Annotated in this window: 49 protein-coding genes (1 of these 49 only partly in view); 31 read left to right on the top strand and 18 right to left on the bottom strand. The window is 65.3% G+C overall.

Going from position 1 to position 57,018, the window contains the following annotated elements:
- The 3 genes in view from mshL to AC3WOS_RS19390 are tightly spaced (each overlapping or abutting the next) and all read left to right on the top strand, a layout consistent with a single transcriptional unit that may run on beyond the window.
- Positions 1-1,126: the 3' portion of a pilus (MSHA type) biogenesis protein MshL gene (gene mshL / locus AC3WOS_RS19400; protein ID WP_492717693.1), read on the top strand. The gene continues 656 nt to the left of window position 1, outside the view; the window shows 1,126 of its 1,782 coding nt (coding positions 657-1,782); its start codon lies beyond the left edge, outside the window; it ends in the stop codon at positions 1,124-1,126.
- Positions 1,126-2,019: an ExeA family protein gene (locus tag AC3WOS_RS19395; protein ID WP_492717726.1), complete on the top strand. Its 894-nt coding sequence runs from the start codon at positions 1,126-1,128 to the stop codon at positions 2,017-2,019. The genes mshL and AC3WOS_RS19395 overlap by 1 nt, the downstream gene beginning before the upstream one ends.
- The gene (locus AC3WOS_RS19390; RefSeq protein ID WP_492717691.1) at positions 2,016-3,404 is read left to right on the top strand and encodes a tetratricopeptide repeat protein; all 1,389 of its coding nucleotides are present in this window, start codon (positions 2,016-2,018) and stop codon (positions 3,402-3,404) included. The genes AC3WOS_RS19395 and AC3WOS_RS19390 overlap by 4 nt, the downstream gene beginning before the upstream one ends.
- A 16-nt stretch (positions 3,405-3,420) precedes the next feature.
- Here AC3WOS_RS19390 and AC3WOS_RS19385 read toward each other — a convergent pair whose 3' ends face one another.
- The 3 genes from AC3WOS_RS19385 to AC3WOS_RS19375 form a co-directional block, all read right to left on the bottom strand.
- Entirely contained in the window at positions 3,421-4,521 is a 1,101-nt protein-coding gene (locus AC3WOS_RS19385; protein ID WP_492717690.1) for an HD-GYP domain-containing protein, read from the bottom strand.
- Between the two features lie 58 nt (positions 4,522-4,579).
- Positions 4,580-5,758, bottom strand: a complete 1,179-nt coding sequence (locus AC3WOS_RS19380) for a pyridoxal phosphate-dependent aminotransferase (RefSeq protein WP_492717688.1) — start codon at positions 5,756-5,758, stop codon at positions 4,580-4,582.
- A 101-nt stretch (positions 5,759-5,859) separates the two neighbouring features.
- Entirely contained in the window at positions 5,860-6,297 is a 438-nt protein-coding gene (locus AC3WOS_RS19375) for a putative toxin-antitoxin system toxin component, PIN family (protein WP_492717687.1), read from the bottom strand.
- A gap of 36 nt (positions 6,298-6,333) precedes the next feature.
- Between AC3WOS_RS19375 and yaaA the strand changes: the two genes are divergently transcribed.
- Entirely contained in the window at positions 6,334-7,104 is a 771-nt protein-coding gene (gene yaaA, locus AC3WOS_RS19370; RefSeq protein ID WP_492717685.1) for a peroxide stress protein YaaA, read from the top strand.
- 194 nt (positions 7,105-7,298) lie between these two features.
- Here yaaA and AC3WOS_RS19365 read toward each other — a convergent pair whose 3' ends face one another.
- On the bottom strand, positions 7,299-8,096 hold the full coding sequence (locus AC3WOS_RS19365; RefSeq protein WP_492717684.1) for an outer membrane protein assembly factor BamD: 798 nt from the start codon (positions 8,094-8,096) through the stop codon (positions 7,299-7,301).
- Between the two features lie 66 nt (positions 8,097-8,162).
- Here AC3WOS_RS19365 and AC3WOS_RS19360 point away from each other — a divergent pair, with 66 nt between their 5' ends.
- Both AC3WOS_RS19360 and pgeF read left to right on the top strand, forming a co-directional pair.
- Entirely contained in the window at positions 8,163-9,203 is a 1,041-nt protein-coding gene (locus AC3WOS_RS19360; protein ID WP_492717682.1) for an RluA family pseudouridine synthase, read from the top strand.
- Positions 9,203-10,030: a peptidoglycan editing factor PgeF gene (gene pgeF / locus AC3WOS_RS19355; RefSeq protein WP_492717681.1), complete on the top strand. Its 828-nt coding sequence runs from the start codon at positions 9,203-9,205 to the stop codon at positions 10,028-10,030. Before AC3WOS_RS19360 ends, pgeF begins: the two co-directional genes overlap by 1 nt.
- Positions 10,031-10,047: 17 nt before the next feature.
- Here the strand turns inward: pgeF and AC3WOS_RS19350 are convergent, their stop codons facing one another.
- A complete protein-coding gene (locus AC3WOS_RS19350) occupies positions 10,048-10,449 on the bottom strand; it encodes a hypothetical protein (RefSeq protein WP_492717679.1) in 402 nt (133 codons plus the stop codon).
- 45 nt (positions 10,450-10,494) lie between these two features.
- Here AC3WOS_RS19350 and phaC point away from each other — a divergent pair, with 45 nt between their 5' ends.
- The 3 genes from phaC to AC3WOS_RS19335 all read left to right on the top strand — a co-directional run bounded on the left by phaC (position 10,495) and on the right by AC3WOS_RS19335 (position 13,490).
- Positions 10,495-12,237: a class I poly(R)-hydroxyalkanoic acid synthase gene (gene phaC / locus AC3WOS_RS19345; protein ID WP_492717677.1), complete on the top strand. Its 1,743-nt coding sequence runs from the start codon at positions 10,495-10,497 to the stop codon at positions 12,235-12,237.
- A gap of 229 nt (positions 12,238-12,466) precedes the next feature.
- Positions 12,467-13,018, top strand: coding sequence for a polyhydroxyalkanoate synthesis repressor PhaR (gene phaR, locus AC3WOS_RS19340; RefSeq protein WP_492717675.1), 552 nt, complete (start codon positions 12,467-12,469; stop codon positions 13,016-13,018).
- A 124-nt stretch (positions 13,019-13,142) separates the two neighbouring features.
- A complete protein-coding gene (locus AC3WOS_RS19335; RefSeq protein ID WP_492717674.1) occupies positions 13,143-13,490 on the top strand; it encodes a PilZ domain-containing protein in 348 nt (115 codons plus the stop codon).
- A gap of 6 nt (positions 13,491-13,496) precedes the next feature.
- On the opposite strand, the gene AC3WOS_RS19330 is transcribed toward AC3WOS_RS19335, so the two are convergent.
- Positions 13,497-14,693 carry a cyanophycinase gene (locus tag AC3WOS_RS19330; RefSeq protein ID WP_492717671.1) on the bottom strand — a complete coding sequence of 399 codons (1,197 nt, stop codon included), beginning with the start codon at positions 14,691-14,693 and terminating at the stop codon, positions 13,497-13,499.
- 211 nt (positions 14,694-14,904) lie between these two features.
- Here AC3WOS_RS19330 and rimO point away from each other — a divergent pair, with 211 nt between their 5' ends.
- Together rimO and AC3WOS_RS19320 are read left to right on the top strand one after the other, a co-directional pair.
- Positions 14,905-16,305, top strand: a complete 1,401-nt coding sequence (rimO, locus tag AC3WOS_RS19325) for a 30S ribosomal protein S12 methylthiotransferase RimO (protein WP_492717670.1) — start codon at positions 14,905-14,907, stop codon at positions 16,303-16,305.
- Positions 16,306-16,690: 385 nt separating this feature from the next.
- Positions 16,691-19,333, top strand: coding sequence for a diguanylate cyclase (locus AC3WOS_RS19320; protein ID WP_492717669.1), 2,643 nt, complete (start codon positions 16,691-16,693; stop codon positions 19,331-19,333).
- 122 nt (positions 19,334-19,455) lie between these two features.
- Here AC3WOS_RS19320 and AC3WOS_RS19315 read toward each other — a convergent pair whose 3' ends face one another.
- Complete coding sequence (locus tag AC3WOS_RS19315) at positions 19,456-20,748, bottom strand: hypothetical protein (RefSeq protein WP_492717667.1); 1,293 nt, start codon at positions 20,746-20,748, stop codon at positions 19,456-19,458.
- A gap of 239 nt (positions 20,749-20,987) precedes the next feature.
- Here AC3WOS_RS19315 and AC3WOS_RS19310 point away from each other — a divergent pair, with 239 nt between their 5' ends.
- A complete protein-coding gene (locus AC3WOS_RS19310) occupies positions 20,988-21,431 on the top strand; it encodes a cupin domain-containing protein (RefSeq protein ID WP_492717665.1) in 444 nt (147 codons plus the stop codon).
- A gap of 128 nt (positions 21,432-21,559) precedes the next feature.
- On the opposite strand, the gene AC3WOS_RS19305 is transcribed toward AC3WOS_RS19310, so the two are convergent.
- Positions 21,560-23,830, bottom strand: coding sequence for a heparinase II/III domain-containing protein (locus AC3WOS_RS19305; protein ID WP_492717663.1), 2,271 nt, complete (start codon positions 23,828-23,830; stop codon positions 21,560-21,562).
- A 694-nt stretch (positions 23,831-24,524) separates the two neighbouring features.
- On the opposite strand from AC3WOS_RS19305, the gene AC3WOS_RS19300 reads away from it, so the two are divergent.
- The 4 genes from AC3WOS_RS19300 (at position 24,525) to AC3WOS_RS19285 (ending at position 27,308) form a co-directional block, all read left to right on the top strand.
- Positions 24,525-24,893, top strand: coding sequence for a DUF6463 family protein (locus tag AC3WOS_RS19300; protein WP_492717662.1), 369 nt, complete (start codon positions 24,525-24,527; stop codon positions 24,891-24,893).
- 62 nt (positions 24,894-24,955) lie between these two features.
- Positions 24,956-25,243, top strand: a complete 288-nt coding sequence (locus AC3WOS_RS19295; protein WP_492717660.1) for a hypothetical protein — start codon at positions 24,956-24,958, stop codon at positions 25,241-25,243.
- A 197-nt stretch (positions 25,244-25,440) separates the two neighbouring features.
- Entirely contained in the window at positions 25,441-25,758 is a 318-nt protein-coding gene (locus AC3WOS_RS19290) for an EthD family reductase (protein WP_492717658.1), read from the top strand.
- 383 nt (positions 25,759-26,141) lie between these two features.
- Positions 26,142-27,308, top strand: a complete 1,167-nt coding sequence (locus AC3WOS_RS19285; protein WP_492717656.1) for a cystathionine beta-lyase — start codon at positions 26,142-26,144, stop codon at positions 27,306-27,308.
- Positions 27,309-27,338: 30 nt separating this feature from the next.
- On the opposite strand, the gene AC3WOS_RS19280 is transcribed toward AC3WOS_RS19285, so the two are convergent.
- The 7 genes from AC3WOS_RS19280 to AC3WOS_RS19250 all read right to left on the bottom strand — a co-directional run bounded on the left by AC3WOS_RS19280 (position 27,339) and on the right by AC3WOS_RS19250 (position 35,529).
- Positions 27,339-28,322: an AraC family transcriptional regulator gene (locus AC3WOS_RS19280; RefSeq protein WP_492717654.1), complete on the bottom strand. Its 984-nt coding sequence runs from the start codon at positions 28,320-28,322 to the stop codon at positions 27,339-27,341.
- The gene (locus AC3WOS_RS19275) at positions 28,306-29,100 is read right to left on the bottom strand and encodes a hypothetical protein (RefSeq protein WP_492717652.1); all 795 of its coding nucleotides are present in this window, start codon (positions 29,098-29,100) and stop codon (positions 28,306-28,308) included. The genes AC3WOS_RS19280 and AC3WOS_RS19275 overlap by 17 nt, the downstream gene beginning before the upstream one ends.
- 85 nt (positions 29,101-29,185) lie before the next feature.
- Entirely contained in the window at positions 29,186-29,548 is a 363-nt protein-coding gene (locus AC3WOS_RS19270; RefSeq protein ID WP_492717650.1) for a DUF4870 family protein, read from the bottom strand.
- Between the two features lie 29 nt (positions 29,549-29,577).
- Complete coding sequence (locus AC3WOS_RS19265) at positions 29,578-29,940, bottom strand: hypothetical protein (protein WP_492717648.1); 363 nt, start codon at positions 29,938-29,940, stop codon at positions 29,578-29,580.
- A gap of 138 nt (positions 29,941-30,078) precedes the next feature.
- Positions 30,079-30,921: a phosphoserine phosphatase SerB gene (serB, locus tag AC3WOS_RS19260; RefSeq protein ID WP_492717724.1), complete on the bottom strand. Its 843-nt coding sequence runs from the start codon at positions 30,919-30,921 to the stop codon at positions 30,079-30,081.
- A gap of 39 nt (positions 30,922-30,960) precedes the next feature.
- Positions 30,961-34,404, bottom strand: coding sequence for a transcription-repair coupling factor (gene mfd, locus AC3WOS_RS19255; protein ID WP_492717646.1), 3,444 nt, complete (start codon positions 34,402-34,404; stop codon positions 30,961-30,963).
- 186 nt (positions 34,405-34,590) lie between these two features.
- Entirely contained in the window at positions 34,591-35,529 is a 939-nt protein-coding gene (locus AC3WOS_RS19250) for a 5'-nucleotidase (protein ID WP_492717644.1), read from the bottom strand.
- 136 nt (positions 35,530-35,665) lie between these two features.
- Between AC3WOS_RS19250 and AC3WOS_RS19245 the strand changes: the two genes are divergently transcribed.
- The 12 genes from AC3WOS_RS19245 (at position 35,666) to AC3WOS_RS19190 (ending at position 50,086) form a co-directional block, all read left to right on the top strand.
- Positions 35,666-36,439 carry a serine/threonine-protein kinase gene (locus AC3WOS_RS19245; protein ID WP_492717642.1) on the top strand — a complete coding sequence of 258 codons (774 nt, stop codon included), beginning with the start codon at positions 35,666-35,668 and terminating at the stop codon, positions 36,437-36,439.
- A 390-nt stretch (positions 36,440-36,829) separates the two neighbouring features.
- A complete protein-coding gene (gene tssA / locus AC3WOS_RS19240; RefSeq protein ID WP_492717640.1) occupies positions 36,830-37,876 on the top strand; it encodes a type VI secretion system protein TssA in 1,047 nt (348 codons plus the stop codon).
- Between the two features lie 86 nt (positions 37,877-37,962).
- Positions 37,963-38,463, top strand: a complete 501-nt coding sequence (gene tssB, locus AC3WOS_RS19235) for a type VI secretion system contractile sheath small subunit (protein ID WP_492717638.1) — start codon at positions 37,963-37,965, stop codon at positions 38,461-38,463.
- Positions 38,464-38,483: 20 nt separating this feature from the next.
- Positions 38,484-39,977, top strand: a complete 1,494-nt coding sequence (gene tssC / locus AC3WOS_RS19230; protein WP_492717636.1) for a type VI secretion system contractile sheath large subunit — start codon at positions 38,484-38,486, stop codon at positions 39,975-39,977.
- Positions 39,978-40,085: 108 nt separating this feature from the next.
- Complete coding sequence (locus tag AC3WOS_RS19225; protein WP_492717634.1) at positions 40,086-40,577, top strand: Hcp family type VI secretion system effector; 492 nt, start codon at positions 40,086-40,088, stop codon at positions 40,575-40,577.
- Between the two features lie 82 nt (positions 40,578-40,659).
- Positions 40,660-41,475, top strand: coding sequence for a type VI secretion system accessory protein TagJ (locus tag AC3WOS_RS19220; RefSeq protein ID WP_492717632.1), 816 nt, complete (start codon positions 40,660-40,662; stop codon positions 41,473-41,475).
- A complete protein-coding gene (tssE, locus tag AC3WOS_RS19215) occupies positions 41,468-41,971 on the top strand; it encodes a type VI secretion system baseplate subunit TssE (RefSeq protein WP_492717630.1) in 504 nt (167 codons plus the stop codon). Before AC3WOS_RS19220 ends, tssE begins: the two co-directional genes overlap by 8 nt.
- A complete protein-coding gene (gene tssF / locus AC3WOS_RS19210; protein ID WP_492717628.1) occupies positions 41,968-43,854 on the top strand; it encodes a type VI secretion system baseplate subunit TssF in 1,887 nt (628 codons plus the stop codon). The genes tssE and tssF overlap by 4 nt, the downstream gene beginning before the upstream one ends.
- On the top strand, positions 43,839-44,855 hold the full coding sequence (tssG, locus tag AC3WOS_RS19205) for a type VI secretion system baseplate subunit TssG (protein WP_492717627.1): 1,017 nt from the start codon (positions 43,839-43,841) through the stop codon (positions 44,853-44,855). Before tssF ends, tssG begins: the two co-directional genes overlap by 16 nt.
- A gap of 9 nt (positions 44,856-44,864) precedes the next feature.
- A complete protein-coding gene (tssH, locus tag AC3WOS_RS19200) occupies positions 44,865-47,588 on the top strand; it encodes a type VI secretion system ATPase TssH (RefSeq protein WP_492717626.1) in 2,724 nt (907 codons plus the stop codon).
- 224 nt (positions 47,589-47,812) lie between these two features.
- A complete protein-coding gene (locus AC3WOS_RS19195) occupies positions 47,813-48,793 on the top strand; it encodes a choice-of-anchor A family protein (protein ID WP_492717625.1) in 981 nt (326 codons plus the stop codon).
- Between the two features lie 147 nt (positions 48,794-48,940).
- Positions 48,941-50,086 carry a GGDEF domain-containing protein gene (locus tag AC3WOS_RS19190; RefSeq protein ID WP_492717624.1) on the top strand — a complete coding sequence of 382 codons (1,146 nt, stop codon included), beginning with the start codon at positions 48,941-48,943 and terminating at the stop codon, positions 50,084-50,086.
- On the opposite strand, the gene AC3WOS_RS19185 is transcribed toward AC3WOS_RS19190, so the two are convergent.
- The 3 genes from AC3WOS_RS19185 to AC3WOS_RS19175 all read right to left on the bottom strand — a co-directional run bounded on the left by AC3WOS_RS19185 (position 50,083) and on the right by AC3WOS_RS19175 (position 53,614).
- Positions 50,083-51,429, bottom strand: coding sequence for a tetratricopeptide repeat protein (locus AC3WOS_RS19185; protein WP_492717623.1), 1,347 nt, complete (start codon positions 51,427-51,429; stop codon positions 50,083-50,085). The two genes, AC3WOS_RS19190 and AC3WOS_RS19185, sit on opposite strands and share 4 nt — an antisense overlap.
- Before the next feature lie 23 nt (positions 51,430-51,452).
- Positions 51,453-52,040: a DUF4337 domain-containing protein gene (locus tag AC3WOS_RS19180; RefSeq protein WP_492717622.1), complete on the bottom strand. Its 588-nt coding sequence runs from the start codon at positions 52,038-52,040 to the stop codon at positions 51,453-51,455.
- 71 nt (positions 52,041-52,111) lie between these two features.
- Positions 52,112-53,614, bottom strand: coding sequence for a type VI secretion system contractile sheath domain-containing protein (locus AC3WOS_RS19175; RefSeq protein WP_492717621.1), 1,503 nt, complete (start codon positions 53,612-53,614; stop codon positions 52,112-52,114).
- A 155-nt stretch (positions 53,615-53,769) separates the two neighbouring features.
- Between AC3WOS_RS19175 and AC3WOS_RS19170 the strand changes: the two genes are divergently transcribed.
- The 3 genes from AC3WOS_RS19170 to AC3WOS_RS19160 all read left to right on the top strand — a co-directional run.
- The gene (locus AC3WOS_RS19170) at positions 53,770-54,159 is read left to right on the top strand and encodes a DUF4280 domain-containing protein (RefSeq protein ID WP_492717620.1); all 390 of its coding nucleotides are present in this window, start codon (positions 53,770-53,772) and stop codon (positions 54,157-54,159) included.
- 26 nt (positions 54,160-54,185) lie between these two features.
- Positions 54,186-56,108 (top strand): type VI secretion system Vgr family protein, encoded by a 1,923-nt coding sequence (locus tag AC3WOS_RS19165; protein WP_492717619.1) that lies wholly within the window; start codon positions 54,186-54,188, stop codon positions 56,106-56,108.
- 8 nt (positions 56,109-56,116) lie between these two features.
- Positions 56,117-57,018: type VI secretion system-associated FHA domain protein (locus AC3WOS_RS19160; RefSeq protein ID WP_492717618.1), on the top strand; the 902-nt coding region annotated here is incomplete at its 3' end.

Here is a 57,018-nt window from a genome sequence, read left to right as displayed (position 1 = left end):
CGTCAGCACCTCGACCGCGAACGATTTCTGGGGCGACCTGAAGGCGGCGCTGGAAGCCATCATCCCTGTGGGCAAGGACGGCCGTAACGTCGTCATCAGTCCGCAATCGGGCGTGCTGGTGATCCGGGCCATGCCGGAAGAGTTGCGCAATGTGGACCTGTACCTGAAGGCCACCCAGCTGTCCGTGGACCGCCAGGTGATCCTGGAAGCGAAGATCCTGGAAGTGGAACTGAACAGCGGCTTCCAGACCGGCATCAACTGGGCCGGCTTCGCCAACTTCCGTGACGGGCATGGCAACAACAAGCTGTCGGGCGGCTTCCTGACGCCGGGCACCTCGCTCAATCCGCTCAATTCGCCGCAGACGGCCATTTCCAGCAACGGCAAGGGCGGCATCACGGCCACCACCGGCGTGTCGCTGGGCAGCGCGGCCGACGCGGCCGGCTCCCTGTTCGGCCTGGCGTTCCAGACCAGTAATTTCGCGGCCCTGATTTCCTTCCTGGAATCGCAAGGGACGGTGCATGTGCTGTCCAGCCCGCGCATCGCCACCCTGAACAACCAGAAGGCCGTGCTGAAGATCGGCACGGATGAATTCTTCGTCACCGGCGTCAGCACCACTACCACCACCAACGGCACGGGCAGTGGCGTGGTGTCGCCCAGCGTGACGCTGCAACCGTTCTTCTCCGGCGTGGTGCTGGACGTGACGCCGCAGATCGACGACCACGGCAACGTGACGCTGCATGTGCACCCCTCCGTGAGCCAGGTGTCGACCGTGAACAAGGGCATCAACCTGGGCACGGCGGGCAACCTGAGCCTGCCGCTGGCGGCCTCGTCCACGTCGGAGATGGACAGCATGGTGCGCGGCCAGGATGGCCGTGTGGTGGCCATTGGCGGCCTGATGCGCCAGGCCACCACCATGGACCGTTCGCAGGTGCCGGGCGTGGGCAATGTGCCGGTGCTGGGCGCGTTGTTCCGCAACACCAGCGACGTAATGCAGAAGCGCGAGCTGGTGGTGCTGATCAAGCCCACCATCGTGGCCGAGGGCAGCGACTGGAACGAGGACTTGCTGGAAACGGGCCGCCGCATCAAGGAGCTCGACCCGCGCGGCCTGAAGGAGCGCAGCCGATGATGTACCTGCAGCACTTCGGCCTGAAGGAGGCGCCGTTCGGCATCACGCCCGACACCAGCTTCTTCTTCACCAGCCCCCATTCGCAGGAGGCGCTCAACACCTTGCTGGTGGCGGCCCAGAGCGGGGAAGGCTTCATCAAGATCACGGGCGAAGTCGGCACGGGGAAGACGCTGCTGTGCCGTAAGTTCATCACGACGCTGGGCGACGATTTCGTCACGGCCTATATTCCCAATCCCTATCTCGAGCCGCGCTCGCTGATGCTGGCCCTGGCCGACGAACTGTCGCTGACGCTGGCGCGCGATGTGGACCAGCACCAACTGCTCAAGGCGATCACGTCGCGCCTGATGGAGCTGGCGGCGCAGGACAAGCGCGTGCTGCTGTGCCTGGACGAGGCGCAGGCGATTCCGCTGGAAAGCCTGGAGGCCTTGCGCCTGCTGACCAACCTGGAGACGGAAAAGCGCAAGCTGTTGCAGATCGTGCTGTTTGGCCAGCCGGAACTGAACAAGCATCTGGAACGCGATTCGATCCGCCAGCTGGCGCAGCGCATCACGTTCCACTACCACCTGGGGCCGCTCACGCGCGACGACATGGAGTATTACCTGGCGCACCGTTTGCGGGTGGCGGGCTTTACCGGTAGCCGCCTGTTCAGCCGCGGCGCCATCGGGGGGCTGTTCCGCGCCAGCGGCGGCATTCCCCGGCTGATCAACATCATGGCGCACAAGTCGCTGATGCTGTGCTACGGCCAGGGCAAGCAGCAGGTGGCGCGACGCCATGTGCAGCTGGCGGCCGCCGATACGATAGGCGTGCGCCGCATGCGCTGGCCGTGGCTGGTCCTGGTCGGCACCGGCCTGCTGGCCGCCGCCTGTGGCTTGACGTGGGCGCTGACCAAATGAGCCTGATTAACAAAATGTTGCAAGACCTGGATGCGCGCGGCGGCAAGCCCGCTGCGGCGGCTGGCCAGCAGGCAGTGCGTCCGGTGGCCGTGCCGCAACGGCAGATGCGGCCCGTGCTGCTGGGCGTTGCGGCCGTGACCGTCGGGGCGCTGATGGCCGGCGGCTGGTACGGCTGGCACTATTTCGACAGCCATACCGTCAGGACACGCCCGGGACCGGCGATGGTGGTGGTGCCGCCCGTGCCTGCGGTTGCGCCGGTGGTGGCTTCGGCGTCTGCTGCTGCGGTGGCCCCGGCGTCTGCTGCTACGGCGGCCCCGGCGTCTACCGCTGCGGTGGCCCCGGTGTCTGTGGCTGCGGTGGTGCCGGCGTCCGCGCCTGCGCTGGCCTCGGCATCCGCGCCTGCGGTTGCGCCTGTGACGGTCGCTGCGCCAGCGAGGGCGTCAACATCCGTGTCTGATTCGCCGCGGACACCTGGCCCCGTGCCGGCGTCGGCTGTCATGGCCGGCGGCCAAGCGGTAGCGTTTTCTTCCGACGAAGAGGATGACAGCCGCCCCGCGCGTCACGCGCACAGGCACCGGCATGCGCGCGAGGTCGCCGAGCGTGCCAAGGTCAATGGGGCTGATGCCGCCGAGCACGCCAAAGCCGGCGGCGGTGGCGCTGCCAAGCGCGCCAAGGTTGATGCAGGCGCCGCCAAGCGCGCCAAGGTCGATGGTGCTGGCGCCGCCTTGGCTGGCCGTGGCCAGCAAGCGGAAGCGCGCGCCAAGGCGGCCGATCGGGCTGGGGACAGCCAGGCCGGCGGCGTCGTGCGCGACCTTGGTCCGGCCCAGCAGTCCGAGAACCGTTACCGACAGGGACTGCGGGCATTGCAGGATGGCCGGGTGTCGGAAGCGGTGGCTCAGCTGCAGCGTGCCGTCGAGATCGATCCGCACCATGAGGCGGCCCGCCAGACGCTGGTGACCTTGCTGATCGAGAACCATTGGAACGACGAGGCCGCGCAACAGCTGCGGGACGCGCTGGCGCTGAACCCGCGGCAGCCCGGCATGGCCATGCTGCTGGCCCGTTTGCAGCTGGAGAATGGCGGTCCGGCGCTGGACACCTTGATGCGCACCTTGCCCTATGCAGGCGACAACGCTGAATATCAGGGATTCGTGGCAGCGGTGCTGCAACGGGCGCAGCGTCATGGGGAAGCGCTCGATCACTACCAGGCCGCCTTGAAACTGGCGCCGCAAAAAGGCGTGTGGTGGATGGGGCTGGGTATTTCCCTGCAGGCCGAGAAGCGCCTGCCGGAGGCGCGCGTCGCCTACAACCGGGCCAAGGGCGCGAGCGGCATGACGCCGGAATTGCAGGCCTTCGTGGACCGCAAGCTGGAGGCCCTGGGACGCTGAAGAGGCGCCGGCCGCGTTACAGGCTGGCCTGCACGCCCCAGATCTGTTTCATGCTGAAACGCACGTCCGCCTCGTCCTCGCTCAGCGCGGCGGCGATGGCGCAGTCGGCGTCCTCCGTGCTGCGCGGTGCGGCCGGGGTGAACGCAATACCGGCCGGATCGCGCAGGCTGGTCACACCCAGGCTGCCATTGCCAGCCAGCCGTTGCCGCACGACGCCGATTTCCCCATTCTGCAGGCGTACCAGGCAGCCGGGCGGATAGCTGCCCAGCGCGCGCGCAAAATGTGCAGCCAATTCCGCATCGACGGGAATGGCGGGGTCTTCCAGCACGGCCCGCAACGCCTTGTCCGGCAGGGTGGAGCAGCGGTAGTTACGGGCCGACACCTGGGCGCAATAGCGGTCTGCCAGACTGAGCAGCTTGGCGTTCTGGGTCACGCCGGGCCGGGCCACGCCGGCCGGATAGCCGCTGCCGTCATCGTTTTCGTGGTGCAGCAGCACGCACGAGATCCATTCCTCGTCCTGCACCCCGGCGCACTTGAGCAGGTCGGCGCTGTCTTCCGGGTGGCGCCGGACGATGGCGATTTCCTCGCGCGTGAGCGGCATGCGTTTGTTCTGGAAGGTGTCGTGATGGCGCAGCATGCCCACGTTCATGGTGAGGGCGGCGGCAGTCACGGTCAGCAGTTCGGTGGCGGGCTTGCCCATGCCACGCGCCACCGCCACCACAACCACGGCCGTCTCGATGCAATGGCGCACGGCATAGGTGCCGGCGATCTGGGCCAGGAAAATGCAGGCCAGGGCGATGTCGGCGTTCAGTTCGACGGCGGCGATGACGTCGCGCGCGATGTCGCGCAATTCCGCCTCCGCGTTGTGCTCGTTGCGCAGGTCGCGCAGCAGCCGTTCCAGCCGGCGGTTGCACTGGTTAAGCTGGTGCAGCACGGACGGCGGCGGCTCTTCCTCGGCGAACAGACCGGCGTCGATCAGCGTGTGCAGCTGCTTGTTGTCGGACGCGATCTGGCCCTTGTGCAGCAGCGGGCGGCCGCCCGAGTCGGCGCCGAACAAATCCCACCGCAGCGGTTCGCCCAACACCAGATCCTTGAGGGTAATGCGACGTTGCACCATGATCTTTCCCGTCCTGCTGGCTTGCCTGGGCCCGCTTGGGGACCGGCAGGCTATATTTTTAGATGCTGGTCAATCGCTGCAAGGCGAGTGCCAGGGTCTCCTCTTGCTTGGCAAAGCAGAAGCGGACGATGCCCGACTCCTGGCCTTGCTGGTAGAACGCCGATACCGGGATCGCCGCCACCTTGATGTCGCTCGTCAGCCATTCGGCGAACTGCGCCTCCGGCAGCGACGAAATGCGCTCATAACGCACGCATTGGAAATAGGTGCCGTCGGCCGGCAGCAGTTCGAAGCGGCTGCCTTTCAAACCGTCGCGGAACAGGTCGCGCTTGCGCTGGTAGAACGCAGGCAGTTGCCGGTAAGGCGACGGATCGGCCATGTAGCCGGCCAGGCCGTGCTGCATGGGTGTATTAACGCTGAACACGTTGTATTGGTGGACCTTGCGAAACTCGGCGCTCAGGGCGGCCGGGGCGGCCACGTAGCCCACCTTCCAGCCCGTGACGTGGTAAGTCTTGCCGAAGCTGGAGACGACGAAGCTGCGCGCCGCCAGTTCCGGATAGCGGCAGATCGATTCGTGACGCTGGCCGTCGTAGACCATGTGTTCGTACACTTCGTCCGACAATATCAGCACGTCCGTGCCGCGCACGATGTCGGCCAGGGCCTGCAGATCGGCCGCGCGCAACACGCTGCCGGTGGGGTTGTGCGGGCTGTTGATGACGATGAGCCGGGTGCGCGGCGTGACGGCTGCGCCCACCCGGTCCCAGGGCACGCTGTAGCCGTTAGCGCCCACCGTCATCTGCACCATCACGGGTACGCCGCCGGCCAGTTCGATGGCGGGCAGGTAGCTGTCGTAGGCTGGCTCGATGACGATCACTTCGTCGCCCGGGTGGACGCAGCACAGGATGGCCGTGGTCAGCGCCTCGGTGGCGCCGGCCGTGACGGTGATTTCCGTGTTGGCGTCGTAGCGGTGGCCGTAGATGGCGGCGACCTTGTCGACGATGGCGCCGCGCAGCGCAGGCAGGCCCGTCATCATGGGGTACTGGTTGTGGCCGCTGCGCATGGCTTCCGTCACCAGGTCCACCAGCCGGGGTTCGCAGGCGAAGTCGGGGAAGCCCTGGCCCAGGTTGACCGCGCCCGACTCCGCCGCCAGCTGCGACATGCGGGTAAACACCGTGGTGCCCACATAGGGCAAACGGCTGGTCAGGATGGGCGTGACGGGCGGATGTTGCGGCTGGTTCATGGCGGCATGCAAGTGAATAGTCCAGTGTTTATTCTAGCGCACGGCACCGGGTCGCGTGTTGCCAAAAAGCCGGGGCGGCGCGGGGTGGAGCACTGGCAGTATCAGCCTTCCAGCGACCACGCTTCCGGCACCATCACGCGGAACATGCCGGCCTTGGTCAGGCGGCGCGCCAGCTTGAGCAGGGCCTTGTCCTTGGTGATGAGGATGTCGGCCTGGGCGTCGCGGGCCAGTTCCAGGAACTTCTGGTCGTCGCGGTCGGTGCAAACGGGCAGGCGCACGCCGGAGACGGGCGGGGCCACTACCTTGATCAGGGCATCGAAGCGGGCCGCGCTCACGGGGCGGCTGGTCTCGTCGAGCGGCAAGTGGGGGTAGTGCAGCACCACCAGGTATTCGGCGCGGCAATCGTCGCGCGTGATCGCTTCCACGGCGCCGCTCTCGATGGCGGCCAGCAGGCCGGCCCAGCGCGGGTCGTGGAACACGAACAGGTCGAGGCAGACATTGGTGTCTAGCACGATGCGTTTCGGTGGAACAGGTATCATGTCGGCAATTCTGTAATTTAGGTTTTCTGGATATTTATGCTGATAGTGCTTTCGCCCGCCAAAAGTCTCGACCTGGAGACGCCGCCCACCACCGAACTGCAAACGACCCCCGACTTTCTCGACCACTCAGCCCAGCTGATAGCCCGCCTGCGTGAATTCTCGCCGGCCGAAGTGGGCAGCCTGATGGACATCTCCGACGCCCTGTCGCACCTGAACGTGGGCCGCTACGCCTCGTGGACGGCGGACCCGGCGGAAGGGCGGCAAGCCGTCATGGCCTTCAACGGCGACGTCTACGCCGGCTTGCAGGCCCGCACGCTCACGTCCGGCCAGCTCGATTATGCGCAGTCGCACATCCGCATCCTGTCCGGGCTGTACGGCATGCTGCGGCCGCTGGACATGATCCATCCGCACCGGCTCGAGATGGGCACGCGGCTGGCCAACCCGCGCGGCAAGGACCTGTACGCCTTCTGGGGCGACACCATCACCCACGCGCTGAACCGCACGGCCGAAGAGAAGGGCGCCAGGGCGCTGGTCAATCTGGCGTCGGAAGAATATTTCAAGTCCGTCAAGCCGCGCCAGCTGGCGATGCCGGTGGTCACGCCCCAGTTCGAGGACTGGAAGAACGGCAAGTACAAGATCATCTCGTTCTACGCCAAGCGGGCGCGGGGGCTGATGGCGCGCTACGCGGCCGTCAAGGGCATCACCGACCCCGAGCAGCTCAAGGCGTTCACGGTGGACGGCTACGCCTTCAACGCACACGACTCCGACGGCAAGACCTGGATCTTCCGCCGCCGCGTCGCCGACTAAAAAAATGGGGACGTACCCCAATTTGATGTAGGTCAAACCGGGGTACGTCCCCATTTTAGAGCCCCCGGAGCTTTAATAAATGGGGACGTACCCCATTTTTGAGCCCGGAGCTGCTGCCGCTGCGCAGCCGGACAAATAGAAAAATGGGGTACGTCCCCATTTTCAAATTGGGGTACGTCCCCATTTTTTGGGGGTTACCAGATCTTCCACCAGTGGCTCTCGGCCTTGACGCCTTCGTCCAGGAAGGCGGTCTTGGGGTAGTTGAGCTTGAGCACGCGCAGGGTGTCGTCGCGCAGCGCGGTCATGCCCATCTTGTCGTAGCCGCGGTACATGATGTACAGCGCTTCTTCAATGGCCGGCGAGTCGCGGTAGTCGCTGACGGCGCCCATGGCGCGATTGACGGCGGCCAGGTAGGCGCCACGACGGTAGTAATAACGCGCCACGTGCACTTCATACGAAGCCATCGCGTTGATCAGGTACTTCATGCGATCGATGGCGTCGGGCGTGTACTTGCTGTTGGGGAACTTGTCGACCAGCTGCTTGAAGGCGGTGAATGCTTCGCGCGTCGCTTTCGGGTCGCGCTCGGTCGGGTCCTGTTCGTAGATGAAGTTCAGGAAGCCGATCTGGTCGTTGAAGTTGATCAGGCCGCGCAGGTAGTACATGTAGTCGACGTTGGCGTGGTTCGGGTGCAGCTTGATGAAGCGCTCCACGGCCGCCAGCGCCTGGGCCTGGTCCTGGGATTTGTAATAGGCGTAGGCAATTTCCATCTGCGCCTGTTGCGCATAGGTGCCGAACGGATAGCTCGATTCCAGCTTCTCGAACAACTGAACTGCACGTTCGTAATGTTGTCCCTCGAGTTCTTCCATCGCCTCCGAGTATAATTTCGTAGCGCTCCAGCCTTTGGTCTCATCGACTTTTTCGGGCAGGAGGCCGCAGGCGGACAAACCAAGCAGAACGACAGTTGCTGCAACTACCGATAATTTTTTTTGCATAGAGTTTTGCAAGAAGCTGTTTAACCAAAGTTTTACAATAGGCTGATTATAGCCGATGGGAATGCTGTGATATTAACTCCAAAGCCGAATTCGGCCGATTCTACCCCCGATACGGAATTTGATGCCGATTTCGACGGCGAACTGCTGGCCGACGACGGCGACGACGGCCTGGCGCCGATCGAACTGGAACTGACCCCGGACGCGTGCGGCCAGCGCCTCGACAAGGTCATTTCCCACCTGGTGCCGCAATTTTCGCGCGGCCGCCTGCAAATGTGGATCACGGACGGCTTCGTCACCGTGGACGGCAAGCCGGCCCGCAGCAGCAAGGAGACCGTGTATGGCGATGAAAAGATCGTCATCCTGCCGCAACCGGCGCCGGAAGACGTGGCCTTCAAGCCGGAGCCGATCGACCTCAACATCGTGTATGAGGACGACCATCTGATGGTCATCAACAAGCCGGCCGGCCTGGTGGTCCACCCGGGCGCCGGCAACTGGTCGGGCACCTTGCTCAACGGCCTGCTGCACCACTGCCCGCAGTTGTCGGGCGTACCGCGCGCCGGCATCGTGCACCGGCTGGACAAGGATACCAGCGGCCTGATGGTGGTCGGCAAGACCCTGCCGGCCCAGACCGACCTGGTGCGCCAGCTGGCCGCCCGTACCGTCAAGCGCGAGTATTTCGCGCTGGTGTGGGGCACGCCGCGCCAGAGCGGCACCATCGACGCTTCCATGGGCCGCCATCCCAAGGACCGCATCAAGATGGCGGTGTCGACCAGCATGGGGGCCAAGCCGGCCATCACCCATTACGAATTGCTGGCCTCGGGCGAGCTGGATCGCCGTCCCGTGAGCCTGGTGCAGTGCCGCCTGGAAACGGGGCGCACCCACCAGATCCGGGTTCACATGATGTCGATCGGCTTCTCGCTGGTCGGTGACGTGATGTACGGCAAGCAGCACCTGGCCGGCATCTTCCCCCGCCAGGCGCTGCAGGCGCGACGCCTGGGCCTGGTGCATCCGGCCACGGGCAAGCAGTGCGAGTGGCTGGTGCCGCTGGCCGACGACTTCGCGGAACTGATCGCCAAGGCCGGCATCGCCGAGCCGGAACAGGTCTGATGCCGGACGCGCAACCCTGGCTGATTCCCCACTGGCCGGACGCACCGGCCGGCGTGGGGGCGCTTTCCACCACCCGCCGCGGCGGCGTCAGCCTGGCGCCGTATGACGACGGGGCCGGGGGCGGCGGACTCAATTTGGGTGTCCACGTCGACGACTTGCCCGGACACGTGCTGCAAAACCGGGCCCGGCTGCGCGCGGCCTTGCCGGCCGAGCCGGCCTGGCTGACGCAGGTGCACGGCATCGCCGTGGCCGATGCGGCGGCCGTGTCGGCGGCGCAGGCAGCGCAGAGCGTGGAAGCGGGCAGGGCAGATAGCCTGGCGCCAGAAGCCGATGCCAGCATCGCCACCGCCCCCGGCGTGGTGTGCACCGTCATGACGGCCGACTGCCTGCCCGTGCTGTTCTGCGACCGGGCCGGCACGGTGGTGGCGGCAGCCCATGCGGGCTGGCGCGGACTGGCCGGTGGGGTGCTGGGCAGCACGGTGGCGGCCATGCGGGCCGCCGGCGCAGGCGAGATTGTGGCCTGGCTGGGCCCGGCCATCGGCCCTGAACGCTTCGAGGTGGGCGCGGAGGTGCTGGCCGCCTTCCTGGCCGGTGCGGCGGACGACGCCGGCCGGCGCCAGGTACAGGCCGCGTTCCGGCCCGTGTCCGGCAGCCCCGGCAAATACCTGGCCGACATCTACGCGCTGGCGCGCCACATGCTGCGTGGCGACGGCGTGGAACGGGTGGCCGGCGGCGAATACTGCACGGTGAAGGACGCCAGCCGCTTCTATTCCTACCGGCGTGATGGCGTGACCGGCCGGCAAGCTAGCCTGGTCTGGCTCAAATGAGGGTGACGGCGACCGCTTCAGTCCGGCGCCGTGCCGCGCCCGGCGGCGGTGTTGGCCGTGTAGGCAGTGTTGCTCACGTCGGCGACCTTGGCAGTATCGGCAATCTTGGCAACATCGGCAACATCGGCAACATCGGCAACATCGGCAACATCGGCAACATCGGCGGCATCGGCCGCTTCGGCGACCTTGGCAGCATCGACCGCATCGGCCGCCATCCGGGCCGCCATCCGGGCCGCGTGGGCAGCCTGTTCCTGGGCCACGCGGCGGGCCTTGCGCTTGCGCGAGCCGGCCAGATAGAACAATATGCCCAGTGGCAAGACACAATAGAACAAAAACGTTACAATTCCAGCAACAACAGTGGGTTCCGTCAGGGCCATCAGCCCCACGACGTAAATCCATGCAACAGCGACAATCAGCATAAGCAGCCTTGGTAAGAAAATTTAACTATTTTTAGGGAATCAAACATGAATTTGCCCGATCCTCAAGTCATTGCCAACGCATGGATGTCGCACTTGCGCGACCCCGGCCAATGGCAATCCTGGTTCAAAATGGTGCCGGAGGCGGAAGCCAATCCGGTCGCCGCGATGCTCAAGGAAGTGGGCGCCGCCATCGAACCCGAAGCCATCGAGCAACTCCGTAACGAATACATGGAAAACGCGGGCGCCCTGTGGCAGCAGTTTATGTCCGGCAAACCGCCGGCCGTGGCCGACCGCCGCTTCACGACGCCAGCCTGGCAGGGCAGCGCCTTGTCCACATTCAATGCAGCATCATACCTGCTCAACGCCCGTTTCCTGACGGCCATGGCCGACGCGGTGGACGCCACGCCCCAGCAAAAGCAGAAAATCCGCTTTGCCGTGCAGCAAATCGTGGACGCCATGTCGCCCGCCAACTTCCTGGCCACCAATCCGGAAGCGCAGCAAAAGCTGATCGAGACCAAGGGCGAGAGCCTGACGCGGGGCCTGGCCAATATGCTGGCCGACATGAACAAGGGCCATATTTCCCTGTCGGATGAAACGGCGTTCGAAGTGGGCCGCAACCTGGCCACCACGCCCGGCCAGGTGGTGTATGAAAATCCGCTGTTCCAGCTGATCCAGTACACCCCGACCACGCCCACCGTGCACCAGCGCCCGCTGCTGATGGTGCCGCCATGCATCAACAAATACTACATCCTGGACTTGCAGCCGGAAAACTCGCTGGTCAAGTACGCCGTCGACCAGGGCAACACCGTGTTCCTCATTTCCTGGAGTAACCCGGATCCGTCGCTGGACAAGACCACCTGGGACCAGTATGTGGACCAGGGCGTGATCGAGGCCATCCACGTGGTGCAGGACATCTCGGGCCAGGACCAGATGAACATGCTGGGCTTCTGCGTGGGCGGCACCATCGTCTCCACGGCGCTGGCCGTGCTGGCCGCGCGCGGCGAAACGCCGGCCTCCAGCCTGACCTTGCTGACCACCTTCCTCGACTTCAGCGACACGGGCGTGCTGAGCGTGTTCGTCGACGAGAGCCAGGTGGCGTTGCGCGAAAACTCGCTCAAGGATGGCGGCCTGATGAAGGGGCGCGACCTGGCCAGTACCTTCTCCAGCCTGCGTCCGAACGACCTGGTGTGGAACTACGTGCAGTCGAACTACCTGAAGGGTAACGAGCCGCCGCCGTTCGACCTGCTGTACTGGAATTCCGACAGCACCAACCTGCCGGGCCCCATGTTCTGCTGGTATCTGCGCAATACCTACCTGGAAAACAACCTCAAGGTGCCGGGCAAGCTGGCCGTGGCCGGCGAGCAGGTTGACCTGGCAAAGATAGCCGCGCCTACCTTCATCTACGGTTCGCGCGAAGACCATATCGTGCCGTGGACGTCGGCCTACGGCTCGGTCGACATCCTCAATCCGGGCAAGGCCAAGGCCAACCGCTTTGTGCTGGGCGCATCGGGCCACATTGCCGGCGTGATCAACCCGGCATCGAAGAAGAAGCGCAGCTACTGGGTCAACGACACCCCCGTCAAGAGCGGCAAGAACGCCAAACACCTGTCGGCCGACGACTGGTTCGCGGGCGCCACGGAACACGCGGGCAGCTGGTGGCCGGAGTGGTCGCAATTCCTGGCCGACCATGGCGGCAAGGACGTGAAGGCGCCGGCCAAGCCGGGCAATGCGCGCCACAAGCCGATCGAGGCGGCACCGGGCCGTTACGTGAAGGTCAAGGCGGGCTAAAGGCCGCCATGCCGCGCGGGGCCTGGTCCGGCTCCGCGCGCTTGCGTCCAATTGTTCTGCTGCAATTCCCGTTGCGTTGCAATAAAAGATCAAAAGTTATAACTGGACGTGCATATACTGGTTTTTCCACTCTATAATAGGCGCAGTAGGCTGGTGGGAAAGCGGACCGAAGTTCGCTTTTTTTTCGAATTGTTTAAGTACGCGCTGCGGCGCAATAAGTGGACTTGTGATGAGTAGTGCGAAAAAAAATGCAGACCGTTTGATCAAGAAATATCCCAATCGCCGTCTGTATGACACGCAGACCAGTTCCTACATTACCCTGACCGACGTCAAGCAGCTGGTGCTCGACAACGAAGAATTCACGGTGGTCGATGCCAAAAGCAATGAAGACCTGACCCGCAGCATTTTGCTGCAGATTATCCTGGAAGAAGAAGCGAGCGGCGTGCCGATGTTTTCGAGCTCCGTGCTGGCCCAGATCATCCGTTATTATGGCCACGCCATGCAGGGTATGATGGGTTCGTATCTGGAAAAGAATGTCCAGGCATTTACCGACATCCAGCGCAAATTCACGGGCAGCGGTTTCGAGGGCAAGCCATTTAGCCCGGAAATGTGGACCCAGTTCATGAACGTGCAGGGCCCGATGATGCAGGGCATGATGAATAATTACATCGACCAGAGCAAGAGCCTGTTCGTGCAGATGCAGGAGCAGATGCAGAACCAGAGCAAGACGATATTTGGCGCCTTCCCGTTCGTGCCGACCCCGCCGACCGACAAGAAGTAATCCACGTCCAGCGCGGCCAGACGGCACAGCACGCGAGTGCCTGTGCCGTTTTTGCTGCGGGCCAGGCGCCGGCAAGGGGCCGGGTATGGCCACCACAGAATAATCCAGACAGCAGGGACAGGCAGTGCAAACGGATCCACGAAGGGCGCACGTGCGGCGCATGTTGCAGGTCGACGCGTCGATCGCCGACGAGTTCGGCTCGCAGCAATGGTCGGTGCAGATCATCGACATCGCCCGCATGGGCGTGGCCTTCGTCAGCGACCACATCCTGCCGTGCGACGTGCCGTTCCTGTTCAGCTTCTGCTTCCCCGGCGACAGCGTGCGCAATGAAGTGCTGCTGACCATCGTGCACAGCACGCCGCTGGGCACGGAAGGGCGCTACCGCAACGGCGCCCGCTTCCTCTCCATCACCGACGACGCCGTCGAGCGCATCATCGATTACGTCACCTCCGACGGCATGCACATGGCCTGAGCGCCTTCAATACGGGTTGGCCGGCGACAGCTGGCCGGCCACGGCATCGACCGTCTTGTAGACGGGCAGGCCGCTCCAGTTGCCCAGGTCGAATACGGTGCTCGAATCGGCCAGCTTCCTGATTTCCACGCCATACATGGCCAGCGCGGTGCCTGCCGCGCAGGTGGACGGCGCCACGACCGGCCGCACGAAATAGACCGCGCTTTCCGTCGTAGTGGACACATTGGTCACCCGGCGCGCCGACACGCCGCCCGTACTCTGGTTGCCTTGCACCAGCAGCGCCGTTTCCACCCCGATGCCGATGCCGCGCGCCGTGGCCGCGCCGCTGCCGGCGGCCGGCAGCACGCCGCCGGGGCAACCCACGCTGCCGCTCTGGGCCACCAGGCGGGCGACAAAGGTCACCAGCCGGCCCATGCGGTCGCGCGCGTCCAGGTGCGAATCGAGGATCATGCTGTTCAGGGCCGGCGGGGCCAGGAAGCCGCCCGTCAGTGCCAGCGGGTTCGGGTCCAGCGTGATGTAGCGGTGGTAGGGATTGGCCAGGGCCTGGGCCGAGGTGACGGATCCCCTGAGCGCCGCGTAGTCGAACTGGCCCAGCACGGCCAGGCCGGCGCTGGTGCCGCCGATGGGCACATTGCGGGCCAGCAGGCCGCGCAGGGTCTGGTCGAGCGCCGTGCCTTTCCAGTAGTTGATGTAGTCGCTTTGGTCGCCGCCGGCGATGAAGACGGCACTGGCGCGGGCCACGATGGCGTTCACGGTCGGATCGTTGGCGGCGGCGATGCTGGGGATGACCAGCGTTTCGGCCGACGTCAGGCCCAGCGAGGCGCCGCCCACCCACTGGTCGGCAATGGCGCTGGAGGTGCTGAGGGAGGCGTCGCTGTAGTAGATATAGGGATCGTAAGCGTCGGTGCCGGTGGCGCGGATGACGACGAAGCGCCCGCCGGTGCCGGGCTGGATGCCGGCGCGCGTGATCATCCAGCGGAACGCCTGGTCCACATCCGGCCCGCCGCCCATCAGCACCAGCGAGGTGGTGGCGTAGGAAGAGGGCAGGTTGACGGTGGCCTGCGGGTTGCCGGTGGCGTAGTACTCGTAAGGCGGCTTGCTGCCGCCCTTGGCCGCGGCCAGGCCGGGTGTGGCGACGAAGGCGGCGGCCAGCAGCAGGGCGGCCAGGGTGCGCCAGGCGGCGCGCAGCGGAAGTGCGGTCATGGGAGGCCTCTTTGGGTAACTGTCATGGATAAAGCGTCATGTCATTGTTGCACTGTTTGGGCTGGGCGCAAGCGTCGTCTGCGCAATCGTGACGGTGTATCGGCCCGATTGTGGCTTTCCGGTCTAGACCAGCCGGTTGTCGTTGCTCGCCGGTATGGGCTGGAACGATGTATAATCCCCGATTGGCCTGAATTTTCTGAGCAAAGTAACCATGCATTCCATCTCCCGTATTCCCAAGGACGCCAGCACGCCGACCACCACCGGTGCGGCGCCGAAAGTGGGCTTCGTATCGCTCGGCTGCCCCAAGGCGCTGGTCGATTCCGAACAGATCCTGACCCAGCTGCGCGCCGAAGGCTACGAAACGGCCAAGTCGTATGACGGCGCCGACCTGGTCATCGTCAACACCTGCGGTTTCATCGACGCCGCCGTGCAGGAGTCGCTCGACGCCATCGGCGAAGCGCTGGCCGAAAACGGCAAGGTGATCGTGACCGGCTGCCTGGGCGCCAAGAAGGATGCCGCCGGCGACGACATCATCATGAAGGTGCACCCCAAGGTGCTGGCCGTGACCGGCCCGCACGCGCTGGCCGAGGTGATGGATTCGGTCCACCTGCACCTGCCCAAGCCGCACGAGCCGTTCATCGACCTGCTGCCGCCGCAGGGCATCAAGCTCACGCCCAAGCACTACGCCTACCTGAAGATTTCCGAAGGCTGCAACCACCGCTGCAGCTTCTGCATCATCCCGTCCATGCGCGGCGACCTGGTGTCGCGCCCGATCGCGGAACTGATGCTGGAAGCGGAGAACCTGTTCAAGTCCGGCGTCAAGGAACTGCTGGTCATTTCGCAGGATACGTCGGCCTATGGCGTGGACGTCAAGTTCCGCTCCGGCTTCTGGAACGGCCGTCCCGTCAAGACCCACATGACCCAGCTGACTGAAGCGCTGGGCGAGCTGGCCAAGTCCTACGGCGCGTGGGTGCGCCTGCACTATGTGTACCCGTACCCGCACGTGGACCAGATCATCCCGATGATGAGCGGCGGCCATATCCTGCCTTACCTGGACGTGCCGCTGCAGCACGCCCACCCCGAAGTGCTGAAGCGCATGAAGCGTCCGGCCAGCGGCGAAAAGAACCTGGACCGCATCCAGGCCTGGCGCAAGATGAACCCGGAATTGACCATCCGCTCGACCTTCATCGCCGGCTTCCCCGGCGAGACGGAAGCGGAGTTCGAATACCTGCTGGACTTCCTGAAGGAAGCGGAGATCGACCGCCTGGGCTGCTTCGCCTACTCGCCGGTGGAAGGCGCGACCGCCAACGAACTGGAAAATCCGGTGCCGGAAGAAGTGCGCGAAGAGCGTCGCGGCCGCGTCATGCTGCTGCAGGAAGAAATCTCGAAGAAGCGCCTGAAGGCCAAGGTGGGCAAGACCGTGCGCGTGCTGATCGACGAAGTGACGCGCAGCGGCGGCGTGGGCCGCTCCAGCGCCGACGCGCCGGAAATCGACGGCGTGGTCTACGTCAAGCCGCCGTACGAGCCGCACAAGAAGCTGGCCGTGGGCCAGTTCGTCGACGTGACCATCACCGCGTCCGACGCCCACGACCTGTGGGGCGAAGCGCAGTAAGCCTGGCTCACCCCGGAAAAAAGGCGGACCCGCTGCAAGGCGGTCCGCCTTTTTTCATACCGGTGCCATCACGTTTTCGCGGACCGGAGCGTAGCCGCCGCCGGGTGTGCGGAAGTTGGTGGTCTGGTCCTGGTACAGGCGCGCCTGTTCGTGCGCATCCCCTGTGCGCCAGGTTGCACTAGTTCGCGTACCTGGCAAATGAAACTCCCGCTGCGGACGACGTCAATCCAATTCATGCCGTGTAGTTGCTGATCTTGATAACGCGCATGCGGCGATGAAAATAGTTTGGAATTTGAACAAATTTCATCAGGCTCCGCGAATATCGTATAAAAAGCTGATAGCATGAAACTGGCTTGCTATCAGATGAAAGCGAACGGAAGCTCCTATGACGCACCCAGTTTATGCTTTTTTATCCAAGCTTTCTCTTCGCAAGAAGCTGTTGTTCAGCTATTTGCTCACCTGTCTGGTGTCGGTCATCTTCGGCAGCGTGGTTATCTTCGCGGTCGCGCAAAACACCATCGAAGCGCATTCCGAGACGGAACTGACCAACACGACCAATATCATCATGAGCATGGTCAAGAGCGCTGCCGACGCCTCGATCAAGAACAACCTGCGCGCTGTCGGCGACATGAACCGGAGCATTGTCCAGCATTACTACGACGAATTCCGGCAGGGGCGGATGAGCGAGGAGGATGCGAAGAAGAGCGCGAGCGAGATACTGCTTGCGCAGACCATCGGGAAGACAGGTTATATCTACTGCGTGGACAGCAAGGGCGTACTCCGGGTCCACCCGAAATTGACTGGCGCCGACCTGTCGAAGTACGGTTTTATTGGCCAGCAGATCAAGACCAGGGAGGGGTACCTCGAGTACGACTGGGCCAATCCCGGTGAAGTGGCGCCTCGCAAGAAGGCGCTTTACATGACCTACTTCGGGCCCTGGGATTGGATCATTTCCGCGTCGTCTTACCGCGAGGAGTTCAAGGACCTGTTCAATGTGAACGACTTCCGGAATGACATTCTGGCTATATCGTTTGGTAAAACCGGCCATCCCTATGTGATGGACAGCAAGGGCAACCTCATCATTCATCCCAAGCTTCAGGGCAAAAATATCTATGCAGAGAGGGACGCCAACAACCGGGAATTCATCAAGGAAATTTGCGCCCAAAAAGTCGGGAAAATTGTGTACTCGTGGCGGCACCCCGGGGAAAGCAAAATCGGCAAGAAGTTGGTCATCTTTAACTACATTCCCGAGTTCGACTGGATCGTCGCGTCATCGATTGCCATTGATGAGTTGGATGATCCGCTGGCGACCATCGGCTACGCGACCTTACTCACGCTGGGGCTGGTCATCGTGCTGGTCGTGCCGATCACCTGGTACCTGAGTTCATTAATCAATAAGCCTATTCAGGAAATTATGCGCGGGTTTTCTCTTGGGGAAAAAGGCGACTATTCGAGCAGAATCGACGCCGGCGGCGGCGATGAACTCGGCCAGCTTGCCGCTTATTACAACAGCTTCATGAAGAAACTGTCGGAATCGAGTGTGAGTCTCCACGCTTCCGAGGAAAAGTTTCGCCTCTTGTTCGAAAACGCGGTCGAAGGCGTATTCACGATGGCGCCCGATGGAAAATTCCTCAGCGTCAATCCCTCGCTCGCCAGAATGCTCGGTTATGAAAGCCGTGAATTCCTGTTGCGGGAGATTGCCGACATCGGTACCAAGTCTTATACCGATGCGCACGAGAATGCGCGCCTGCTTTCGGCGCTCGCCCGCAATGGCACGGTGACCAGTTTCGAAACGGTCTACCGGCGGCGTGACGGTACTTCGTTATGGGTTTCGGTCAATGCCCGGGCCTACACCAACGCCAGCGGTTCCATCACCACCATCGACGGCTTTTGCAGTGACGTGACCGCAAGGAAAATGGCCGAGGAAGCGCAGAACAAAATTAAAGAGGAGCTTGAACAGCGGGTGACCGAGCGCACTGCGGAACTGTCGAGCTACATCGGCAAACTGGAGCTACGCACCGTGCAGGAGTCCCTGTTCCAGGAAATGGGAGAGCTCCTCCAGGTATGCCACAATACCCGCGAGTCCTTTAGCATCATCAGCGAGTACGTGGGACGTTTCTTTCCGGCATGCAATGGCGCGTTATATCTTTTTGACGCGAGCAAAAGCAGGCTCGAAGAAGTTGTTTCATGGGGAGGGGGCAACGGCATCGACACGGAGTTCGGCCGGGACGACTGTTGGGCACTGCGGCAAGGTAAGCCATATAGTGTCATCGACGGCGACAAGCAGCTGTTATGTAACCACATCCAGCCGCGTGAACATCTCACTTACCTGTGCGTGCCGCTCGTTGCCCAGGGCGAAATCCTCGGTCTGCTGCATATTCAACCGCTACCTGGTGGCGACACGGGGAACCGGATCACGGCGGAGACCCTGCAAGGCCCCGCCGTCATCTTCACCAACCATCTGGGATTGTCGCTCGCCAACCTGATCCTCAAGGACAGGCTGCGGGACCAATCGATCAGGGACCCACTTACCGGCCTTTACAACCGGCGTTTCATGGAAGAATTCGCCGTGCAGGAAATCCGCAAAATCAAGCGGCATAACATGCCGCTCGCTCTTTTCATGATCGATGTCGATCATTTCAAGATATTCAATGACACGCACGGACACGACGCCGGCGACCTGGTACTCCATGAACTCGCTAACCATTTTGGCAAGTACTGCCGCGACAGTGATGTGGCCTGCCGCTACGGCGGCGAGGAGTTCGTCATTATTCTGCCGGCCTGTGAGCGGGAACGCGCCGTTGCGATCGCCCAACGACTGTGCGATGGCGTGAGGGAGCAATTGCGTATCAATTACAGGAATGAAATCCTCGCCGTGACCATTTCGATAGGCGTCGCGTGTTGCCTATCCCAGGAGCAGAGCATCGGCCAACTGATCAAAGCCGCCGATACCGCCCTTTACGCGGCCAAGCGCGAGGGGCGCGATCGGGTCGCGGTGGCGGAAAGTCAAGCGGAAAACCGGAATTAACGGGCATCGATACGCGGTTGTGAAACGGCCCGCGCGTGCTTACAAGCGATGAATAAGCGACTGCCGCCTGCCTTTTGGTGCTGGTTAAGATGAGGAACCGCCGCGAGCCGGTGCGCGTTTTTTCATATTGGCGCCATCACGTTTTCGTAGACCGGCGCGAAGCCGCCGCCGGGCGTGCGGAAGTTGGTGGTCTGGCCCTGGTACAGGCGCGCCGCCACCCATTGCACGGCGCCGTCGTAGGCGTAATTGCGCAGGTCGAACTTCAGCACCTGGGGCGGCTGCTGGGGCGAGATGGTGCGCTCGCCCGGCGTCACCAGCGCCTGCGCCACGTAGCCGCCGGCCAGGATCTCCTGCCACACGCGCTGGGTGAGCTTGTCGCCCCGGTAGGCGGCCTTGCCGCCGTAGCCGCCGAACGGCTTGAAGAACAGGCGGCGCCGTTCGCTCCACAGTCGCTCGGCGTGTTCTGGCCGCACCAGCTCCGTGCGCGGGATGCCGGCCAGCAGGATGGCGCGCTGGGACGGCGATACGCCCAGCTGCTCCATTTCGTGCGCATCGCTCAGCAGTGCCAGGTTGCGCTTGTCCGCATACAGCGCGTGGGCGCGCGGGTGGGGCGTGAGCACGGCCGCGCGCGCCAGATAGGCTGCCCGCAAGGTGGCGCTGGCCGGTGCTTCAAGCGCGAAATCGGTCAGGCGGTTGTAGACCAGGTCGATGGGCTGGTCGTCCAGCCACAGGGCGCCGTTCTCGAGACGGAACCGGTCCGGCGCGGCGATCACGGCGTGCAGGTCGTGGCGTTCGAACAGCTGCTGGAACAGCAGGAACTCCGGGTACAGGTATTGCTGCTCGGGCGCATCATCGACGATGGCGATGCTGCGCAGGGGGCGGTCGTGGCCGGCCAGCGCCCACTCGCGGCGGAACATGGCGATCATTTCCCGCTCGAAGGCGCCGGCCGTGGCCACCGGCGGCACGAGGAATTCGGCCTCCGCGCAGCAGGCGCGCTGGGCCCGCGCCAGCACGGCGTTGAGCATGGCGCCGCCGGCGTTGGTGTTAATTTCGATCAGGCCGAACTGGTTGTCGTCGGCATGGAAGTCGTAGCCCATGAAGACGCCGCGGGCGCCGGTGTCGTGGCGGGCGATGTCGGGCGCGTAGGCCAGCACGCGCTCGCGGTAGGCCGGCAGCGCCACGACCGATTCGATGGTGTGCACCAGTTCTTCCATGCGCATCAACTGTTTGGTCGAGACGAAGACGGGGCGGGCGGCGAACAGGTAGGGGCAGCGTTGCCGCACCAGCTCGTACAGATCGGGCCGCCCCAGCTGGGTCTGCAAGGCCACGCGCAGTGCATCCTGGTCCAGGCTGACGCAAAAGCAGGCGTTGTTGCGCAGGGCGACAGGCGCCAAGTGGCATGTAAGGTCGTTCATTGCGGTCGTGCTCCCGATGGGCATATGCCGCGCATGGCGGCGTCTGGCCTTGAGGCGGCAGGTTGCGGCCTCGTCGTTGATCCAGCTATCAGCCAACAGCATAAGCGGATCGTCGCCTTTACAACAGTTTCCAGATCATGGTTCAACGGAAAACAGCAAATAATGCCCTAGCGGCAATTATTCTTATCGCAATTTAGCACATTTCGGATAGACTATTTCGCTCTCGTGAAAGGACTTCCATGAAACATCTGCTACTGGCGACTGCCGCCCTTTTTTGTGTCACCCAAGCGGCGCAGGCGCTCGATAATTCCGCCGCCGTCAAAGTGACGCCGCTGATGAAAACATCGGCCAGCTGGGATGGCAAGCCGATCGCCTATCCGGCCGGGCAGCCGGAAGTGACGGCGCTGATCGTCGAAATCGCGGCCGGCGGACAGACCGGCTGGCACGAACATCAGGTGCCATCGTTCGCCTACGTGATGGAGGGAACGCTGGAGGTGACCCGCGCCACGGGCGAAACGAAAGTCCTGCATGTGGGCGACACGCTGCCCGAAGTGGTGGACACGCTGCACAACGGCCGCGCCCTGGACGGCAAGAGCGTCAAGCTGCTCGTGCTGTACACGGGGTCGTCCGAGAAGAAGCTGACTGTGGCCCATCCGGAATTCGTCCCCGCCGGGAATAAGTGAGCACATAACTTTGGACGGTGGCCGGCCGGTGAGCTGGTGCATGTCGACGCCATCATCGATGCCCGCCAGCGGCGTCCGCATAAGCTGACGCCCTTCGTTCTTTTTCGTGCGGGCAATCGACCCGTCGCTTAGTTCGGCAGGTTGACGGGCACGCCACCGACGGTCAGCGTGCGCCCGCTCAGGGTGGAGCTCAGCGTGATGGCCGGATTCTTGCATCCGACATCGAGCACGATCAGGAACTCGCCGGTGGTGGCCGTTGGCAAGACGTAGGCGGCATGGTCTTCCACCGTGCCCGCCTTGGGCGCCGGCGCCGAGCGCTTGACATAGGTCAGCCCCTGGGTCACGGGCCGGATACAGACGGCGCGGTCGACATTGAGTACCGTCACCACATTGCTGGCGTCGGCCGTCATCAGCACCGGCGTATGCATATTCCACTCGAAAGCATGGGCCACCGGCGCGGCCAGCTTGTCGAGCACCACCACGGCGTCCTGGCCGCGCAGATACCACAGCGAGCGGCGAGCCAGGCTCAGCACACCATTGTAGGCGGCCGTCGCGTCACCCTCGATATAATCGAGCGCGGACGAGGTGCCGAACGAGGTGACCCTGCCGTTGCGGGTCAGCTGCACATTGTAGGTATCGATCGGCTGGCCCAGACCGCCATCGTAGGTGATGGCGTTGTGCGCCTTGGTCTGGCGATACCAGTCGTGCCACAGGGGCGAGCCATACCAGTCATAGTAGCCGGACTCGATCAGCAACAGGCGGCCGCCACTGTTGAGCACCAGGCTGTTCTGGTCGGCGTGGCTATGGCTGTACGAACCATACTGGCTGGACTTGAAGTAGATCGAGGTGCGCAGCGGATTGGTGATATCGCTGTGCAGCGCGGCCCAGCCGATGCTGCTGTACAGCGCGCTGTTGGGCGGCGGCGTGGCCGTCGTCACCGATGCCACCGGCAGCGGATAAGGCGCCTGCAGCACCGTCAGCGGATCCTCGGTGCCGGGCAGGTTGCGCACATACCAGGCCGCCTCAGGGGTGGCGAAGCGCGAGGCGTAACCCTTCAGTTCGGTGTACACGGGGGCGGCCTCATGTTCGTCGCCGAACGTGTGGCGCAGCGAGCCGGGCGGCTGGAAATGCATGAACGACTTCATGAAACCGAGCGCCCACGGCTTTTTGAACATGTTGACGCCGGTGGCGGCCATGATCGGCTGCCACAGTGACAAGGCCGCCAGCGCCGAATGCTGGCCATACGAGGTGCCGTTGGCGAAACCGCCCTCGGCGCCGCTCCACGGCGAGGTCGAATTGACATAGGCGCGGAAGGTGAAATCGAACCAGGTGCTGGCCTCGGGAATCTCGCCGATCGCCAGCGTGGCGATCAGTGCCAGGTAGCCCTGGGCCACGGCGCCGTGCGAATCGAAGGGGAATTCGTCCAGGCCACCGTCGGGCGTGTTGAAGGCATTGTAGATGTCCGTGGTGCGCGCCTTGACCGCGGCGAGCCAGACGGCCTTGGTGGCGGGATCGAGCGCCGGGCCCAAGAGGTCGACGGCCTTCATCAGGGCCAGGTCGATCATGCGGTCGTCCAGGTCATCCTCGACGTAGGCGGTGGGCGACAATTTGACGTGGGTCGGGTCATACGTCGGATTGAGGGCGGCCAGCTCATTGCCGCGGCGCACGGCCTCGTTCAGGAACTGGCTATCCTTGGTCAGCACCCACAGCAGCGCGGACGCCTCGATCTGCCGGGTCACGTCCAGCATGGCCCAGCGGATGGCGTTGAGCTGGGAAGCGCCGGCCGAGGTCAGCGGCTGGATCGAGGTGTCGATCGGCCAGTTGGCGTCGGTGTAGGTGGGCACCGAGGTCATGCGCTTTTGCACCCCGCCGATCAAGTCCAGCATGCCCGGGCCGCGGTCGTTGATCATGGTCGTGGTCCAGGCGCTGCGCGGCAGGAAGCCGTCGGGCAGCGAGCGCGGACGGGGGCGCGCGACGATGTAATTCTTGAGCGTGGTGTTATCGGGCACCACGAACGGTTGCGAGGTGGAATTGATGACGAAGGAACGCGACGCACTCCAGTCGACCACGGCCGCCGGACGCACGCGCCACGAATAGCTGCCCGGCGCCAGCGTGGACGCGGGCAGATACCACAGGCGATTGACGGTGAAGCTCTGCACCACCGGCGTGGTGCCGTTCAAGGTCAACTCGAGCACGTAGCTGGCCGTGTTGGTCAGGCCCGGATACATTGGCCACGTGAAGGCGGGCGGATTCTGAGCCTGGACCTGGCCACTGGTGGGCATGGCACGCACCACATAGGCCTGGGGCGAAACGGACCAATCCGCGCCGTAACTGGGCAGCGAGGCAGCCGCGGCCAGCACCAGCAGCCCACGCAGCAGGGAGACAGTTTCGAATTTCATGACTCACCTCTTAGAAAAGATGCAAATGGCATGGTCGATGCAGAAGGAGGATCTGCGCTCACGCGCCCGGACGGCCACCACTGCGGTCACGGCCGGTGCCGCGCCCACCTGACGCTTGCCCGTCCTCACCGCCACCGCGTCGGTCGCCAATGGCACGTACGGAAATTTTATTGTCCCTCCTAAAAATATCCAGTAAGAATTTCGTTTTAGTTGAGTTCGTCGAATGAAAAACGACACATACCTGAACAAATGACACTGGGGCACCTCGAAAAACCTTGCCAAAGATGGTGCGATGTCGTTGTGGTAATATTAATGGTTTCCTACGATCAGAACTAGCCTGTTTGCCGACCAGGAGCGCGAAGCGAAGCGAAGCGGAACAAGCCTGGCGACGGCTGCGGCTGCTGGAGCCGCACATGGACAATTCGGCGCTGGCCGCCGCGGTCGACCGTGCCGCGCCATGTCCGAGCCGTGACATGAAGCTGATGGAACTCACTATCGGGCTTTTCAAAAGGCACCTGTTGCCTCACACCGAGACGGAACGGACAGCAGCCCGATTACAAAGGCATCTGTTATGGGCGTGACATTGTGTGCATTTTTCTGCCTATCATCAAGGTATCATTCAAATCAATAATCTTGGCAAAAAACAACGTAATGCCGCCCGTCGCAAAACGCGAATAGTGGAACAGGAGGTAATTTGAAAGAGTGGATTGGTAAGTGGGTAATGTTTGTGGCCATTGGTCACACTGCGGTGGCATCTCTATTTTTTGACAGCGCTTACCGTGAGTTGGCTGCTGACGGTTTCTATAATTCTGTAAAATCGGCAAAGACTGGATTTGCGGTCTGGTTTGCACTATTCGGAGTAATTCTATTTGTGGTAGGGATGCTTATCTCTACGATTGAGAAGAATGGGTTGCAAGTCTCAAACTCGGTTGGTGTCGTACTTTTATTGCTCACTATCGCCGGGGTCGTGTTGATGCCAGTTTCCGGTTTTTGGTTGATGTTCCCTGCAATATTTGCGATATTTTATAAGCGCACATCTGTTCTGTCCAAAGTTACTATTTAATGGCGGGCTGTCGATAGTCAGGCAGGAAACGGCCAAAAGCAGACTGAGAAAATCGAGAAAAAATGTCGGACGATAAGTCGTTAATCAAATGCGGAACTCATGGGCGCCGAACGCCAGCAGTTGTCTGCTGCCACCAGGTCAACATCCGTGACCGCATCGTTGGCTTTATCGAGAACAGCTCTGACCCCGACGATTTGCAAGCTTGGTGCGACGAGTGTGAGCAGCTCTTCCTACAAGAAGAGGAGATGACCGAAGCGTTCAGAGAGTTTAACGACTTCAAAGTAGTATGCGATTTCTGTTACGCTCAAATCAAGGAGCGTCATATGCACTTTGATGGGATGCTAGACTGAGGGCCGCCTCCGGCCAATAGCCGACATCCAACAAGTGGCGTTGTTTGCTTGTTTTTATACCTGAGCCAGTTCGCAGTAAAATTGAAGTTGGCCCTGCGGCTGGGCCTTTCAGATCTTCAGCATGAGATGTTAGATCGCAAACGTCACGTTAACTTGCAGTTTTGCGATCTATAACACGTTAGCTATCGGAGGAAAAGATGTTACGGGTGATTGGCTTCTATCGGTGGTCAGATGACGCTAGCTTCGACCATGAATACTACAACACAAAGCACATGCATCTGACTCATGAGCTTCTCACGCCATATGGACTCATACGTTTGGAGAGTGATCGTTATCTGTTGAGTGCCGCCCCAGTAAAAGGGCAGATCATTGCGGCTTCAAACGCATACTTTTCTTCTATATCAACCGCTCAAGCTGCCTTGTCGGCTGTTGGGCATCTGTTAATGGAAGACGTCAAAAATTACACGACGCTAAAACCAGAGCTTCACTTCGTCGATGTGTTCGAACATGGCTAACCATTTTTCCAGCGGACGCCTGTCGGTGCCGCTGAATAGCAACGTTGAGCTGGTTGGTAGGCGGATGTCGGACAGTTGAAGACGGTCTTTTTTTAGCAAAGAAACAGGATAGATCTGATTGCTGGCATTGAGCCAGAAAAGAGGAAAGCAGTTCGACTACAATATCCTGAGCTTTTCGATGCGCTCTCATCGCTACTGTTCAAGGTTGACCCGATTGGCATTAATTTTGAAACGAACTCGGATGAGTACGAACCAGAGGTGGGGATAATTATTCCTCGGTTGAAGCCCCCGGAGCTACGCCCGGACAAATCCCTCCGCACCACCTATAATCGCAAACGTGCCGCCACGATGGCGGCCCGTCCCGCAACCGTCCCCACGCCGCCATGACCGTGAAAAAATCCCAGCAAACCGCCCTGGTGCATACCGACTACAAGGCGCCGGAAGGTTTTGCCGCTTTCCCCAGCGCCATCCACCATGCTTCCACCGTCCTGTTCAAGAACGTGGCGGCCATGCGCTCGGGGGACTGGAAGGAGAAGAACGCCTATACCTACGGCCTGCACGGCACGCCCACCACTTTCACGCTGGAGGCGCGGCTGGCCGAGATCGAGGAGGGCCAGTACTGCCTGCTGGCGCCTAGCGGGCTGGCGGCCATCGCCATGGTGGACTTCGCGCTGCTCAAGAGCGGCGACGATGTGTTGTTGCCTGATAACGTCTACAACCCCAACCGGGAGCTGGGCAAGTGGCTCAGCGCGGACTTCGGCATCACGGCGCGCTATTACGATCCCCTGATCGGCGCCGGCATCGCGGCCCTGATCCAGCCCAACACGAAGCTGGTCTGGACCGAGGCGCCCGGTTCCGTGTCGATGGAAGTGCCGGACCTGCCGGCCATCTGCCAGGCCGCGCACGCGCGCGGGGTGCTGGTGGCGCTCGATAACACGTGGTCGGCCGGACTGGCGCTGCGCGGTTTCGAGCTGGGCGTGGACATCATCATGCAGGCCCTGACCAAGTACCAGTCCGGCGGTTCGGATGTGCTGATGGGCGCCCTGATTACGCGCGACCGGGCGCTGCACGACCGGCTGAGTAATGCCCACATGCGGCTGGGCATGGGCGTGGGCGCGGACGATGCCTATCTGGTGCTGCGCGGCCTGCCGACCCTGAAGCTGCGCTTCGAGGCGCACGATGCCAGTGCCCGCAAGCTGGCCGCCTGGCTGCAGGCCCGGCCCGAGATCGGCAAGGTGCTGCATCCGGCGTTCCAGGATTGTCCCGGCCACGAGATCTGGCAGCGTGATTTCAGCGGCGCCGGCGGCTTGTTCTCGGTGCTGTTCGATCCGGCCTACACGGAGGCGCAGACCGACCGCTTCGTCGACTCGCTCAAGCTGTTCAAGATCGGCTACAGCTGGGGCGGTGCCAACAGCCTGGTCATGCCGTACCGGATCGCGCACATGCGCAAGGACTGGCGCGACGAGGGCATCCTGGTGCGCTTCAATGTGGGCCTGGAAGATACGGTGGACCTGATCGCCGACATCGAACAGGCGCTGGCGGCCATGTAAGCGCCAGCGCCCGGCGCCCGCCGCCCGCCGTTAGAGGGCGCGCACGGGAATGCAGATGTCGCAGCTGAACTCACCGCTGGCCGGGTCGAGCGCGCTGACGGCGTCGAAGCGTTCGAAGCAGGGCCGTTCGTCGCACTGCAGGCCGCTGGACGGCAGCCATTCGCGGGTCAGCGTCATCCAGGCGTCGGCGATGGCGGCCGGCTGGCCCTTGAAGCGGGCCACCGCGTAGCGTCCGCCCGGCAGCGCGGCAATGGCGGCCTGGCCGCCGGCCTGAAAGCTGTCCGGCACCACCACGCAGGCGTCGTAGCGGCATTTGTCGGCCGGGGTCAGGACAGGGTCGTCCAGGCCCACGCCGTAGCAGGGCTGTTCCATCAGGCCGTGCGACTGCATCCACGGCGCCATGGTCTCGCGCCAGAAGGCGCCGATGCCGGGGCCGTACGGGCCAATGCGGCGCTGGTAGGCTACCCGCACGGCGGGCAGGTCGATCACTTGTACTTCCATGTTGTTTGCTCCTTGGGTTGGATGGGAGCCGTCATCTTCGCCGGGCCGGCGCCCGCGCGCCTGATCTGGCTTGCCCAGCACCTGATCCAGATTGCTATGCAGGGTGAATTTGCGCTCGCCCAGCGCGGCGGCCTGCTGCGCCAGCCGCTGCGGCGTGCCCTGGCGCCAGGCGCTGGGCGTGCAGCCGAACTTGAGCTTGAAGGCGCGCGCGAACGCTTCGCCGGAACCGAAGCCGGTGCCCAGCGCGATCTCGAGCACCGTGCCGCCCGTGCCGCAGGACAGGCGGAAGGCGGCCACTTCCAGCCGGCGCCGGCGCGCGTAGTCGCCCACCGTCTCGCCCATCCAGGCGGCGAAGATGCGGTGGAAGTGGAAGCGCGAGAAGTTGGCCACGTCGGCCAGTTGGGCCAGTTCCAGCGGGGTGTCGAGGTGGCGGTCGATGTAGTCGAGCACGCGGTTGATGCGGCGCCCGTATTCGGCGCGGCTGGCGGCGGAGGTGTCAGTGCTGGTCGGCATATTTCTTGAGCAGTTTGGCAAATTGCAGCTTGCCGGGGCCGGCCAGCCAGGTCCACATCGTTTCGACCTGGATCTGGTGGGCGGCATAATATTGGGCGTTGGCGGCCAGCCAGATATGGTCGGCGTAAAGCGGCTGTTCCAGCCGCACAAAGGCCTTGCCGTAACGGGCTGCGATGAAGGCGTCCATGTCGCCGGCCGCAATCAAGGGCACGGCCACGCCGTCGACGCGGTGCAGGCGCAGCTTGTCGAAATTGCTGGTGATGTTGGTGGCGCCGCTGTCCACGCGCAGGCCGTCGTTACGCATGCGGCCCAGGTAGATGGAGCCCAGTACGTTGCCCAGTACATGGTCGTGGAAATAGGTGGCTGGCTGGGCGGCGCGCCCGGGGCCGTCGTCGGCCCGCACGAAGATGACGAGCAGTTGCTGCACCGAGCGGTCCAGGTCCAGCTGGCCCGTCCTGTCGCGCGGGAAGACGATGTTGGGCTGGCTGGCGCTGTTGGCGTTCTGCGGGGCGAAGTCGACCTGGCCGTCGGCCAGCGTGGCCATGATGCGGGCGTTCGGCACCCGTTTGAGCGCGACGGGACAGCCGGCGCTGGCGCCGAACCTGCGCAGCAGTTCCACGCTGGCGCCGGGCGGCTCGGGCACTTGCTCGCCGCTGCCCAGCCAGTATGGCGGGAAGTGCTGGTCGATATAGGCGATGCGCAATGGCTGGCAGCCGGCGCCGGCGGCGGGGGCGAACAGGCACAGGCACAACAGGACAAGCAGGGGGCGGAAGGGCATGCGGTGTCGGGACTCGGGCAACAAATTGCACGAATTATAGGCGCTTTCGACAAATATGCCCGCGCCGCGCTGGCCTCCATGGGATTTACTCGGGCATGGGGCGGTTCTGGTTCAGCGCGCTGATGCCGGCGATCAGGCGGTAGGCCTTCCACAACCAGGCGCCTATCCACACCAGCCAGGCCAGCGGGATGCCGATGATGGTCAGGAACAGGGCCACGCCGACCGCCATCCACACCAGGTACCACCAGAACGAGCGGATCTGCCAGCTGTGGTGGCTGTGGACGAAGGTGCCTTCCGTTTCGGGCCGCTTGACGTAGTTGATGATGAGCGGGATGAAGGAAAACGCCCCCAGTGAAAACAGGAAGCTGACGGCGTGGCCCAGGTAGAGCCACCATGCCAGGTTCTTGGCCGAGTCGAGGCGGTCGTCGAGTATCAGTTGTTGTGACATGCTAGCTTCCTTGGTGTGGTTGTTAATTTTTATTTTCTCATAACGCCATGGCGCGCGGTAGCGCCGGCCGTACTGTGTGCGGCCGCTGGCGGCGCGTCCGGGGCGGGCAGGATGGACTGGCAGCGCAGGCGGCGCACCATCGCGGATGGCGGCCAGCAGGGCTTGAAGGTCGCCGGCGCCAGCGCCGGCCTTGGGCGGCGCGGCGCGCGGCAGGCCGCGGGTCGCGGTGAGAAGGCTTGTGGGGTAGGGGCGCGGCCGTCATCTGGCGGCAGGCAGGAGGCCAGGGCCTCGCGTGCGGCGAGGGCGCGGGCGAGGCCGGTGCGGCGGGCGTGTGCCGCCATGAACCGAATGGCGGCAACGGCGGCAATGGCGGCCTGGAACTGCTTTTTCATGTGGGAAGCCAAACGTCGAATCTCGTAATCGGAAATCAAGCATGCAAAATATGCAAGCAATGTATTCTAATTAAGAATTCGCCGTTTGTCTGCCCCTAGGCAATAAAAATTGTTGCGTGTAAATCCGCAATGGCCCGATCAGGCCAGCAGCGGCAGGATGCCGTCCAGGCCGACGAAGTTGAGCGCGACGCTGGCTTGCTCGCGCACCACGGGCTTGGCGCGGAAGGCCACGGACAGGCCGGCGATGCCCATCATTTTCAGATCGTTGGCGCCGTCGCCCATGACGATGGCCTGGCTCGGCATGATACCGAGCCCGGCGCACACGCGTTCCACGGTGCGCTTCTTTTCGTCGGCGTCGACGATGCCGCCGATGACCTTGCCCGTCAGCTTGCCGTCGACGATTTCCAGTTCGTTGGCGTGGGTGTAGTCCAGGCCCATGCGTTCCTTGAGCCGGCTGGTGAAGAAGGTGAAGCCGCCCGACACCAGCAGCGTCTTCAGGCCGGCCGCCTGCACCGCCTTGAGCATGGTTTCGGCGCCGGGCGACAGGCGCAGGCGTTCTTCGTACACGCGTTCCAGCGCCGACGCGTCCAGTCCTTCCAGCAGGGCCACGCGGCGCGTCAGGCTGGCGGCGAAATCGAGCTCGCCGCGCATGGCCGCTTCCGTGATGGCCGCCACCTGCGGCTTGAGGCCCTGCATGTCGGCGATTTCGTCGATGCACTCGATGGTGATGAAGGTCGAATCCATGTCCATCGCCACCAGCTTGAATTCGTTCAGGTGGCGGATGCCGACCATGTAGGTGGCGTCGAGCTGGGCGGCGTGGGCCGCCACTTCTATCGTCTGGCGCAGGGCGGGCGAGAAGGAGATGCCTTCGCAGCGCAGGGCGCGTTCGCCCAGCCAGGTGATGTTGGTGGGCGCGGTCAGCGCGGCGATGCGCTCCAGGCGGGCCTTGCAGTCGTCCAGGCCTTGCAGGACCAGGTTCATGGAGGTGTTGGCGTTCGTCATAAAGTCGGTTCGTTCCCGCTAGGCGGTCAGTTGTTTGATGGCGTTCTTGATGTGGGTGACGCGTGCGGCCAGGTCCGGCATGGTGGCCGTGATCTTGAGCTTGTCCTGGCCATTGAGCTTGATCTGGCGGTTCTTCTGGATCAGTTCAATGATGCGCATCGGGTCGATAGGCGGCTTGGGCATGAATTGCAGCGTGGCGGCCTCGCCGTGGGCGTCGATCTTGACGATGCCCACGGTACGGGCGGCGATGCGCAGGCGGTGGGTTTCCACCAGCGCCTTCACGGCGTCGGGTAGCTTGCCGAAGCGGTCTATCATTTCTTCCTGCATGTCGTCGACCTTGCCCGCCGTCTCGCAGTTGGCCAGGCGCTTGTAGATCGACAGGCGTTCGTGCACGTCGCCGCAGAAGTCGGCCGGCAGCAGGGCCGGCACGTGCAGGTTGATCTCGGTGGTGGACGAGAGCGGCGCGGCCAGGTCCGGCTCCTTGCCGTTCTTGAGCGCGCGCACGGCTTCGTTGAGCATGTCGGAGTAGAGCTGGAAGCCGATCTCGGTCATTTCGCCGGACTGGCTGTCGCCCAGCACTTCGCCGGCGCCGCGGATTTCCAGGTCGTGCATGGCCAGGTAGAAGCCGCTGCCCAGTTCTTCCATCTGCTGGATCGCGTCCAGCCGGCGCTGCGCCTGCTTGGTCAGGCCCTGCACGTCGTTCACCAGCAGGTAGGCGTAGGCCTGGTGGTGCGAACGGCCCACGCGCCCGCGTAGCTGGTGCAGCTGCGCCAGGCCGAACTTGTCGGCGCGGTGCATGATGATGGTGTTGGCCGTGGGGACGTCGATGCCGGTCTCGATGATGGTGGTGCACAGCAGGATGTTGAAGCGCTGCGCCACGAAGTCGCGCATCACCTTTTCCAGGTCGCGTTCGTGCATCTGGCCGTGGGCCACGGCGATACGGGCCTCCGGCAGCAGCTCGGTCAGCATGGCCATGCGGTTCTGGATGGTCTCCACCTCGTTGTGCAGGAAGTAGACCTGGCCGCCCCGTTTCAGCTCGCGCAAACAGGCTTCGCGGATGATGGCCTCGCCCTCGCTGCGCACGAAGGTCTTGATGGCCAGGCGCTTTTGCGGCGCGGTGGCGATCACGGAGAAGTCGCGCAAGCCTTCGAGCGCCATGCCCAGCGTGCGCGGGATGGGCGTGGCCGTCAGCGTCAGCACGTCCACTTCGGCGCGCAGGGCCTTGAGCGTTTCCTTCTGGCGCACGCCGAAGCGGTGTTCCTCGTCGATGATGACCAGGCCCAGGCGGGTGAACTTGACGTCGTCCGACAGCAGCTTGTGGGTGCCGATGACGATGTCGAGCGTGCCGTCGGCCATGCCCTTGATCGCTTGCGTGATCTCCTTGCCGGTGCGGAAGCGCGACATCTCGGCGATGCGCACGGGCCAGTCGGCGAAGCGGTCGGCAAAGGTCTGGGCATGCTGCTCGGCCAGCAGCGTGGTGGGCGCCAAAATGGCGACCTGCTTGCCACCCATGACGGCGATGAAGGCGGCGCGCAATGCCACTTCCGTCTTGCCGAAGCCGACGTCGCCGCACACCAGGCGGTCCATCGGCTTGCCCGAGGTCATGTCCTTGATGACGTTGTTGATGGCTTCGGCCTGGTCGGGCGTCTCGTCAAAGCCGAAGCTGTCGGCGAAGCGCTCGTAGTCGTGGGCCGAGTATTCGAAGGCGTGGCCCTGGCGCAGGGCGCGCCGGGCATACAGGTTGAGCAGCTCGGCGGCCGTGTCGCGCACCTGTTCGGCCGCCTTGCGCTTGGCCTTTTCCCACTGGCCCGAGCCCAGCGTGTGCAGCGGCGCGTCTTCCGGCGAGGCGCCCGAGTAGCGCGAGATCACGTGCAGCTGCGATACCGGCACGTACAGCTTGGTGTCCTTGGCGTATTCCAGGTGCAGGAATTCGGTCTCGCCTTCGCCCAGGTCCATGCTGGTCAGGCCCATGTAGCGCCCGATGCCGTGGTTGATGTGGACCACCGGGTCGCCGATCTTCAGTTCCGACAGGTCGCGCACCATCGATTCGACCTGGGTCACGCCTTCCTGCTTCTTCTTGCCTGCGCGGCGGCCGGAGCCGGCGTACAGTTCCGTCTCGGTGATGAAGATCAGGTTTTCATCGGGCGTGGACAGCTCGAAACCGGCGTGCAGCGGGGCTACGCCCAGGGCCAGCTTGGCGTCCGATGTGGCGAAGCCCAGGTAGCCTTCCACCGGCGTCAGGGCCAGGCCGAATTCGGTGAAGTACTGCTGCAGCGTTTCGCGCCGGCCGTTGGACTCGGCGCAGATCATCACGCGCCGGCCGGCCTGCAGCAGGTAGGCGCGCAGGTTGGTGAGCGGGTCTTCCGTGTGGCGGTTGACGGCGATGTTGGGCACCGGCGCCGACAGCTCGGAGGCGGGCGCGGTGGCGTCATGCGCGATGGCGAGGCGGCCGAAGGGCTTGGCCAGCGTGTAGAACTGCTCGTCCGACAGGAACAGCGCTTCCGGCGCCAGGATGGGGCGTTCGCGGTCGGCCTTCAGGAAGCGATAGCGCGAACCGGTGTCGGTCCAGAAGCGCTGGATGGCGCTGTCGATGTCGCCCACCGTGGCCAGGGTGGCGCCTTCGGGCAGGTAGTCGAACAGGGTGGCCGTCTCGTCAAAGAACAGCGGCAGGTAGTATTCGATGCCGGCCGAGGCGATGCCGCTGCTGATGTCCTTGTAGACCACGGAGCGCGACGGGTCGCCCTCGAACTGCTCGCGCCAGCGGCTGCGGAAGGTGGTGCGGGCCGCGTCGTCCATCGGGAATTCGCGGCCCGGCAGCAGGCGCACCTGCTTGACCGGGTACAGCGAGCGCTGGGTATCGGCGTCGAAGGTGCGGATCGATTCGATGGTGTCGCCGAACAGGTCGAGCCGGTAGGGCAGGGCCGAACCCATGGGGAACAGGTCGAGCAGGCCGCCGCGCACCGAGTATTCGCCGGGCGACATGACCTGGGCCACGTGGGCATAGCCGGCCAGGGTCAGTTGCGACTTCAGGCGCGCTTCGTCCAGCGTTTCGCCCTGCTGGAAGAAGAAGGTGTAGCCGGCCAGGAACGATGGCGGCGCCATGCGCACCAGCGCCGTGGTGGCAGGGACCAGCATCACGTCGCACTGGCCGGAACTGATCTCGTGCAGCGTGGCCAGGCGCTCGGACACCAGGTCCTGGTGCGGCGAGAAGGCGTCGTAGGGCAGCGTTTCCCAGTCCGGCAGCAGGTGGCAGCGCAGCTGGCCTTCGGCAAACCATGGGATCTCGTCCAGCAGGCGCTGGCCGTCGCTGGCGTTGGCCACCACCACGGCCAGCATGCGGCCCTGGGATTTGAGTTCGAGCGCGCACTGCGCCAGGGCGTAGGCATCGGCCGAACCATGCAGGGCGGGCAGTGCGAAACGGGTGCCGGACTTGGGAAGGGATTTTTTTAAGTCGAAGGACATGCAGGCTGCTACACAATAGTACGGTTAGGCGCACCGCCCACAGTGGCAATGCCGCTGGCCACATTATAGACGATGCCACAAGGGGGCGTCGCCGGCCCGGGCCGGGCCGCACGGAGCGGGCTGCGCAGGCCGGATCGAACAGGCCGGATCGAACAGGCAGAACCGGCGTGGCCGGCGCGGCGCGCGTCAGTCCGGCTGGCGCAGGTTGGCCACGCCGAACGGCACATGCACCATCGGTATGGTGCCGCCGGCCGACTTGAGGTGGCTGAGCTGGTCGTCGAAGAAGATATGGGGTTTGAACACTTCCAGCACGCGGGCCTTTTCCATCCCGCCCAGGAAGAAGGTCTCGTTGGCCGACACGCCCCAGCTCTTGAGCGTGGTCACCACCCGTTCGTGCGAGGGCGCGTTGCGGGCCGTGATGATGGCGATGCGCAGTATTTTGCGGTAGCTCGGGTCGCGCCGCAGCTGCCTTTCCTCCATGCGCTGCATCAGGGCCAGTTTCTGGAACAGGTCGGCCAGCGGGCCGGGACGGTGGGGTGTGGCCACGTGGCGCCGTTCGTGGGCGTGGAATTCGTCCACGTCGTTGTTGCGCTTGAAGACGGTTTCGGCCTCGTCGTCGGCGATCACGCCGTCGAAGTCGAAGGCCACCCGCAGTTCGCCGTCGGACTCGTCGTCCTCCGTGCGCGAGGGCAGCACCAGCCCGGCCGGATGGTTGGCCGCCAGCGCGCTGCGCACGTCGTCCTCGTTCGCGCTCAGGAACAGGGCCGTGTTGAAGGCGGGCAGGTAGGCATGGGCCGACTTGCCGGTGACGAAGCAGGCGCGCGTGATGTCGAGCCCGTAGTGGGCGATGGAGTGCATCACGCGCAGGCCCGTTTCCGGCGAATTGCGCGAGAACAGTACCACCTCCACCGGCAGGTGGCGTGCGAACTGCTTGTTAATGTCGAGGAAGCGGCGGATGAAGGGGAAGGCCACCCCCTTGCCGAGGATGGCGTCGTGGTGCTGTTCCTGGTACTTGCGGTAGGCTTCCTCGCCCTGTTCCAGGTAGACCTGGTGCGAGTCGGTCAGGTCGAACAGGGCGCTGGAGGCGATGCCGATGACGAGTTTGTTCTGGATCGGATAAACCATGGAGCTCCGTTAGGCGGTTCTTGGCTGGACGCAGCCGGGGCGGGGCAGTGCGCGCCCAAGCTTGTCGAAAAAGCCAAGTGTAAAGCAGAATCGCTCTGGCGTATCATGGGCGGACAAATTCCCGTCCCGCCATCCCATGAATCCAGGCGCTACCCCATCGCTGCCGGCCAGCATAGGCGGCTATCCCGTGACGGCGCTGCTGTCGGCGCGCGCCGGCCGCGCCACGTTTGCCGGCTACGATCCCGGCAGCGGCCGGCCGCTGCTGCTCAAGCTGGGCAGCCCGTCCGACGCGCTGCTGGCGGGGCTCCACCATCCCCACCTGGTCACGCTGCTGGCCGCGGGCACGGACAACGGCCAGCCATATTCGGTGCTGGAATGGGTGGCGGGCCGCGCGCTGCGGGCCGTGCTGGCCGAGGGCACGCCGCCTTTGGCGCAGGCGCTGGCCTGGATGGCCCAGTTGCTGGCGGCCCTGGACTACCTGCATGACGCCGGGATCATCCACTGCGACATCACGCCGGCCAACCTGCTGATCCCAGCGCCGGCGCTGTTGAAGGTGACGGACTTCGGCCTGGCCGCCAGGCAGGGGCAGGGCGGCAGCGCGGCCGGCACCCCGGCCTACATGGCGCCGGAGCGCATGCGCGGCGCGCCGGCCGACGCGCGCGCCGACCTGTACGGGGCCGGGGTGGTGCTGTACCAGCTGCTGACGGGGCGCCTGCCGTTCGAAGGCAACGCCGGTGCCGTGGTGCAGCAGGCGCTGGCGGCGCCGCTGCCGCCGCCATCCCGGCAGCGGCCGGCGCTGGGGCCGCGTTACGATGCCGTGCTGGCGCGGGCGCTGGCGCGCGATCCGGCGCTGCGCTTCCAAAGTGCAAGGCAATTTGCCGCCACCCTGGCGAGCCTGCCGCCGGACTGAGCTTGCTGCACCGCAGCACGGCACGGCGGCACGGCCCGGCAAAACTGCGTGGGCCGCCGGGGCGGCATGCCCTGGATGGGGGAGTCACGTTTCTACAACGGTGACACAGCTCAAAGCGGCCCCGACCTAAAATTATTTTTCCGATATCTATTGGGTTTTCTAGTATAGTCGAACACATTGTTGAAAACTTGACAGGCACCCCAGCCACACCAGTTTCAGCGTCACCCCGCCTTCAAGCTTCAGGCTTCAAGCTTCATGCGCCGGCAAGCAGTCCGGCGCAGCGTTCGTATCCGCTTCAGTCTTGCCAGTATCGGTAGTACGGTCTTTGTTTCGCTGCTTCATTCTGAAAGTCTTAACGTCGTCGACGCGAGGTTCTGGATAGATATGGGTATGGTGAATATAGATGCGCTATTGCAGGAGGTGGACCCGGCGTCGCCGTGCGGTCCCAATCTTGAATATGATGCCGGATTCCTTGAGCTCGAGCAGGCCTTGCTCGGCAAGCCCGAAGTCCAGTACGGCGACACCATCACGCCGGCCGTGCCGCCCGAGTGGAAACTGGTGCAGCGCCTGGCCGGCGAACTGCTCGGGCGCAGCCGCGACCTGCGGCTGGCCGTGGCCATGCTGCGCGCCCAGCTGGCGCTGCACGGCATGGCCGGCTGCGCCGACGGCCTGCGCCTGATCGAAAGCCTGCTGGTGCAGCGCTGGGACAGCGTCCATCCCCAGCTCGATCCCGACGACGACAACGATCCCATGTTGCGCATCAATTCGCTGGCCGTGCTGGCCGACGGCGCCACCTTGCTGCGCGAACTGAAGGAGGCGCCGCTGATCGTGCTGCCGGCGCTGGGCCCGGTCAGCCTGCGTACGCTTGAAATCGCCAGTGGCGAGGTGCCGCCGCCGGACGGCGAGTCCAAGGTCGAACTGTCGTCCATCGAAGCGGCGCTGCGCGATGCCGACCCGGACCAGGTGCAGGCGCTGCGCACGGCCCTGACCCAGGCCCACGAGAGCGCCGTCAATATCGAAACCCTGCTGGTGCGTCAGGTGGGCAGCGCCCAGGCGCTCAACCTGGACCCGCTGGTCAGATACCTGCGCCGCGCGCGCGACTTTGCCAATTCCGGCGCCGCCGAGGCCGTGGCAACGGACGCGCCGGCCGCCGAGGACGCGGGGGGCGCCCCCGCCGCGCCGGCCGCCGACGGTGCGGCCCGCGCGCCGGCCGCCATCAGCGGCGAGATCGCCAGCCGGGCCGACGTGGTGCGCATGCTCGACAAGATCATCAAGTACTACGCCCAGAACGAGCCGGCCAGTCCCGTGCCGCTGCTGCTGGGCCGGGCCAGGCGGCTGGTTCCCAAGAATTTCTTCGAGGTGCTGGAAGACCTGGCGCCCGACGGCATCGCGCAATTGCTGGTGGTGAGCGGTCCGCGCGACACGCCGGAGCAGTAGCAGGGCAGCTTGCCGGCGTGCGCCGCGGCGCCGGCGGGAGCGGAACGGAATGCGGGTCAGTGTTTATCAACGTGGAGGAGTCTATCGTGGGCAAAGAAAGTAGCCAGAAATTCATCGCGCGCAACCGCGCGCCGCGCGTGCAGATCGAATACGACGTCGAAGTCTATGGCGCCGAGAAAAGCGTGCAACTGCCCTTCGTGATGGGCGTGCTGGCCGATCTGTCGGGCCAGCCGGCCGATCCGCTGGCGCCGGTGGCGGACCGCAAGTTCCTCGAGATCGACGTCGACAACTTCGACGAGCGCCTCAAGTCCATGAAGCCGCGGGTGGCCGTGCAGGTGCCCAACACGCTCACGGGCGAGGGCAACCTGAGCGTGGACATGACGTTCGAGAGCATGGACGACTTCACGCCGGCCGCCATCGCGCGCAAGGTCGGTTCGCTCAACAAGCTGCTCGAGGCGCGCGGCCAGCTCTCCAACCTGCTGACCTACATGGACGGCAAGACGGGCGCCGAGGAGCTGATCGCCAAGCTGCTCAACGAGCCGGCCCTGATGCAGGCCCTGACGTCGGCGCCCAAGCCCCAAGAATAAAGACCACCAGGAGGATAGACATGGCTGAGACTACAGCAGAATTGCAGCAAGGCGCGACCGGCACGCTCGAGATGAGCGATTTCAGCAGCCTGCTGCAGAAGGAATTCAAACCGCAATCGGACAAGGCCAAGGAAGCGGTGGAAAACGCCGTGCGCACCCTGGCCGAACAGGCGCTGGTGGGCACCAACCTGGTGTCGGGCGACGTGCTGGCCACCATCGAAGGCTTGATCGCGCAGCTCGACAAGAAGCTCACCGAGCAGGTCAACCTGATCCTGCACACGCCCGAGTTCCAGCAGGTGGAAGGGGCCTGGCGCGGCCTGCACCACCTGGTCAACAACACGGAAACGGACGAGATGCTCAAGATCCGCGTGATGAACATCTCCAAGAACGACCTGGCCAAGACGCTCAAGAAGTACAAGGGCACGGCCTGGGACCAGAGCCCCATCTTCAAGAAGATGTACGAGGAGGAGTTCGGCCAGTTCGGCGGCGAACCGTTCGGCTCCATCGTGGCCGACTACTATTTCGACAACTCGGCGCCCGACGTCGAGCTGCTGTCGTCGATGGCCAAGGTGGCCGCCGCCGCCCACGCGCCGTTCATCTCGGCCGCCGCGCCGTCCGTGATGCTGATGGAATCGTGGCAGGAACTGTCCAACCCGCGCGACCTGACCAAGATCTTCCAGACCCCGGAGCACGCCGCCTGGCGCTCGTTCCGCGAGTCCGAGGATGCACGCTACGTGGGCCTGGCCATGCCGCGCTTCCTGGCGCGCCAGCCCTACGGCGCCAAGACCGACCCGGTGGAGGCGTTCGACTTCGAGGAGGATACCTCGGCCCCCGGCAGCAAGAACTACACCTGGGCCAACGCGGCCTATGCGATGGCGGTCAACATCAACCGCTCGTTCAAGGAATACGGCTGGTGCTCGCGCATCCGCGGCATCGAGTCCGGCGGTGCGGTCGAGGGCTTGCCGGTGCACAGCTTCCCCACCGACGACGGCGGCGTGGCCATGCAGTGCCCGACCGAGATCGCCATCTCGGACCGGCGCGAGGCCGAGCTGGCGGCCAACGGCTTCATGCCGCTGGTGCACAAGAAGAACACGGACTTTGCCGCCTTCATCGGCGCCCAGTCGCTGCACAAGCCGGCCGAATACGACGATCCGGACGCCACCGCCAATGCCAACCTGGCCGCGCGGCTGCCGTACCTGTTTGCCACCTGCCGCTTCGCGCACTACCTCAAGTGCATCGTGCGCGACAAGATCGGCTCCTTCAAGGGGCGCGACGAGATGGAGCGCTGGCTGAGCAACTGGATCAACAAGTATGTGGACGGCGACCCGGCCAACTCCAGCGAAGGCACCAAGGCGCGCAAGCCGCTGGCCGCCGCCGAGGTGGTGCTGGAGGAGGTCGAGGGCAATCCGGGCTACTACACCTCCAAGTTCTTCCTGCGGCCGCACTACCAGCTCGAAGGGCTGACGGTGTCGCTGCGGCTGGTGTCCAAGCTGCCATCGGGTAAGGGCGCCTGACGCCGCCCACATGCATCGCAGGCTGTTGCGCCGGGCGGAGCACCCGCCCGGCATTGTTAGTTCCAACCTATGCCGGTCCGCTGGGCCGGCCACACAAGGAGAGCAAAAATGGCTGTAGACATGTTCCTCAATCTAGGCGACACCATCAAGGGCGAAACCAAGGACTCGGCACAAAAGGCGGCCGGCGACATCGACGTGCTGGCCTGGAGCTGGGGCGCCAGCAACTCCGGCTCGTTCCACATGGGCGGCGGCGGCGGCGCCGGCAAGGCCAGCTTCCAGGACCTGTCGATCACCAAGTATCTCGACAAGTCCTCGCCCGCGCTGCTCAGCGCCCTGGCCAAGGGCTCGCACATCACCACCGCCAAGCTGCTGGTGCGCAAGGCGGGCGAGGGCCAGCAGAAGTACCTGGAAATCACCCTGACCAACGTGCTGGTGACGTCCGTTTCCACCGGCGGCAGCGGCGGCGAGGACCGGCTGACGGAAAACATCTCGCTCAACTTCGCGGAAGTGAAGTTCGAATACTTCCTGCAGAACGATAAGGGCGTGACGGCTTCCGGCGGCGAGTTCCATTACGACATCGCCGGTAACATCACCAAGTAAAAGACGGTTGCGCGGGGGCGGCAGCGCCGGCCCCGTTCCCGCAGCGACCGCGGATCACCAGGCGCCGGAGGAGAGCAGGCATATGGATGCGCAACAGCTGATCGCCGAGGGCAGGCTCGACGCCGCACTGGCGGCCTTGCAGGACCAGGTGCGCAAGGACGCATCGAATGCGAAATACCGGATTTTCCTGTTCCAGCTGCTGGCCGTGATGGGGCAGTGGAACCGTGCGCTGACCCAGCTGAACGTGGCGGCCGAACTGGATGCGGCCGCGCTGCCGATGGCGCAGACCTACCGCGAGGCCATCCAGTGCGAAGCGTTGCGCGGCGAGATCTTCGCCGGCAAACGGGCGCCGCTGGTGTTCGGCCAGCCGCAGCCGTGGCTGGCCCTGCTGCTGGAAGCGCTCAAGCTCGATGGCGAAGGGCAGTACCAGCGCGCCGCCGAGGCGCGCGCGCGGGCCTTCGAGGATGCGCCGGCCGGCGGCGGCACCATCAACGGCGAACCGTTCGCCTGGCTGGCCGACGCCGACCAGCGCCTGGGCCCCGTGCTGGAGGCCATCGTCAACGGCCGCTATTTCTGGATCCCGTTCCAGCGCATCAGCCACTTCGAATGCGACGCCCCGGCCGACCTGCGCGACGCGGTCTGGACCCCGGCCCGCTTCACCTGGGCCAACGGCGCCGCCACCGTGGGCCTGATCCCGACCCGCTATGCCGACACCCGGGCCGGCGCCGACGACGCGCTGCTGCTGGCGCGGCGCACGGAATGGGCCGAACAGGGGCCGCTGTGCGGCTACGGCCTGGGCCAGCGCCTGCTGGCCAGCGACGCCGGCGAATACGCGCTGATGGATGTGCGCAGTGTCGTCTTCGAGGGCAACGACCAGCCGGAAGGCGAGCATGGCTGAACTGGCGCCACGTGAACGGCTGCAGCCCTCGCTGCTGGACCGGCTGACCGACGAGGAGCCGGACAAGACGGTGGAATCGCGCGAGCGGCGCGTGCTGTCCGTGCGCACGCTGCGCGAGAGCGTGCTGCGCGACCTGGCCTGGCTGCTCAACGCCACCAACCTGTTTTCCGTCACCGAGGGCGGCGGCCTGCCGCATGTGGCCAGCTCCGTGGTCAACTACGGCATGCCCGACATTTCCGGCCTGTCCGTGGCCGGCATGAACCTGTCGGACCTGGAGCGGGGCATCCGCCAGGCCATCTGGGACTTCGAGCCGCGCCTGCTGCGCGCTTCGGTGGCGGTGCGCGCCATCGCCTCCCAGTCCGGCAGCAACAAGGTGATGTTCGAGATCGAGGCCGACATGTGGGCCCAGCCCTACCCGGAACGGCTGTACCTGAAGACGGAACTGGACCTGGACCGGGCCGCCATCCACCTGAGCGAGACGGGAGCGCCGCGATGAATCCCCGATTCTTGCGCTATTACAGCCAGGAGCTGCAGCACCTGCGCGAAGTGGGCGGCGAGTTCGCCCGTGAATATCCGAAAGTGGCGGGGCGGCTGGGGCTGGAAGGCTTCGAGTGCGCCGACCCCTATGTGGAGCGGCTGCTGGAAGGCTTCAGCTTCCTCACGGCGCGGGTGCAGATGAAGCTGGACGCGGAGTTCCCCCGCTTCACCCAGCACCTGTCGGAGCTGGTCTACCCCCACTTCCTGGCGCCCACGCCGTCGATGGCGGTGGTGCAGCTGCAGCCGGACCTGAGCAACCCCAGTCTCAAGCAGGGCTACATGGTGCCGCGCGGCAGTGCGCTGCGCAGCGTGCTGGGCAAGGGCGACACCACGGCCTGCGAATACCGCACGGGACACGACGTGACATTGTGGCCGCTGGAGCTGACCGAGGCCAGGTTCTACACCCACAGCGGGGTGCAGGCCGGCAGCGACCTGCAGCTGCCGCCCGCCGTCAAGGCCGGATTGCGGCTGCGCCTGCGCACCAGTGGCGGCGTGCCGTTGCCGGAGCTGGGCATGGACAACCTGGTGCTGCACCTGCGCGGCAGCGACGACATGCCGGTGCGTATCTACGAAAAACTGCTGGCCTGCGTGGAGGGCGTGCTGGTGCAGCCGCCGCAGGGCATGCGGGGCGCGGGCCAGGTGCACACGCTGCTGCCCAAGTCCGTGCTGGCGCCCATGGGCTTCGACGAGGACCAGGCGCTGCTCCCGGCCGGCAAGCGCACCTTCCAGGGCTACCGCCTGCTGCAGGAGTATTTCGCCTTCCCGCAGCGCTTCCTGTTCCTGCAATTGCGCGGCCTGCGCCAGGCCATGGCGCGCTGCGGCGGCGAAGAGTGCGAGGTGGTGATCCTGCTCAACCGGGCCGATCCCCACCTGGAGCAGGTGCTCGACGCTTCCAATTTCGCGCTCAACTGCACGCCGGCCGTCAACCTGTTCCAGCGCCGGGCCGACCGCATCAACGTCTCGGGCGAACAGCTCGAGCATCACGTGCTGGTGGACCGCACCCGGCCCATGGACTACGAGGTGTACCAGATCGAGGAGGTGATGGGCTACGGCACCGGGCCGGACGCCGAGCAGACCTTCCGCGCCTTCTACACGGCGCGCGACATCGGCAGCCTGCACCAGGAGCGCGCGTTCTACCAGGTGCGGCGCGAACCGCGCACCATCTCCCAGCGCCAGCGCCGGGTGGGGCCCCGTTCCAGCTACATCGGCAGCGAGATGTTCATCACCATCGTCGACGCGGCCGAGGCGCCGTACCGCAGCGACCTGCGCCAGCTGGGCCTGTCCGTCTGGTGCACCAACCGCGACCTGCCGCTGTCCATGCCGATCGGCGTGGGCAAGACCGACTTCATCCTCGATTCGGGCGCGCCGGTGACGGCCGTGCGCTGCGTGGCCGGGCCGAGCGCGCCCCATCCCTCGTTCGCCGAGGGCAGCGTGACGTGGCGCCTGCTCAACCACCTGTCGCTCAACTACCTGTCGCTGGCCGACAGCGATCCCCAGCAGGGCGCCGTGGCGCTGCGCGAGATGCTGGCCCTGTACTGCCACGCGGGCGACCTCAATGCCCAGCGCCAGGTGGAAGGGGTGCGCTCCGTGACGGCCAGCCCCGTCACGCGGCGCATGCCGTCGCCCGGGCCCATCACCTTCGGCCGCGGGCTGCAGGTGACGGTCACGCTGGACGACGCCGCCTTCGAGGGGACGGGCGCCTTCCTGCTGGGCGCCGTGCTCAGTCACTTCTTCACGCAATACGTATCGATCAATTCGTTCACCGAGACCGTGGTCAGGACGCTGGCGCGGGGCGACATCATGCGCTGGCCGGCGGCGGGAGGCGTATGCGCGATCCTGTAGAGGTGGAGCTGCAGCTGGAGGCCCATTCGGCGCGCATGGATTTCTTCCAGGTGCTGCGCCTGATCGAGGCGGCGCACCCGGAGCGGCCCCGCATCGGCACTTCGCTGCGCCCGCGCGACGACGCCGTGCGCTTGGGCCAGGACCCGTCGCTGTGCTTCCACGCCACGGCGCTGGGCCGCTTTACGCGCGCCAGCGGCGAGGCGCGGGCGCGGCTGGCCGTCAACTTCTTCGGCCTGCTGGGCGCCAACGGCCCGCTGCCGCTGCACCTGACCGAGTACACGCGCGACCGCCTGCGCAACGGCGGCGATGGCACCTTGCTGGCCTTCCTGGACGTATTCCATCACCGGCTGCTGTCGCTGTTCTACCGGGCCCGGGCCCAGGCCGAGCCGGCCCTGAACCTGGACCGGGCCGACGCCGACCGGTTTGCCGAATTCGTGGGCAGCATGTTCGGCATCGGCGCGCCGGGGCTGCGCGAGCGCGACGCCGTGGGCGACTTCGCCAAGCTGCACTTCGCGGGCCTGCTGGCCAACAATGCGCGGCCCGCGTCCGGCCTGGTGTCCATCCTGCGCGAGTATTTCAAGTTGCCGGTGCGGGTCGAACAGTTCGTGGGCCACTGGATGAAGCTGCCGCCGGAGGTGCAGTCGCGCCTGGGCGGGCTGGGGGACGGCAACCGGCTCGGCGTGTCGACGGTCCTGGGCAGCAAGGTATGGGACAGCCAGAACAAGTTCCGCATCGTGATCGGCCCGCTGAACTACGCCGACTACCGGCGCATGCTGCCCGGCGGCGACAGCATGCAGCGGCTACTGGCATGGGTACGCAATTACGTGGGCGGCGCGCTGGACTGGGACGTGCGCCTGATCCTGGACAAGGGCGAAATCCCGCCCCTGCGGCTGGGGGGCGGCGAGACGGGCGCGCGGCTGGGCTGGAGTACCTGGCCCATGAGCGCACCGGCCACGCGCCATCCGGACGATCTGCTCATCAACCCCAGTGCCCACCTATAGGACATCATCATGGCAGAAATCAGTCGCGTTGCCTTGTTCGGCAAACTCAATCCCCTGTGCTACCGGGCCATTGAAAGCAGCACGGTGTTCTGCAAGCTGCGCGGCAATCCCTACGTGGAGCTGGCGCACTGGGTCCACCAGATATTGCAACTGCAGGATTCGGACCTGGCCCGCATCATCCGCCAGTACGAGCTGGACCCGGCGGCACTGGCGCGCGACCTGACGGCGGCGCTGGACCGGCTGCCGCGCGGTTCGACCTCCGTCACCGACCTGTCGTCCCAGCTGGAAGAAGCGGTGGAGCGGGCCTGGGTCTACAGCACGCTGATGTTCGGCGAATCGCAGATCCGCTCCGGCCACCTGGTGGTGGGCATGCTCAAGACGGCCAGCCTGCGCAATGCCCTGTACGGCCTGTCGCGCCAGTTCGAGCGGGTCAAGGTCGAGGATTTGTGCGAGCGTTACGGCACGCTGCTCAAGGACTCGCCCGAATCCATCATGGGCGCCACGGACGGTTTCCAGGCCGCCGGCGCGTCCGGCGCGGCGCCGGGCGAGGCGTCCGGCGCCATCGCCCCGGCGGCCATGGGCAAGCAGGAGGCGCTGAAAAAATTCACGGTCGACCTGACGGCCCAGGCCCGCGCCGGCAAGATGGACCCCATCGTCGGGCGCGACGACGAGATCCGGCAGGTGGTCGATATCCTGATGCGGCGGCGCCAGAACAATCCCATCCTGGTGGGCGAGGCCGGCGTGGGCAAGACGGCCGTGGTGGAAGGCTTTGCCCAGCGCATCGCGCGCGGCGACGTGCCGCCCAGCCTGAAGGAGGTGCAGCTGCTGGCGCTGGACGTGGGCCTGCTGCAGGCCGGGGCCAGCATGAAGGGCGAGTTCGAACAGCGCTTGCGCTCCGTCATCGACGAAGTGCAGGGCAGTCCCAAGCCCATCATCCTGTTCATCGACGAGACCCATACGCTGGTGGGGGCCGGTGGCGCGGCCGGCACCGGCGACGCGGCCAACCTGCTCAAGCCGGCCCTGGCGCGCGGCACGCTGCGTACCATAGGCGCCACCACCTTTGCCGAGTACAAGAAGCATATCGAGAAGGACCCGGCGCTGACGCGGCGCTTCCAGACCGTGCAGGTGGACGAGCCGGGCGAGGAACGGGCCATCCTCATGATGCGTGGCGTGGCCTCGACCATGGAGGCGCACCACAAGGTGCAGATCCTGGACGAGGCGCTGGAGGCGGCCGTCAAGCTGTCGCACCGCTACATACCGGCCCGCCAGTTGCCCGACAAGTCCGTCAGCCTGCTCGACACGGCCTGCGCCCGGGTCGCCGTCAGCCTGCACGCGACGCCGGCCGAGGTGGACGACTGCCGCAAGCGCATCGAGGCGCTGCAGACGGAGCTGGGCATCATCGCCCGCGAAAAGGCGATCGGGATCGACATCGGCAAGCGCGAGGCCGAGGCCCATGTGCTGCTCGACTCCGAGCAGGGCCGCCTGACGGCGCTGGAAGAACGGTGGAATGCGGAACGGCTGCTGGTGGACGAGCTGCTGGCGCTGCGCGCACGCCTGCGCGACGGCGTGCATCCGGTGGAGGGCACGGGCAGCCAGCTGGAGGAGGCGGCCGAGGCGGTGGCCCCGGTGCTGGACGGGGCCGAGCGCGCCGCCCTGATGGAGCAGCTGCACGCGGTGCAGGACAAATTGACGGAACTGCAGGGCGAAACGCCGCTGATCCTGCCCACGGTGGACTACCAGGCCGTGGCGGCCGTGGTGGGCGACTGGACCGGCATCCCCGTCGGCCGCATGGCCCGCAACGAGATGGAAACCATCCTCAAGGTGGCCGAGCTGCTGGGCCAGCGCGTGATCGGCCAGGACCACGCGATGGAGATGATCGCCAAGCGCATCCAGACTTCGCGCGCGGGGCTGGACAACCCCAGCAAGCCGATCGGCGTGTTCATGCTGGCCGGGACTTCCGGCGTGGGCAAGACGGAGACGGCGCTGGCGCTGGCCGAGGCCCTGTATGGCGGCGAGCAGAATCTCATCACCATCAACATGAGCGAGTTCCAGGAGGCGCACACGGTATCGACCCTGAAGGGCGCGCCGCCCGGCTATGTGGGCTATGGCGAGGGCGGGGTGCTGACCGAGGCCGTGCGGCGCAAACCGTATTCCGTGGTGCTGCTCGACGAGGTGGAAAAAGCCCACCCGGACGTGCATGAGATGTTCTTCCAGGTGTTCGACAAGGGCTTCATGGAGGATGGCGAAGGGCGCTTCATCGACTTCAAGAACACGCTCATCATCCTTACCACCAACGCCGGCACGGACCTGATCGCGGGCCTGTGCAAGGACCCGGACCTGATGCCGGATCCGGAAGGCATGGCCAAGGCGCTGCGCGAACCGATGCTCAAGGTGTTCCCGCCGGCCCTGCTGGGCCGCCTGGTCACCATTCCGTACTACCCGCTGTCGGACCAGATGCTGGGCCGTATCGTGCGGCTGCAGCTGGACCGCATCAAGAAGCGGGTCGAGGCGCGCTACAAGATCCCGTTCGATTACAGCGAGGACGTGGTCAAGCTGGTGGTGTCGCGCTGCACCGAGGGCGAGTCGGGCGGACGCATGATAGACGCCATCCTCACCAACAGCATGCTGCCCGACATCAGCCGCGCCTTCCTGACGCGCATGATGGAGGGCGGCCAGATCGCGCGAGTGCAGGTGACGGCGCCAGAGGGGGAATTTGCCTACGCCTTCGAGTAGGACCGCGCGGGCGGTGGTCTGGCCGCAGCGGCCACCGCCTGCCCCTGCAACTGGGTTTGGTCGCGTGGCAGCGGTTTAATTTGGTATGTCATTGGTACTGCAAGATTGAATTTTTCTTGCTAAGATGATTAGTCTAGTTGTTTTTCGGATATAATGCGTCGCGTTAAAGTGTTGTTTTCGTGAAGATTGTCCGATCAACCTAGTGCTAGTACCAATCTGATACCATGACCCGATCCCCTTTCCGTACCCTGATCCTGCCCGCGCTGCTGGGCGCGTGCGCCATTTTCCCGGCCCAGGCCGCCGTGCAGACCATAGACCTGGGCGCCGCCTCCGGTTACAGCGGCTTTTTCTATAACGATGTGAAGAAAGTGGCCGACGTCGAGGGCCGCCTGGCCGTCGGCGGCACATTGGCCACGTCCGGCTTCTCGTTCGGCTACCGTACTCCGTATGGCGTGAGCGGTCCCAGCGTCGTCGTCGGCGGTAACGTGGCCCTGGGCGACGGCGCCATCTACACCGGCCCGGCCACCAACGTCGACACCAATGCCACTATCGGCCCCATCACCGAATATCCCAAGCAGCCCGGTTATGGCGTCTACGGCGGCGCCAACACGTCCAAGTCCTACCTGGACTTGCGGGCCCAGTCCAATGTGATCGACTTCGGCGCAGCCAGGACCAAGCTGACCACGCTGTCGACCACGCTGGCCGGCCAGGGCGCCAACGGCACGGTGGAAAGCAAGTGGGGCGGCCTGTACCTGACGGGCGACCAGCACTCGGACGTGCAAGTGTTTAACATCGATACCAGCCACCTGGGCAACCTGTTCCTGCAGGATGTGAAGGCCGGCGCCAGTGTCATCATCAACGTGACGGGCAACGGCACCGTGTCGTTCACGGGCGGCCAGGACGGCCAGCTCGCATCGCTGCGCGACCGCGTGATCTTCAACCTGGTCAACGCCACCGAGGTGGACGTCAACACCTTTGCCTGGGGCACGGTGCTGGCCAATAACGCCATCCTCAAGGGCGCCGGCCACCTGGAAGGCAACATCATCGCCGCCGGCATGGACGGCAAGGTGGAAATCGGTTACGAGCCGTTCAAGGGCGGCATCGCCAGCCCGGTACCGGAGCCGGAAAGCTATGCCATGCTGCTGGGCGGCCTGGCTTTGATCGGCGCGTTGACCCAACGCCGCCAGCGCCGCCAGCGCGGCTAAGCGGCGCGGTTGCGGCAAGCGGCAAGGCTCCTGCGGGAGCCTTTTTACATTTGCGGCACCGCCGCCATCGACCCCTGTTTATGACGGCGCGGGGCGCGCGGCGATTGCCAGCGCCGCGCCGCTGCGTTACATTGGAATCAAGTGCCCATGGGATACAACGTGCTCAATTACGACACGCTTCTGCTGGTCCAGATCTGCATCACCGTGCTGACCACGGTGCTGCTGTCCATGGCCGCGCTGTATTCGGAAGGGGCGAACGAGCAGCGCTGGTGGGCCATGGGGAACGTAGTGTCGTCCGTCGGCCTGGCCCTGTGCAGCCTGGACACCGGCCCGGCCCTGCTGCATGCGGTGCTGGGCTACGGCGTGCTGGCGCTGGGCCTGGCCCTGGTGCTGCGCGGCCTGCGCCTGTTCTGCAACGAGATGCTAGGCTGGCGCGCGATCGCGGCCATCGTTGCCGTGGCGTTGCTGCTGACGGGATTTTTCACCTACGTCGTGCCCAGCCAGAATTGGCGCCTGAGTGCGACGGGCTTTTATTTCGGCCTGCTTAACGTGTTGTGCGCGGCCACGCTGGCGCGCCATGCCGACTGGCGCAGCGTCGGCGCCAGCGTGGTCGGTTTTGTCGCGCTGGGGCTGGCCCTGTGCGCGCGCGGCGTCTATCTGCTGTATCACGCGGGGCCGGACGACGAGAGCACGGCGCTGGTGCTGGGCGTGGTGATGCTGACCATACCGCTGGCCCAGGTCAGTGTCGCCTTCGGCCTGATCCTGATGGTGATGCGGCGCTATGCCGAGCGCCTGCGCAACCTGTCCTGGGTGGACAGCTTGACGGGCGCCCTGAACCGCGCCGGCCTGGAGGCGCAGGGACGGCGCGTGGCCCAGCGCACGCTGCGGGCCGGGCGCAGCCTGGCCGTCATCATGCTCGACGCCGACCATTTCAAGACGATCAACGATACCTGGGGCCATCCGGTGGGCGACGCCGTGTTGCGCCACCTGACGCAGCAGATCAAGGCGGAGCTGCGCCCGCTCGACCTGCTGGCCCGCTACGGCGGCGAGGAATTCGTGCTGCTGCTGGACGGCATAGCGCTGGACGACGCGCTGCGCGTGGCCGAACGGCTGCGCGCCAAGGTCGAGAGCGAGCAGGTGGAAGTGGCCGGCCACACGGTGCGCTACACAGCCAGCATGGGCGTGGTGTGCTCGGACCAGCATGGCTACGACCTGCTGGAACTGATCGTGGCCGGCGACGCGGCCATGTATGCGGCCAAGCGGTCCGGCCGCAACCGGGTGGTGGCGGCCTAGCTTAATATCCCCGGCGCGCGCGCTGCCACCAGCAGGCCGCCCACGGGACGGGCTGCCTCCAGGCGCAGGGTGACCGGTGCCAGGGCGGCCGGCGCCAGTCCCGCCTCGGCCAGCGCCTGGCGCACGTGGCGTTCCGTATGGCTGTAGCGGCCATGCCCATGGAGGCGGTAGCCGTCGCCATCATCCGCTCCCTGCTCGACGGTGAACACGAGCAGGCCGCCGTCGCGCATGGCCTGCCGCGCGGCCGCCAGCACTTGCTGCAGCGCGCCGAAGTAGCACAGCGTGTCGGCCGAGACGATCAGGTCGTAGGCGGCCGGATGCTCCAGCAGCCAGGCGGTCAGTTCCGCTTCGGCCAGCACATCGTAGCCGCCGCGCTGGGCGGCCTTTTCCAGCATGGCGCCGGCCAGGTCCACGCCGTGCAGCGTGCGCGCGTAAGGGCGCAGCAGCGGGCCGCACAGGCCCGTGCCGCAGCCGGCGTCGAGCACGTCCAGCCGGCCATCCGGCGCACCGGCCAGGCTGGCCACCTGTTCCAGGCACAGCGCGGGGGCGCGGTATTCGAGCCGCGCCAGCACCTGGTCGAAGCTGTTGGCGAAGCGGTTGAAGGTGGTCTGGACGAAGGCGTCGGACGCGCGCGCGGGCGCGGCGGCACCTTGGCAGGCGGCGATCATGTGGGCCACCACGGGGCTGTCCGGCTCCCGTTCCTGCCAGCGGCGGTACACTTCCAGCGCCTCGGCATCCCGGCCATAGGCCACCAGCGCGCGGCCCAGGCTGTGCAGCATGGTGCTGTCGTCGGGCTTGAGCAGGATGGCTTCGCGGTAGGCGCTCAAGGCCTCCTCCTGCGCGCCCGTTTTCTTCAGCACGTGGCCCAGGTTGGTCCACGCCTCCACGAAGCCCGGTGCCAGCGCCACCGCCTGGCGGTAGGCGGCGATGGCGTCCGCGTAGCGGCCCTGTTCCTTGAGCACTACGCCCAGGTTGTTGTGGGCCTGGACGAATTCGGGACGGGCGGCGAGCACTTTGCGGTAGGACTGCTCGGCATCGGCATAGCGGCCGCTTTCCTTTTGCACGTTGCCCAGGTTGTTGCGGGCGTCCACATAGTCCGGCGCCAGCTCCAGCGCGCGGGCGATCAGGCGCAGCGCATCGTCGTGCTGCCCCAGCTGGTGCTGGGCCACGCCCAGGTAGTGCAGGGCGTCCGCATGGCCGGGCGCCACCTGCAGGATGGCGCGGTAGTGGCGCGCGGCCAGTCCCGGCTGGCCGCGCCGGTGTACCGTCATGGCTACCTGGAAGGCATCGGCCACGCTGATCTGCTGCGATGGGCGGCGGGACGGGCGGGGCGACTTTCTCATGCGGACTCCTGGAAATGTGGGCGCTAGGACAACAACGCGATCAGGCTGTTGGGGTGGATGGGCCAGCCGGCCAGGCCGGAAAGGCCCATCAGCACGCCGAAGGCGGTGGGGACGAGGGCGGCGAAGTACAGGCCGCGCTGCTGGGTCAGGGCGGTGATGGCCAGCAGCGAGATGGCGATGGCCAGCAAGGTGTCGGACAGGTCGAACTGGTCGTCCTTGAAGTTGAGGGCGTCGTAGTCCTTCTGGTCCTGTTCGGCCAGGGCCTTGGCTTCGCCTTTTTTCTTGAACTGCTCGGCCGCCAGCGCCTGGTATTCAGCGATGGCGCCCTGGTAGCCGGCCTGTTCGCCGGCCGGGCGGCCGACGGCGGCCAGCTTGAGTTGGGTGACGGTGGCGCGCGCCACCTCCTCGCGCAGGTTGCGGGCCTGGTAGTAGTTCCAATGGTCGACCCGGTTGGCCTGGGCCTGCTGCATGGCCTGGTTGATGTTGTCGTCCTTGACCTTGCAGATGCCCATGAACGTGGCCAGCAGGGCCACCGTGATGGCGACGATGGCATTGAGCTTGCCGCCGGCGGCAGATTCGTTCTGGGTGTCTACGATGTCCAATGGTTCCATGTGTTTTCCGGTTGCGCAAAAAGCGGCTACGGTAGCATGCCGCGCCGCCGCCGGCGGCGGGGATTTGTAACTTATTTTTGCCAGGGGCCGGCCAGCGCCTGCGGCGGCTGCGCCAGCGACAGGCAGCGCTGCAGGCGTGCCGCGTTGCGGTTGCGCAGGCTGCGCAGCGGCATCACACCGTGCTGCAGCATGGCCTCGGCGGCCCGGTCCGACAACCACGTCTCGGCGCAGGCCTGCATCTGGGCCTCGCCGTCGCGGCGGAAGGTGTGGGCCGGCAGGTCGTCCAGGTCGAGACGGTCGCCCGGTTCCATGTCCCAGCCTTCGGCATTGAACGACTGGCCCAGCAGCAGCGCCAGGCCGAAGGCGGCGTTCCCCCACAGGTAGTGCTCATGTTCGGGCTGGCCGTCCGCTTCCTCGAAGTTGAAATGGTCGATGCGGTCCGTCTGCTTGCCGTACGGGAGGCGCAGCAGCATGCGCGGCAGGGCCAGGCCCAGCCAGCGCGCGTGCGGGCTGGCGCGCAGGGCTTGCCAGCGTTCGGTGGCGGCCGGCGCCGCTGCCGGCCAGCTGTCCGGATCGGGCGTGGCGGCCAGCTGCCCGCAGCCAAGCACACTGTCGTGGGCGCCGGCCAGGAAGGGCGCGCCGGCCTGGCTGGCCAGCGCCGCCAGCGACGACAGCAGCTGCACGTCCTGCTCGCCGGCGTCGAAGCGGTAATTGCCGACCAGGATGGACCAGGGCGCGCCGTCCGGCGCCTGGCGCGGCTGCTCCACCAGCAGCTGGTACAGCGCGCTGTGCTGGAGCTGGGCGCCGGCCGCCTGCAGGTCGGCCGCCAGTTCGTCCTTGCCGATGTCGACCAGGTACAGTTCCAGCCCGCAGTCCAGTTCCAGCCCCGTCACCAGCGTGTGCACGCCGCGCCACGCCGCCTCCAGCTGCTGGAAGGCGGGCGTGTGCAGCAGGGCGCGCATGCGCTGGCCGATCACCGTGTCGGCCGCGGCCAGGTAGCTGGACTGGCGGGTGTCGGTGCCCGGCACCACGCCCACCAGGGCCTTGACCAGCGCGTCGAAATCGTTACGGCCGGCGGCGGGGCGCACGGCGCCGCCCAGCAGGCTGGCGAAGTCACCGCCGCGGGCCCGCGGTGCGGCCCGCCCCCCCCCCGGCGGTGCGGCCGGTGCGGATGGTGCGGGCGTGGCCGTGGGCGCGGGCGGCGGCTGCATCTGGGCCGCGGCGGCCGCGAAACTGGCGGGGCAGTTGAGGCGCTGGCGCTGGCTGCGCAGCAGCTGGAAGGCGTCGGCCTGCTGGTACAGCTGGTCCGGGTGGAAGTCGTCCAGGCACTGGAAGCGCAGGGCGGCCGGGGCGCCGTCCAGCGTCAGCTCGAGGGCCGGCGCGCAGCGCGCCAGCACCTGGTCCAGGTTGTCCAGGTCGACCCGGTGCACGGGGCGGCGCGCCAGCGGGCCGGCGGGCGCGCGGCCGGAAAAGTCGCCCATCACCAGCAGCCGCATGGGGCGTCCGGGCGGCGCCGGTTCCTCTTCGCGGGCGGGTAACTCCAGCTGGAATTCGAAGATCAGCGATCCTGCCATGTCAGCCTCCTGATGTGCGTCGTGCGTGCGCCACGCGCGGCCTGGTATCCGTGTGCCAGCTTACCGCAAAACCTTACCTTTCTTACAGCTTTATCAGTCATAATAGACCACAGGAACTGGCCTGCAGCAACACTCAGCAACAAGCGGAGGAAGCGATGCCCAATCAAGTGTCGATGGGAGCGATGATGACCTGTACCTTCGGGATGGCGCCGTCGTCGCTGGTGGTATTGCCTAAAAACAAGGTGCTGGCCGAAGGACCGCCGGCGGCCAACATCATGGACCATGTCCCCATGCTCAACATCATGCCGTTCGGGATGTGCAGTTCGCCGGCCAACCCCACGGTGGCCGCCGCCACGGCCGCGGCGCTGGGCGTGCTCACGCCCATGCCCTGCATTCCCGCCACGTCCGCGCCGTGGGTGCCGGGCGCGCCGACCGTGATGATCGCCAATATGCCGGCCCTCGACAACGTCTCCAAGTGCATGTGCAACTGGGGCGGGGTGATTGCATTCAGCACCCCCGGCACCACCAAGACCATGATACCCTGATCCGACCCCCAGCCCGAGACGCCACCATGCCGATCACCCAAGCCAACCGCGAAGTGGATGTGAGCACTGAACTGGGCGCCAACGTGCTGCTGTTCGACCGCATGAGCGGCAGCGAGCAGCTGGGCCGCCTGTCCGAATACCGGGTGCAGCTGCTGAGCACCCGCTCCGACATCAAGATCGCCGACGTGCTGGGCAAGCCGATGGGCGTGCACCTGGACTTGCCCGGCGGCGGCATCCGCCATTTCGGCGGCGTCGTCACGCGCTTTGCCAGCTGCGGCTGGAAGGGTTCGCTGTGCCGCTACGAAGCGGTGGTCCATCCCTGGCTATGGCTGCTGACGCGCTCCTCGAACTGCCGCATCTTCCAGGACAAGTCGGTGGTCGACATCGTCAAGGCGGTGTGCGGCGATGGCTGCTACGGCGGCCTGGTGGAACTCGACGCCGGCGCCCTCAGCGGCACCTACAATCCGCTGCCATACTGCGTGCAGTACCGCGAGACGGACTTCGACTTCGTCTGCCGGCTGCTCGAAACGGCCGGCATCTACTTCTACTTCTCGCACGAGGAAAGCAAGCACACGATGGTGCTGGCCGATTCCTACGGCGCCCATGCCACCATACCCGGCTACGCGACGGTGGAGTATTCCGGCGAGGCGGGGCGGCGCATCGTGGACCAGGAGGCCGTGTACGGCTGGGAGGCCGGCGGCACCATCCAGTCGAGCAGCTATGTGCTGAACGATTTCGATTTCGAGAAGGCGGCGTCCAGCAACAGCGGCGGCTTGCGCGTCAAGTCCACCATCGCGGCCGCGTTCTCGCAGCAGGCTTACGAGAGGTACGACTACCCGGGCGGCTACGTGGCGGCCGGCGACGGCACCACGCTGGCGCGCGGGCGCATGGAGGCGCTGCACGGCCAGTGCGAGGAGATCCGCGCCGACACCAACGCGCGCGGCCTGTATCCGGGCGGGCTGTTCGCGCTCAAGGAGCATCCGCGCAGCGACCAGAACCGGGAGTATCTGGTGACCTCGGCCCGCTATGAAATCGTCGGCGACGACTACAGCACCGGCGGCAACGCGCCGTGCGACGTGCAGTGCGAGTTTACCGCCGTCGGCAAGGAGCACAGCTACCGCGCGCCGCACAGCTACGCCAGGCCCGTGGTGCGCGGGCCGCAGACGGCCATGGTGGTGGGCAAGGCGGGCGAGGAGATCTGGACCGACAAGTATGGCCGCGTCAAGCTGCAGTTCCACTGGGACCGCGACGGCAAGGAAGACGAGAACAGTTCGTGCTGGGTGCGGGTGGCGCAGGGCTGGGCCGGCAAGGGCTGGGGCGCGATGTTCTTGCCGCGCATCGGTATGGAGGTGATCGTCAGCTTCCTCGAGGGCGACCCGGACCGGCCGCTGGTGACGGGCTGCGTCTACAACAGCGACGCCATGCCGCCCTACGCCCTGCCGGCCGAGCAGACCAAGTCCACCATCAAGACCAATACCTCGAAGGGGGGCGGCGGCTACAACGAAATCCGCCTGGAGGACAAGAAGGACGCCGAGGAGATCTTCGTCCAGGCCGAGAAGGACTACAACCGCGTGGTCAAGAACAACGACACGCTCAAGGTGGGTTTCGAGAAGGCGGACAAGGGCGACCAGACCATCTCCATCAAGAACGACCAGAGCCTCGAAGTGGGCGGCAACCAGTCCGAGAAGGTCACCGGCAACCAGACGGTGGAAATCACCGGCGACCAGAAGGTGACGGTATCGAAGACCATCGTGATCGAGGCCACCACCTCGATCGAGTTGAAGGTGGGCGGCAGCAGCATCAAGATCGAACCGGCCAAGATCACCGTCAAGTCGCCCGAGATCATGGTCGAATCGGATGCCAATACCACCGTCAAGGCGGGCGCGATGATGCAGATTAAGGCGGGCGGCGTGATGACGATCGAAGGCGCGCTGGTGAAGATTAACTGAGTGAACCGATGCCACTGACCCTGCGGATACAATCGTACCAGAAGCAAGCGCCGGCGCAGCCGGTCGCACGGCGCTTCGACCACCTGGGCGGCACCATAGGCCGCGCCGCCGGCAACGACCTGGAACTGCCCGATACGAGCAAGTACATCTCCCGCAACCACAGCAAGATCGATTATCTGGATGGCCATTTCGTGCTGACCGACATGGGCAGCAACCCGACCTGGGTGAACGACGCGCCGGTCGGGTTGGGCAAGAGCGTGCGGCTGCGCGATGGCGATGTGCTGCTGATCGGCGACTATGTGCTGACGGCGGAAGTGGACGAGGCGGCGCCGCCCGCGGTGCCCGTGTTCCAGCCCGAGACGTCGGAGGCGTTGCCGTTCCAGGCGCAACCGGCGAGGCCAGGCGCGCCGGCGCACGGCCCGGGCAGCGAGGAATGGCACAGCGAAGAATGGCACGACACGCTGGCCGGGGCGCGGATACTGGACGCGACAGGCAGTTTCGACCCCATCGTGGCGCCGTCGCCGGACGATCCGTTGGGGCTCAACATCCAGCACGGCGGCCGGGGACGCAGCGCCAACCTGCCCGCATCGGATTTCCGCGGCTCGGAGGCGGACCATGTGGCGCCGCAGTTCGTGCCCATGCCGGGCGTGCTGATACCGGCGTCCGCGGCCGGCGTGCCGGCCCAGGCGGCGCCCGTTGCAGCGCCGGTCGCACTGATTCCCGACGATTTCGATCCGCTGGCCGCCTTCGTGCCGCCGCGCGTAGCCGTAGCGCCGGCGGGGGGAGCGGACTATGCTCCGGCTGCCGCCGCATCGGCAGTGGCGCCGGCATTCGCGCACACGCCAGCGCCGGCACCGGCGCAAGCACCGGCTCCGGCACCGGCACAGGCACCCGGCCCCGGCCCCGGCCC

It is taken from the genome of Rugamonas sp. FW305-51 (assembly GCF_058786935.1).
This window is presented reverse-complemented; position numbering and strand designations above follow the sequence as displayed.

Coding starts and splice junctions, on each gene's coding strand:
- AC3WOS_RS19395 (WP_492717726.1), top strand. CDS start 1,126: ATGTACCTGCAGCACTTCGGCCTGAAGGAGGCGCCGTTCGGCATCACG.
- AC3WOS_RS19390 (WP_492717691.1), top strand. CDS start 2,016: ATGAGCCTGATTAACAAAATGTTGCAAGACCTGGATGCGCGCGGCGGC.
- AC3WOS_RS19385 (WP_492717690.1), bottom strand. CDS start 4,521: ATGGTGCAACGTCGCATTACCCTCAAGGATCTGGTGTTGGGCGAACCG.
- AC3WOS_RS19380 (WP_492717688.1), bottom strand. CDS start 5,758: ATGAACCAGCCGCAACATCCGCCCGTCACGCCCATCCTGACCAGCCGT.
- AC3WOS_RS19375 (WP_492717687.1), bottom strand. CDS start 6,297: ATGATACCTGTTCCACCGAAACGCATCGTGCTAGACACCAATGTCTGC.
- yaaA (WP_492717685.1), top strand. CDS start 6,334: ATGCTGATAGTGCTTTCGCCCGCCAAAAGTCTCGACCTGGAGACGCCG.
- AC3WOS_RS19365 (WP_492717684.1), bottom strand. CDS start 8,096: ATGCAAAAAAAATTATCGGTAGTTGCAGCAACTGTCGTTCTGCTTGGT.
- pgeF (WP_492717681.1), top strand. CDS start 9,203: ATGCCGGACGCGCAACCCTGGCTGATTCCCCACTGGCCGGACGCACCG.
- AC3WOS_RS19350 (WP_492717679.1), bottom strand. CDS start 10,449: ATGCTGATTGTCGCTGTTGCATGGATTTACGTCGTGGGGCTGATGGCC.
- phaC (WP_492717677.1), top strand. CDS start 10,495: ATGAATTTGCCCGATCCTCAAGTCATTGCCAACGCATGGATGTCGCAC.
- phaR (WP_492717675.1), top strand. CDS start 12,467: ATGAGTAGTGCGAAAAAAAATGCAGACCGTTTGATCAAGAAATATCCC.
- AC3WOS_RS19330 (WP_492717671.1), bottom strand. CDS start 14,693: ATGACCGCACTTCCGCTGCGCGCCGCCTGGCGCACCCTGGCCGCCCTG.
- rimO (WP_492717670.1), top strand. CDS start 14,905: ATGCATTCCATCTCCCGTATTCCCAAGGACGCCAGCACGCCGACCACC.
- AC3WOS_RS19320 (WP_492717669.1), top strand. CDS start 16,691: ATGACGCACCCAGTTTATGCTTTTTTATCCAAGCTTTCTCTTCGCAAG.
- AC3WOS_RS19315 (WP_492717667.1), bottom strand. CDS start 20,748: ATGAACGACCTTACATGCCACTTGGCGCCTGTCGCCCTGCGCAACAAC.
- AC3WOS_RS19310 (WP_492717665.1), top strand. CDS start 20,988: ATGAAACATCTGCTACTGGCGACTGCCGCCCTTTTTTGTGTCACCCAA.
- AC3WOS_RS19305 (WP_492717663.1), bottom strand. CDS start 23,830: ATGAAATTCGAAACTGTCTCCCTGCTGCGTGGGCTGCTGGTGCTGGCC.
- AC3WOS_RS19295 (WP_492717660.1), top strand. CDS start 24,956: ATGTCGGACGATAAGTCGTTAATCAAATGCGGAACTCATGGGCGCCGA.
- AC3WOS_RS19290 (WP_492717658.1), top strand. CDS start 25,441: ATGTTACGGGTGATTGGCTTCTATCGGTGGTCAGATGACGCTAGCTTC.
- AC3WOS_RS19285 (WP_492717656.1), top strand. CDS start 26,142: ATGACCGTGAAAAAATCCCAGCAAACCGCCCTGGTGCATACCGACTAC.
- AC3WOS_RS19280 (WP_492717654.1), bottom strand. CDS start 28,322: ATGCCGACCAGCACTGACACCTCCGCCGCCAGCCGCGCCGAATACGGG.
- AC3WOS_RS19275 (WP_492717652.1), bottom strand. CDS start 29,100: ATGCCCTTCCGCCCCCTGCTTGTCCTGTTGTGCCTGTGCCTGTTCGCC.
- AC3WOS_RS19270 (WP_492717650.1), bottom strand. CDS start 29,548: ATGTCACAACAACTGATACTCGACGACCGCCTCGACTCGGCCAAGAAC.
- AC3WOS_RS19265 (WP_492717648.1), bottom strand. CDS start 29,940: ATGAAAAAGCAGTTCCAGGCCGCCATTGCCGCCGTTGCCGCCATTCGG.
- serB (WP_492717724.1), bottom strand. CDS start 30,921: ATGAACCTGGTCCTGCAAGGCCTGGACGACTGCAAGGCCCGCCTGGAG.
- mfd (WP_492717646.1), bottom strand. CDS start 34,404: ATGTCCTTCGACTTAAAAAAATCCCTTCCCAAGTCCGGCACCCGTTTC.
- AC3WOS_RS19250 (WP_492717644.1), bottom strand. CDS start 35,529: ATGGTTTATCCGATCCAGAACAAACTCGTCATCGGCATCGCCTCCAGC.
- AC3WOS_RS19245 (WP_492717642.1), top strand. CDS start 35,666: ATGAATCCAGGCGCTACCCCATCGCTGCCGGCCAGCATAGGCGGCTAT.
- tssA (WP_492717640.1), top strand. CDS start 36,830: ATGGTGAATATAGATGCGCTATTGCAGGAGGTGGACCCGGCGTCGCCG.
- tssC (WP_492717636.1), top strand. CDS start 38,484: ATGGCTGAGACTACAGCAGAATTGCAGCAAGGCGCGACCGGCACGCTC.
- AC3WOS_RS19225 (WP_492717634.1), top strand. CDS start 40,086: ATGGCTGTAGACATGTTCCTCAATCTAGGCGACACCATCAAGGGCGAA.
- AC3WOS_RS19220 (WP_492717632.1), top strand. CDS start 40,660: ATGGATGCGCAACAGCTGATCGCCGAGGGCAGGCTCGACGCCGCACTG.
- tssE (WP_492717630.1), top strand. CDS start 41,468: ATGGCTGAACTGGCGCCACGTGAACGGCTGCAGCCCTCGCTGCTGGAC.
- tssF (WP_492717628.1), top strand. CDS start 41,968: ATGAATCCCCGATTCTTGCGCTATTACAGCCAGGAGCTGCAGCACCTG.
- tssG (WP_492717627.1), top strand. CDS start 43,839: ATGCGCGATCCTGTAGAGGTGGAGCTGCAGCTGGAGGCCCATTCGGCG.
- tssH (WP_492717626.1), top strand. CDS start 44,865: ATGGCAGAAATCAGTCGCGTTGCCTTGTTCGGCAAACTCAATCCCCTG.
- AC3WOS_RS19195 (WP_492717625.1), top strand. CDS start 47,813: ATGACCCGATCCCCTTTCCGTACCCTGATCCTGCCCGCGCTGCTGGGC.
- AC3WOS_RS19190 (WP_492717624.1), top strand. CDS start 48,941: ATGGGATACAACGTGCTCAATTACGACACGCTTCTGCTGGTCCAGATC.
- AC3WOS_RS19185 (WP_492717623.1), bottom strand. CDS start 51,429: ATGAGAAAGTCGCCCCGCCCGTCCCGCCGCCCATCGCAGCAGATCAGC.
- AC3WOS_RS19180 (WP_492717622.1), bottom strand. CDS start 52,040: ATGGAACCATTGGACATCGTAGACACCCAGAACGAATCTGCCGCCGGC.
- AC3WOS_RS19175 (WP_492717621.1), bottom strand. CDS start 53,614: ATGGCAGGATCGCTGATCTTCGAATTCCAGCTGGAGTTACCCGCCCGC.
- AC3WOS_RS19170 (WP_492717620.1), top strand. CDS start 53,770: ATGCCCAATCAAGTGTCGATGGGAGCGATGATGACCTGTACCTTCGGG.
- AC3WOS_RS19165 (WP_492717619.1), top strand. CDS start 54,186: ATGCCGATCACCCAAGCCAACCGCGAAGTGGATGTGAGCACTGAACTG.